Annotated in this window: 40 protein-coding genes and 1 pseudogene (2 of these 41 only partly in view); 25 read left to right on the top strand and 16 right to left on the bottom strand. The window is 66.1% G+C overall.

What is annotated here, in order from left to right:
• The 5 genes from HY57_RS07285 to HY57_RS07265 form a co-directional block, all read left to right on the top strand.
• A protein-coding gene (locus HY57_RS07285; RefSeq protein WP_019466375.1) for a Dps family protein crosses the window boundary here: on the top strand, window positions 1-248 show its 3' portion. Its footprint begins 220 nt before the window's first position; only the last 248 of its 468 coding nucleotides appear in the window; its start codon lies beyond the left edge, outside the window; its stop codon occupies window positions 246-248.
• A 248-nt stretch (window positions 249-496) separates the two neighbouring features.
• Window positions 497-3,121, top strand: a complete 2,625-nt coding sequence (locus HY57_RS07280) for a glycosyltransferase (protein WP_026034118.1) — start codon at window positions 497-499, stop codon at window positions 3,119-3,121.
• A gap of 112 nt (window positions 3,122-3,233) precedes the next feature.
• A complete protein-coding gene (locus tag HY57_RS07275; protein WP_019466373.1) occupies window positions 3,234-4,994 on the top strand; it encodes an autotransporter assembly complex protein TamA in 1,761 nt (586 codons plus the stop codon).
• A gap of 8 nt (window positions 4,995-5,002) precedes the next feature.
• Window positions 5,003-8,803: a translocation/assembly module TamB domain-containing protein gene (locus HY57_RS07270; protein WP_050997957.1), complete on the top strand. Its 3,801-nt coding sequence runs from the start codon at window positions 5,003-5,005 to the stop codon at window positions 8,801-8,803.
• 149 nt (window positions 8,804-8,952) lie between these two features.
• Window positions 8,953-11,031, top strand: coding sequence for a M13 family metallopeptidase (locus tag HY57_RS07265; RefSeq protein WP_019466371.1), 2,079 nt, complete (start codon window positions 8,953-8,955; stop codon window positions 11,029-11,031).
• 239 nt (window positions 11,032-11,270) lie between these two features.
• Here HY57_RS07265 and HY57_RS07260 read toward each other — a convergent pair whose 3' ends face one another.
• From HY57_RS07260 to HY57_RS07235, 6 genes are all read right to left on the bottom strand, one after another.
• Window positions 11,271-11,735, bottom strand: coding sequence for a GNAT family N-acetyltransferase (locus HY57_RS07260; protein ID WP_019466370.1), 465 nt, complete (start codon window positions 11,733-11,735; stop codon window positions 11,271-11,273).
• A 17-nt stretch (window positions 11,736-11,752) separates the two neighbouring features.
• Window positions 11,753-12,157: a VOC family protein gene (locus HY57_RS07255; RefSeq protein ID WP_019466369.1), complete on the bottom strand. Its 405-nt coding sequence runs from the start codon at window positions 12,155-12,157 to the stop codon at window positions 11,753-11,755.
• Window positions 12,158-12,306: 149 nt separating this feature from the next.
• The gene (gene murD / locus HY57_RS07250; protein ID WP_026034116.1) at window positions 12,307-13,659 is read right to left on the bottom strand and encodes a UDP-N-acetylmuramoyl-L-alanine--D-glutamate ligase; all 1,353 of its coding nucleotides are present in this window, start codon (window positions 13,657-13,659) and stop codon (window positions 12,307-12,309) included.
• A gap of 14 nt (window positions 13,660-13,673) precedes the next feature.
• Window positions 13,674-15,047: a UDP-N-acetyl-alpha-D-muramoyl-L-alanyl-L-glutamate epimerase gene (gene murL / locus HY57_RS07245; RefSeq protein WP_019466367.1), complete on the bottom strand. Its 1,374-nt coding sequence runs from the start codon at window positions 15,045-15,047 to the stop codon at window positions 13,674-13,676.
• Window positions 15,048-15,490: 443 nt separating this feature from the next.
• Window positions 15,491-18,109, bottom strand: a complete 2,619-nt coding sequence (locus HY57_RS07240) for a bifunctional aspartate kinase/diaminopimelate decarboxylase (RefSeq protein ID WP_268746184.1) — start codon at window positions 18,107-18,109, stop codon at window positions 15,491-15,493.
• Window positions 18,110-18,432: 323 nt separating this feature from the next.
• Window positions 18,433-19,947 carry a fumarate hydratase gene (locus HY57_RS07235; RefSeq protein ID WP_019464249.1) on the bottom strand — a complete coding sequence of 505 codons (1,515 nt, stop codon included), beginning with the start codon at window positions 19,945-19,947 and terminating at the stop codon, window positions 18,433-18,435.
• 420 nt (window positions 19,948-20,367) lie between these two features.
• On the opposite strand from HY57_RS07235, the gene HY57_RS07230 reads away from it, so the two are divergent.
• From HY57_RS07230 to HY57_RS07205, 6 genes are all read left to right on the top strand, one after another.
• A complete protein-coding gene (locus HY57_RS07230; RefSeq protein WP_019464248.1) occupies window positions 20,368-22,302 on the top strand; it encodes a S53 family peptidase in 1,935 nt (644 codons plus the stop codon).
• Window positions 22,303-22,438: 136 nt separating this feature from the next.
• The gene (locus HY57_RS07225; protein ID WP_050997869.1) at window positions 22,439-23,764 is read left to right on the top strand and encodes an APC family permease; all 1,326 of its coding nucleotides are present in this window, start codon (window positions 22,439-22,441) and stop codon (window positions 23,762-23,764) included.
• Window positions 23,765-23,815: 51 nt separating this feature from the next.
• A complete protein-coding gene (locus tag HY57_RS07220) occupies window positions 23,816-24,346 on the top strand; it encodes a (2Fe-2S)-binding protein (RefSeq protein WP_019464246.1) in 531 nt (176 codons plus the stop codon).
• On the top strand, window positions 24,343-26,607 hold the full coding sequence (locus tag HY57_RS07215) for a xanthine dehydrogenase family protein molybdopterin-binding subunit (RefSeq protein ID WP_019464245.1): 2,265 nt from the start codon (window positions 24,343-24,345) through the stop codon (window positions 26,605-26,607). The genes HY57_RS07220 and HY57_RS07215 overlap by 4 nt, the downstream gene beginning before the upstream one ends.
• A 221-nt stretch (window positions 26,608-26,828) precedes the next feature.
• The gene (locus HY57_RS07210) at window positions 26,829-29,072 is read left to right on the top strand and encodes a patatin-like phospholipase family protein (RefSeq protein WP_081500585.1); all 2,244 of its coding nucleotides are present in this window, start codon (window positions 26,829-26,831) and stop codon (window positions 29,070-29,072) included.
• 109 nt (window positions 29,073-29,181) lie between these two features.
• Window positions 29,182-29,763 carry a hypothetical protein gene (locus HY57_RS07205; protein ID WP_019464243.1) on the top strand — a complete coding sequence of 194 codons (582 nt, stop codon included), beginning with the start codon at window positions 29,182-29,184 and terminating at the stop codon, window positions 29,761-29,763.
• Between the two features lie 28 nt (window positions 29,764-29,791).
• Here the strand turns inward: HY57_RS07205 and HY57_RS07200 are convergent, their stop codons facing one another.
• The 4 genes from HY57_RS07200 to HY57_RS07185 form a co-directional block, all read right to left on the bottom strand.
• Window positions 29,792-32,362, bottom strand: coding sequence for a hypothetical protein (locus HY57_RS07200; RefSeq protein ID WP_019464242.1), 2,571 nt, complete (start codon window positions 32,360-32,362; stop codon window positions 29,792-29,794).
• 168 nt (window positions 32,363-32,530) lie between these two features.
• Window positions 32,531-32,965 carry a hypothetical protein gene (locus HY57_RS07195; RefSeq protein WP_019464241.1) on the bottom strand — a complete coding sequence of 145 codons (435 nt, stop codon included), beginning with the start codon at window positions 32,963-32,965 and terminating at the stop codon, window positions 32,531-32,533.
• Window positions 32,966-33,085: 120 nt separating this feature from the next.
• On the bottom strand, window positions 33,086-34,993 hold the full coding sequence (locus HY57_RS07190; RefSeq protein WP_038579485.1) for a hypothetical protein: 1,908 nt from the start codon (window positions 34,991-34,993) through the stop codon (window positions 33,086-33,088).
• An 85-nt stretch (window positions 34,994-35,078) separates the two neighbouring features.
• Window positions 35,079-35,987, bottom strand: coding sequence for a hypothetical protein (locus tag HY57_RS07185; RefSeq protein WP_019464239.1), 909 nt, complete (start codon window positions 35,985-35,987; stop codon window positions 35,079-35,081).
• A gap of 415 nt (window positions 35,988-36,402) precedes the next feature.
• On the opposite strand from HY57_RS07185, the gene fusA reads away from it, so the two are divergent.
• Together fusA and HY57_RS07175 are read left to right on the top strand one after the other, a co-directional pair.
• Entirely contained in the window at window positions 36,403-38,442 is a 2,040-nt protein-coding gene (gene fusA, locus HY57_RS07180) for an elongation factor G (RefSeq protein WP_019464238.1), read from the top strand.
• A 137-nt stretch (window positions 38,443-38,579) separates the two neighbouring features.
• A complete protein-coding gene (locus HY57_RS07175) occupies window positions 38,580-39,080 on the top strand; it encodes a GreA/GreB family elongation factor (protein WP_038579482.1) in 501 nt (166 codons plus the stop codon).
• Between the two features lie 445 nt (window positions 39,081-39,525).
• On the opposite strand, the gene HY57_RS07170 is transcribed toward HY57_RS07175, so the two are convergent.
• Window positions 39,526-39,993, bottom strand: coding sequence for an SET domain-containing protein (locus HY57_RS07170; protein WP_019466364.1), 468 nt, complete (start codon window positions 39,991-39,993; stop codon window positions 39,526-39,528).
• A gap of 191 nt (window positions 39,994-40,184) precedes the next feature.
• Here HY57_RS07170 and HY57_RS07165 point away from each other — a divergent pair, with 191 nt between their 5' ends.
• From HY57_RS07165 to HY57_RS07150, 4 genes are all read left to right on the top strand, one after another.
• Complete coding sequence (locus tag HY57_RS07165; protein WP_038579479.1) at window positions 40,185-40,667, top strand: LptM family lipoprotein; 483 nt, start codon at window positions 40,185-40,187, stop codon at window positions 40,665-40,667.
• A 38-nt stretch (window positions 40,668-40,705) separates the two neighbouring features.
• On the top strand, window positions 40,706-42,481 hold the full coding sequence (locus HY57_RS07160; protein ID WP_019466362.1) for an acyl-CoA dehydrogenase C-terminal domain-containing protein: 1,776 nt from the start codon (window positions 40,706-40,708) through the stop codon (window positions 42,479-42,481).
• A gap of 221 nt (window positions 42,482-42,702) precedes the next feature.
• Window positions 42,703-43,176: a GNAT family N-acetyltransferase gene (locus HY57_RS07155; RefSeq protein ID WP_019466361.1), complete on the top strand. Its 474-nt coding sequence runs from the start codon at window positions 42,703-42,705 to the stop codon at window positions 43,174-43,176.
• A 51-nt stretch (window positions 43,177-43,227) separates the two neighbouring features.
• On the top strand, window positions 43,228-43,935 hold the full coding sequence (locus tag HY57_RS07150; protein ID WP_019466360.1) for a DUF899 family protein: 708 nt from the start codon (window positions 43,228-43,230) through the stop codon (window positions 43,933-43,935).
• 255 nt (window positions 43,936-44,190) lie between these two features.
• Here the strand turns inward: HY57_RS07150 and HY57_RS07145 are convergent, their stop codons facing one another.
• A complete protein-coding gene (locus HY57_RS07145; RefSeq protein ID WP_019466359.1) occupies window positions 44,191-44,592 on the bottom strand; it encodes an ester cyclase in 402 nt (133 codons plus the stop codon).
• Between the two features lie 189 nt (window positions 44,593-44,781).
• The gene (locus tag HY57_RS07140) at window positions 44,782-45,546 is read right to left on the bottom strand and encodes a SapC family protein (protein WP_019466358.1); all 765 of its coding nucleotides are present in this window, start codon (window positions 45,544-45,546) and stop codon (window positions 44,782-44,784) included.
• Between the two features lie 255 nt (window positions 45,547-45,801).
• Here HY57_RS07140 and HY57_RS07135 point away from each other — a divergent pair, with 255 nt between their 5' ends.
• Window positions 45,802-46,404, top strand: a complete 603-nt coding sequence (locus HY57_RS07135; RefSeq protein WP_019466357.1) for an HNH endonuclease — start codon at window positions 45,802-45,804, stop codon at window positions 46,402-46,404.
• Between the two features lie 148 nt (window positions 46,405-46,552).
• Window positions 46,553-48,443 (top strand): annotated as a pseudogene (gene dxs / locus HY57_RS07130) (1-deoxy-D-xylulose-5-phosphate synthase).
• 289 nt (window positions 48,444-48,732) lie between these two features.
• Here the strand turns inward: dxs and prmC are convergent.
• The 3 genes from prmC to HY57_RS07115 form a co-directional block, all read right to left on the bottom strand.
• Complete coding sequence (gene prmC / locus HY57_RS07125; protein WP_019466355.1) at window positions 48,733-49,554, bottom strand: peptide chain release factor N(5)-glutamine methyltransferase; 822 nt, start codon at window positions 49,552-49,554, stop codon at window positions 48,733-48,735.
• Between the two features lie 106 nt (window positions 49,555-49,660).
• The gene (locus HY57_RS07120; protein WP_019466354.1) at window positions 49,661-51,337 is read right to left on the bottom strand and encodes an FAD-dependent oxidoreductase; all 1,677 of its coding nucleotides are present in this window, start codon (window positions 51,335-51,337) and stop codon (window positions 49,661-49,663) included.
• A 133-nt stretch (window positions 51,338-51,470) separates the two neighbouring features.
• Entirely contained in the window at window positions 51,471-52,391 is a 921-nt protein-coding gene (locus HY57_RS07115) for a LysR family transcriptional regulator (protein ID WP_026034115.1), read from the bottom strand.
• A gap of 102 nt (window positions 52,392-52,493) precedes the next feature.
• On the opposite strand from HY57_RS07115, the gene HY57_RS07110 reads away from it, so the two are divergent.
• The 6 genes from HY57_RS07110 to HY57_RS07085 all read left to right on the top strand — a co-directional run.
• Window positions 52,494-53,723: an acyl-CoA dehydrogenase family protein gene (locus HY57_RS07110; RefSeq protein ID WP_019466352.1), complete on the top strand. Its 1,230-nt coding sequence runs from the start codon at window positions 52,494-52,496 to the stop codon at window positions 53,721-53,723.
• Window positions 53,720-54,787, top strand: coding sequence for a phosphotransferase family protein (locus HY57_RS07105; protein ID WP_019466351.1), 1,068 nt, complete (start codon window positions 53,720-53,722; stop codon window positions 54,785-54,787). The genes HY57_RS07110 and HY57_RS07105 overlap by 4 nt, the downstream gene beginning before the upstream one ends.
• A gap of 3 nt (window positions 54,788-54,790) precedes the next feature.
• Entirely contained in the window at window positions 54,791-55,480 is a 690-nt protein-coding gene (locus tag HY57_RS07100; protein ID WP_019466350.1) for a histidine phosphatase family protein, read from the top strand.
• A gap of 166 nt (window positions 55,481-55,646) precedes the next feature.
• The gene (locus tag HY57_RS07095; protein WP_019466349.1) at window positions 55,647-56,417 is read left to right on the top strand and encodes an SDR family oxidoreductase; all 771 of its coding nucleotides are present in this window, start codon (window positions 55,647-55,649) and stop codon (window positions 56,415-56,417) included.
• A 16-nt stretch (window positions 56,418-56,433) separates the two neighbouring features.
• A complete protein-coding gene (locus HY57_RS07090) occupies window positions 56,434-57,222 on the top strand; it encodes an SDR family oxidoreductase (RefSeq protein WP_019466348.1) in 789 nt (262 codons plus the stop codon).
• A gap of 13 nt (window positions 57,223-57,235) precedes the next feature.
• Window positions 57,236-57,671, top strand: partial view of an NADP-dependent oxidoreductase gene (locus HY57_RS07085; protein ID WP_026034114.1) — the beginning only. Its footprint extends 581 nt past the window's final position; only the first 436 of its 1,017 coding nucleotides appear in the window; its start codon is at window positions 57,236-57,238; its stop codon lies beyond the right edge, outside the window.

Raw genomic sequence — 57,671 nt, 5'->3', positions numbered from 1 at the left:
ACGTGTTCGCCCCGGGCTCCTACAGCCAGTTTGGCAAGCTCACCGCCATCCGGGAGGAGCCAGGCGTCCCCGACTGGAAGGACATGGTCGGCCAGTTGGTCGAAGGCCATGAAATGGCCGCCCATACCTCCCGCCAGGCCATCAAGGTGGCCGACAGCGCCGGCGACGAGGGCACCGTGGACATGGTCACGGGCCGCCTGAAGGAGCACGAGAAGACCGCCTGGATGCTGCGCTCCCTGCTCAAATAGACACCGGCGTCGGCCCGGCCCGTGCCCCCCCGGCGGCCCTGCCCGGCCCGTGCCGGGCGTGTTCAGGCCGGGGCGGCATCGGCCGGCGCGCTCACGGCGTTTGAACAACCGCATTTCTACGGTACCCGGTCCGTCCAAGGCCTGACCTCGGGCTGACCATGTATTGCCGTCTTTATTGAGCGAAAAGCGCTCCATGGTTAAGCTCAGCGGGCTTTTCGGCCTCGTGTGAGGCAGCCACGGGGATCGTTTTGAGCGCGTCAACAACCAACCACGACAGCCGGCACCCGTTGCTCGCAGCCTTTTTGCTCGCCCTGATCGTGGCGGCCATGAATATCGGCCTCTGGTGGTGGAGCAACCTGCCGAACGGACCGGAGAACTGGGACGGCCCGATCGGCGGCTTCGCCCTGTCCGCCTTCCAGCGCTATCAGAGCCCGCTGAAGAACGACTTCCCCTCCGACGACCAGATCGACGACGACCTCAAGCTGCTCAAGCGCTACACCCCGCGCATCCGCACCTACTCCACGCTGCAGAACCCGCAGGTCTACCGCCTGGCGGAGAAAGAGGGCCTGCAGGTGCTGGCCGGCGCGTGGATTGACCGCCGCCTGGACAACAACGAGAAGGAAGTCGACACGCTGATCGCGCAGGCGCGTCGCTACCCCAACTCGATCAACCGCGTGATCGTGGGCAACGAGGTGCTGTTCCGCAACGACATCCCGCCGGAACAGCTGATGGCCTATGTCGACCGCGTGCGCGCGGCGATCCACCAGCCGGTGTCCGTCGCCGAACCGTGGCACATCTGGGCGAAGTACCCGGAACTGGTGGACCACGTCGACTTCATCACGGTGCACCTGTTCCCGTACTGGAACGGCATCGCCGCCGTGAGCACCGGTTCGGGCGCGGACCGCTTTCCCGCCATCAAGGATGCGCTGGGCAGCTACGAAATGCTGCACAGGATGTATCCGAACAAGCCCATCGTGATCGGCGAAATCGGCTGGCCGTCCAATGGCGACCGCTACAAGTACGCCGATCCGTCGGTGTCCAACGAAGCGATCTTCCTGCGCACCTGGTTCAACGTGGCCAAGCGCGACAACATCGACTACTACGTCATGGAGGCGTTCGACCAGCCCTGGAAGGAAGCGCTGTCGGGCCGCACCGAGGCGTACTGGGGCATGTTCAACGCCGACCGCCAGCCGAAGTTCCCGTTCACCGGCCCGGTGACCGAGGACACCGCCTGGCCGTGGAAGGCGCTGGCCGCCAGCCTGCTGGCGCTGATCCCGATGGTCTGGTTCGCCAGCCGCTACAGCCGCTTCAAGCTGATGGGCCGCTTCTTCTTCTGCGCGCTGATCCAGCTGGCCTGCGGCCTGATCGTGTGGTCGGCCACGCTGCCGTTCAATTTCTACCTGAGCTGGGTCGACTGGACGATGCTGGTGCTGTTGTTCCCGGCACAGATCGCCATTCTCGCCATCCTGCTGATCAACGGTTTCGAATTCACCGAAGTGCTGTGGCGCCGCAACTGGATCCGCCATGCCGGCATGCTGCCGCCCGACCCGGTGGAGAAGCAGCCGTTCGTGTCCATCCACCTGGCCTGCTACAACGAGCCGCCGGAGATGGTGATCGTCACGCTCGATTCGCTGGCCGCGCTGAAGTACCAGAACTACGAAGTCCTGGTGATCGACAACAACACCAAGGACCCGGCGATCTGGAAGCCGGTGCAGGAATACTGCGAGAAGCTGGGCAGCAAGTTCCGCTTCTTCCATCTGGAACCGTGGCCGGGCTTCAAGGCCGGCGCGCTGAACTTCGGCCTGAAGGAAACCGATCCGCAGGCCGACGTGGTGGCGGTGATCGACGCCGACTATGTGGTGCGCGAAGACTGGCTGGCCTCGCTGACCGGCTACTTCCACGACCCGAAGGTGGCCGTGGTGCAGTGCCCGCAGGCGCACCGCGACTTCGAGCACAACCGCTTCCGTCGCATGACCGCGTGGGAATACGACGGCTTCTTCCGCATCGGCATGCATCACCGCAACGAGCGCAACGCGATCATCCAGCACGGCACCATGACCATGGTGCGCCGCTCGGCGCTGGAAGGCACCGGCGGCTGGTCGGAATGGACCATCTGCGAGGACGCCGAGCTCGGCCTGCGCCTGATGCACGCCGGCTACGAGCTGGTCTACGTCGACGAGCTGATGGGCGTGGGCCTGACCCCGGCGGACTTCAAGGCGTACAAGAGCCAGCGCTACCGCTGGGCCTTCGGCGCCATGCAGATCCTCAAGGGCCGCTGGAACTGGATGACCAGGAAGGGGCCGCTTTCCGGTGGCCAGCGCTTCCACTTCCTCACCGGCTGGTTCAGCTGGTTCGCCGATGCACTGCATCTGATCTTCACCATGATGGCGATCTTCTGGACCGCCGGCATGGTGGCCTTCCCGACCATCTTCAGCCTGCCGATGCAGCTGTTCCTGATCCCGGTGATCGGCTTCTTCTTCGCCAAGGCGATCTTCGGCATCGTGCTGTACCGCGCCCGCGTTCCCTGCGGCTGGTACGACACGCTGATGGCGTCGCTGGCCAGCATGGGTTTGTCGCACGCCATTGCGCGCGGCATCCTGCATGGCCTGACGCGCGAGAAAACCTCGTTCGTGGTCACCGCCAAGAGCCGGCGCCTGGGTGGCAGCAATTTCGCCGCGTTCGCCCCGGTGCGCGAGGAATTTCTGATGGCCATCGCGCTGGTCTCCTGCATCATCGGCATGGGTCTGCGCTTCGGCACGCACTATGTGGAAGGCACGCTGTGGATGTTCATCCTGGCGGCGCAGTCCATTCCGTATGTGTCGGCCGTCATCGGTGCGTGGATCGCACACAAGGCCGGCGACAAGGCCGGCTGAGAAAGCCGCGGTGTCGACGCGACGTTCATGAGGTCGCGTCAACCGATGGGCTAAGCTCTGGCGTGCACGCGTCGACTGCGCGTGCACGCCGACTCTTCCAGGATGGAACCGCATGCGCCGCCTTCGACGCCTGATGTTGCTGCCCTTGCTGCTGGCCCCGTGGCTGGCGCATGCGGGCGTGCAACTGGTGGTGGATGGCGTGGACGATCCGCTCAAGCTCGCCGTCAGCTCGGGTGTCGACATCGCGCAGTACGCCAATCGCGACGTCACCGAGGCCCAGGTGCGCCGCCTTTACGAGCAGTCGCTCGACCAGGCGAAGACGGCACTGGAACCGTACGGCTATTACGAAGCCAAGGTGCAGGGCCGGCTCGACCCGGTCGGGGAGAACTGGCGCGTGACGCTGCACGTGAGCCCGGGGTCGCCCGTGACGGTCACCGGCGTGGATCTCACGCTGGATGCCACGGCGGCGAAGATTCCCGCCATCCGCCGCGCCCAGCGCGCCATCGAGAATCTCAAGGGCCAGACGCTCAACCACGGCGAGTACGACGCCGCGCGTGATGCGCTCAGCGGCGCCCTCACCGCCAACGGCTTTCTGGATGCCCGGCTGGTCACCCACCGTGTCGAGGTGAATCGCGGCGAACGCAGCGCGGTGATCCATCTCGCCTGGGATGCCGGCCCCCGCTACAAGTTCGGCGAGGTGCATTTCGAGGGTTCGCAGTTCAAGGAAGGCTTTCTGCAGCGCTACGTGCCTTTCAAGTCAGGCGACTACTTTTCGCAGGACAAGCTGCTGCAGCTCCAGCAGGCGTTGAACGGCGCGGACTATTTCTCGGTGGTGAACGTGCTGCCCGATGTCGACGACAAGAAGAACGGCGTGGTCGACGTGAAGGTGGAACTGTCGCCGGGCAAGCGCACCGTCTACACCGGCGGCCCGTTCATCGGCACCGATACGGGCTTCGGTGTGCGCGCCAGCATGGAACGACGCTGGGTGAACCGCAGCGGGCACAAGTGGAAGAACGAGATCATCCTCGCGCAGAAGCTCAAGACGGTGTCCACGCTGTACACGGTGCCCATGCCCGGCCCCAACCAGCGCAGCTTCAACTACGGCGCCACCTATCGCGATTCGAACACCGACACGTCCAAATCGAAGACACTGGAACTGGTCGCCAACGAAACGCGCCAATGGCACGGCTGGTTGCGCACCATCGGCCTGCACGCGCTGGATGGCACCTTCACCGTCGGCCAGAAGGCGGGCGAATCGGACAGTACGCCGGGGCTGGAGCACGGCCGCAGCAACCTGTTCTATCCGGAGGCCTCACTGTCGCGCAAAGCCGGCGACAACCCGATCTTCGTGCGCAACGGCTGGGCGCTGACATTCACCGCACGCAGCACCGTGGGCCCGCTGCTGTCCGATGCCAGCTTCAGCCAGGTCACCGCCGATGGCAAATGGATCAACTCCTTCTGGGGCAACAACCGCCTGATCCTGCGCGCCTCGGCCGGCGCCACGTGGACGGACAACTTCGACGCCCTGCCGCCGCAATTGCGCTTCTTCGCCGGCGGCGACCGCTCGGTGCGCGGCTACGGCTACCAGAGCATCGGCCCCAAGAACGCCTACGGCCGCGTCATCGGCGGCAAGGACCTGCTGGTGGGCAGCACCGAAGTCGAGCACTACTTCACCCGCAACTGGGGCATGGCGGCCTTCGTCGACGCGGGCAACGCCTTCAACGGCACCGACTACCGCCCGAAGATAGGCGCCGGCCTGGGCGTTCGCTGGCTTTCACCCGTAGGTATGATCCGGGTAGACCTGGGCACACCGGTGCACAACCCGGATGACCACGGCGTGGAGCTGCACGTTGTGATCGGCCCGGATCTGTGAGCGACCTCATGACCTCGACGACCGCAGCCCCTGCGCCCGCACCACGTCCCCGCCGCCGTTGGCTGCGCTGGACCTTGCTGTCGCTGCTCACGCTGCTGGTGTTGCTGCTGGCCTTGCTTGCGTGGCTGCTGGGCACATCGTCAGGCCTGCGTTTCGCACTGGCGCGGGCGGAAGGTTTCACGAACGGCCAACTCACCGTGCAATCGGCGGACGGCCGACTCGTGGGCCCGCTGGATCTCACCGGCCTGCGCTATGCCGATGGCAAGGGCCTCGACGCCAGGATTGCCAAGGCCCATCTGGACCTGCGCGTGCCGGCCCTGCTGCGCAAACGACTGCACGTGCGCGACCTGAACGTCGACGGCGTGGATGTCGCCCTGCCGCCGAGCGAACCCGATCAGCCGCCAAGCGAAAGCAGCTTCTCCCTGCTGCAGCCGCCACTGGACATGGTGCTTGACCGTGCGCATGTGGGCACCGTGAAGATCACGCAGGCGGGACAACCGGTATTCGCCTCCGACTCACTGGATGTCGCCGGCAGCTGGACCGCTCGCCGCGGCGTCGAACTGCGCCAGCTTGCGCTGAAAGCGCCGGAGGGCCATGCGGATCTCACCGGCCACATCGTCGTCGGCAGCCAATACCAGGGCGACGGCAAGATCGTCTTCGCCTGGACCGCCGGTGGCACCGAATACGGCGGCGAACTCGCCGCGCGTGGCGACGGCAAGCAGGCACATGTCGACCTGCAGCTCACGCAGCCCACGGCTGCCCGCCTGCAACTGGACATGGCGCAGAGCGGCGACTACGCGTGGGCGGCGACACTGGACGCGCCACGCTTCGATCCCAAGCCCTTCCTGGGGGACAGCTCGCTCACCGGGCTGTCCGTTGCGCTCACCGGCAAGGGTGATCGCCGCAGCGGCACCGTCAACGGACAGCTGGGGCTCAACGACACCCAGGTGCAATTGCAACCGCTGACGGCACGCTTCAGCGACGACCTGAACACGCTCACGCTGGAGCAGCTCGGCGTGGCATCGCCGCAGTTCAAGGGCAACGTCAACGCACACGGTGTCGTGCAGCTGTCGGCCAAGCCGCTGAGCGCGGATCTCACCATCGAGTGGAAGGATGTGGTGCTGCCGGAACAGATGGCCGGCCAGACCTTGCTCAGCCATGGCAGCCTCACCGCCAAAGGCAGCGCCGAGCAGTTCCATGCGGAAAGCGCACTGGCCATCGGCCCTGCGGACAAGCTGGCCGACGTGACGCTCAACCTCGACGGCACGCAGAAACTCATCAACCTCCATGCGCTGACGGTCAAGCAAGCGCAAGGCGACCTGCAGGCCAAGGGCACGATCACCCTGCAGCCGGCGCTGGGCTGGCAGCTGGAAGCCACTGCCAATAAGTTCGACCCGGGGCACCTGCTGGCGAAGTGGAACGGCTCGCTGGATTTCGACATCGCGTCGGAAGGTTCGTTGCCGAAGGATCAACCCGACGTCACGCTGGATATCCGCAAGCTCGACGGCCATCTGCGTGATCGCAACGTACACGGCGACGGTAAGCTGCACCTGCCACCCGCGGGTGTGGTGGATGGCAAGCTGCATCTTGTCTCCGGCGGCAGCGACGCGCTCATCGACGCCCGCCCGGGCAACACCAACGACGTCACGATCAAGCTCGCCGTCGCCTCCCTCGGCGACTGGCTCCCGGACGCGGCGGGACGACTGCAGGGCACCATCCAGATACGCGGCAGGCATCCGCGGCTCGCCGTGGATGCGAACCTGCAGGGCAGCGCGCTGAGTTACGCCGGGCAGCATGTGGACCATCTGCGCCTGGTCGGCAATGTGCCAGACATCAGCCATCCCGGCGGCAAGCTGGAACTGCAGGCAGGCGGCGTCAACGCGGGCGGGCTCGCTTTCACGCAGATCGACGTGCATGGCGATGGCACAGCGGAGCGGCACCATCTCACGCTCGCGGCGCGCGGCTCACCGCTTTCCACGGAGCTGGCGCTGAGCGGCGCACTCAAGGGTTCGGCGTGGAATGGTTCGCTGTCCACGCTCAACATCGATCTTGCCGGTCTGCCACGCTGGCGGCTGCAGCAGTCCACCTCGCTGTCGTACAACGAGGGCGCGCTCAATCTTTCCGAACTCTGCCTCACCGCCGGCGAGCCGCTGCTCTGCGCGGCAGCCAGGCAGGACAAGACCGGCAACCTCGATGCGAGCTATCGCCTGCATGGGCTGCCCATCGCGCTGATCATGAGCGCCGTGAGCACCAGCAAGGCACCGATGCGCGTGGAGGGTTCGCTGGATGGCAACGGCAACATCCGTCGCAACGCGGCGGGTGCATTGACCGGCCATGCCGCGATCACCTCGCCGCACGGCTCCATCGCCTATGCCGACCACGTCGATCAGCCCCTGGTGACTTACGACAACCTGGCGCTGACCGCGCAGCTGAGCCCCTCCAGCCAGCAGCTTGAACTGCATGCCGGGCTCACCAACAACGGACGGGTGGACGGCCTGGTCACCATCAGCGGCGCGCAGCAATCACTGGGCGGCCACGTTGGCATCCATGTGAGCAACCTCAGGCTGCTGGAGATCTTTTCCACCGAAGTGGTGAACCCCAAGGGCGCCATGAACGGCGACTTCAACCTGGCCGGCACGATGTCGCAGGCGGCCATCAGCGGCCAGGCCAACCTCACGGATTTTTCCGCGGAAATCCCCGCGATGGGACTGAAGCTGAGCCAGGGCCGCGTCACCATCGGCACCACGGACGCACAGCACTTCAACATCGACGGCACGCTGCACTCGGGCGACGGCAACATCGTCCTGGCGGGCACCGCGGCTCTGGGCGCTGACGCCCAGAGCGTGCTGACCGTGAAGGGCAGCAACTTCAGGGCGGTCGATATTCCCGCGGCCAAGGTGGCGATCTCCCCGGACCTTGCGGTGAAGCACGACGACAAGGGGCTGGACATCACCGGCAGTGTCGCGCTCGACAGCGCCGACGTGAACCTCGACAAATTGCCCGGTGCGGGCGCCACCAAGGCATCGTCCGACGTGGTGGTGGTGGACGACAAGCAGCAACAGGAAGCCGCCAGCCAGATGCCGCTCTCCGCCACGGTCACCGTGAACCTGGGCAACAAGACGCACCTGGTGGGCATGGGGCTCGACGGCAAGCTGCGCGGCCAGCTGGTGGTGAGCGAGCGACCTGGCCGCGCGACCACCGGCCAGGGCCAGATCGATGTGAGCGGCACCTACAAGGCCTACGGCCAGAACCTGCAGATCGATCGCGGCCAGCTGCTGTTCGCCAGCACGCCCATCGACAACCCCGGCTTGAACATCCGCGCGATCCGCAAGATCAACCCCAATGCCACCATCGACGACGGGCAGCAGGTCGGCCTGAATATCGCGGGCACGGCGCAGCGACCAGTGCTCACCGTGTTCTCGCAGCCGCCGATGGAACAGTCCGACGCCCTCGCCTACCTCATCACCGGCAAGCCGCTGTCGCAGGTGAAGGGCGGCGAAGGCAACATGGTGGGCGCGGCCGCACAGGCGCTGGGCTCGGCCACCGGCAACCTGCTGGCCAAGAGCATCGGCTCGCGTCTTGGCGTGGACGACATTGGCGTCAGCAGCAGCGACGCGCTCAACGGCAGCTCCGCCTTCACGGTCGGCAAATACCTCTCGCCACGCCTGTACATCAGCTACGGCGTGGGCCTGTTCGACCCGGGACAGGTCATCACCCTGCGCTATCACTTCAACGCGCGCTGGAACTTCGAAGCGCAGAGCGCTACGGACTTCAACCGCGCTTCGCTCAATTACCGCATTGAGCGCTGAAAACCCCTCGCCACCTGACTGGTAATCCGGGCGCGATCTCGTTCGGGCACGCGCCTGCGGGAAACCAGACCATCCATAGCCCAAGAGTCATGCCCCCGGCAGGAGCATGAGAGACTATCGTTGTCCTTTTCCCTGATCTGGAGACCGCCATGCGGAAACTTCGTTGGATTTTCACGGCCGCGGCGATGACCACCACCTGCGCGCTGGCGGCCACCAGCACCCAGCCGGCTTCGCAGCACGCGACGGCGCGCAGCGCCAGCGGCATCGATCTCGCAGGCATCGACCATGGCGTGCTGCCTGGCAACGACTTCGACAACTATGCCAATGGCACGTGGAAGAAGACGGCCGAGATCCCGGCCGACCGCTCCAGCACCGGCGTGTTTCTGGAAGTGTTCCAGAAGGCCGAGAAGCGCAACGCGGAGCTGATCCAGGAGGCGGGCAAGGCCAAGCCGGCGGCCGGCTCCAGCGAGCGCAAGATCGCCGACTACTACGCGGCGTTCATGGACGAGGCCACCATCGAGAAGCGTGGCCTCGAACCGCTGCAGCCCGAACTGAAGAAGATCGACGCCATCAAGAGCCAGGCCGACCTCGCCCGCGTGCTGGGCGAAGGCCTGCGTGCCGACGTGGACCCGGTGAACGCCACCAACTTCCACACCGAACACCTGTTCGGCTTGTTCGTGTCGCACGGTCTGGAAGATGCCTCGCGCAACATCCCGTACCTGTTGCAGGGCGGCCTGGGCATGCCCACGCGCGACTATTACCTCTCCGATGACAAGGCGATGGTGGAAACGCGCGGCAAATATCAGGCGTACATCGCCGCCCTGCTGAAGCAGGCGGGCGTGGCCGATGCCGACGCGAAAGCCAAATCCATCCTTGAGCTCGAAACCAAGATCGCCAAGGCCCAGGTCGACATCGTCGACAGCCAGGACATCCACAAGGCTAACAACCCGTGGGCGATGGATGCGTTCGCGAAGAACGCGCCGGGCCTGGACTGGAACAGCTACTTCAAGGCCGCCGGCCTGAACCAGCAGAAAGTCGTCGACGTGTGGCAGGTGCCGGCCATCAAGGCGCTTTCCGCCCTGACCGCCAGCGAGCCGCTGCAGGCATGGAAGGATTACCTCACCTTCCACACGCTCAACGAAAGCGCGTCGCTGCTGCCCAAGGCCTATGCCGATCTCAACTTCGGCTTCTACGGCCAGACGTTGTCGGGCACACCCAAACAGCGTGACCGCTGGAAGCGCGGCGTGGCCAGCACCAATGTCGCGCTCGGCGATGCCGTGGGCCAGATCTATGTGAAGAAGTACTTCCCTGCCTCGTCCAAGCAGCAGGTCGAGCAGATGGTGAAGAACATCCTCGCCGCCTTCGACGAGCGCGTGGACCATATCGACTGGATGACGCCGGCCACGCGCCAGAAGGCCAAGGCCAAGATCGCCAGTATCCAGGTGAGCGTCGGCTACCCGGACAGCTGGCGCGATTACAGCACGCTGGAGATCCGCGCCGACGATGCGCTGGGTAACCAGGAGCGCGCGACCAAGTACGAATACGAACACCAGCTCGCCAAGCTCGGCCAGCCGATGGATCGCGGCGAATGGTGGATGACACCGCAGACGGTGAATGCCGTGAACCTGCCGTTGCAGAACGCGCTGAACTTCCCTGCCGCCATCCTCGAGGCGCCGTTCTTCGATCCGAAGGCCGACCCGGCCGCGAACTACGGCTCGATCGGTGCCGTGATTGGCCATGAGATCAGCCACAGCTTCGACAACCTCGGCGCCGAATTCGATGCGCAGGGCAACCTGGCCAACTGGTGGACACCGGAAGACCAGGCGCACTTCAAGGCCGCCGGCCAGAAGCTGGTCGCGCAATACAACGCCTATGAAGCGCTGCCGGGCCTGCACGTGAACGGGCAGCAGACGCTGGGCGAGAACATTGCCGACGTATCGGGCCTGACCATCGCGTACATCGCGTACCACAAGTCGCTCGGCGGCAAGCCGGCGCCGGTGATCGACGGCCTGACCGGCGATCAGCGCTTCTTCCTGGCCTTCGGCCAGAGCTGGCGCGAAAAGGTTCGCGATGCGGCCATGCGCCAGCGCGTGATCGGCAACGAGCATTCGCCGGGCCGCTTCCGCGCGCAGACCGTGCGCAACCTGGATGGCTGGTACGACGCCTTCCAGCCGAAGCAGGGGGAGACGCTGTACCTGGCACCCGCCGATCGCGTGAAGATCTGGTAACCGTTCTTCGATGCGATGAAATGAAAGGCCACGCCTCGTGAGGGGCGTGGCTTTTTCATTCATGCTCGTTGCATGCGGCAACAGCCCTCACCGTCATCCCTGCGAAAGCAGGGATCCAGTGCCTTTTACGCGCCTGGCAAAAACGAAAGCGAAAGACGCTGGATCCCTGCTTTCGCAGGGATGACGGTGAGGGCTAGGTCAGTTTGCAAATGCCGTGCAGATACAAGAATCAAAATGCCCTAAGCACCCCGGATCGCCCGCGTCATGAACACGCTGTACGAGGTGTCCACATACTCGCCGAACGGCCCGCAATACGTGAATCCGAACCGCGCATACAACTGCCGCGCCGGTTCGAACGCAGCCGGTGACCCGGTTTCCAGGCTCAGCCGCCGATAACCACGCCGCGCGGCTTCATCCAGAATGTGCTGCAACATGAATGCCGCCACGCCCTTGCGGCGGTGATGTTTCGACGTGCGCATGGACTTGATCTCGCCGTGCATGGCGTCGAGTTGCCTGATGGCACTGCAGCCAAGTAACTGGCCGCTCTCCCACACCGTCCAGAACGTGATCTCGGGGCGGCGCAGCCTTTCCAGATCGAGCGCGTGGATGTTTTCCGGAGGCGAATGCTTCGCCATGTCGTCCAGGTGTTCCTGCAGCAACGCCGCAACTTTGGCGCTACGCAGATCATCAAGGCGAATATCCATGGTCAGGTCGTTTCCCCTCAATGCTGGAGCGGCAGCGATAGCTGCCAGGACACGCCGAATCGATCGTTCACCCAACCGAAGCGCCGACTGAAACCGTAGTCATCCAGCGGCATGAGGACCTCGCCGCCGTCCGACAACACGGCAAAGGTGCGATCCAGCGCTTCGGCAGCGTCGAACTCGACGAAGATCGAGCTGGACGGCGTGAACGAGAACGCATGCTCGATCGGGCTATCCGAGCACATGAATTCACTCCCGCACAAGACGAAGCGCGCTGTCTTGATGGAGCCTTCGGGGCCGATGTCGCCCGCGGTAAACCGGTTTACGCTGAGCATGCGCGAACCAGGGAAGGTGGCGACATACAGATCGAGCGCGGCTTGTGCGTTGCCGCCCTGGAACATGAGGAAAGGCGTGGCTTTCGGCATGGAGGTTCTCCGTTCGCTCGGACCACCAGTCTATGCCACGCGGCACCCGCTTTTGTGGGAGCGCACCCTGTGCGCGACAACCTGACGGAGCAGCGGCACGGATGCACCGCAGTCGCGCACAGGGTGCGCTCCCACAGGACGCCAATCGCTCAGCCGATGCCCAGCCCTTCGATGCCAACGATCTCATGCGCGTCGAACCCGGCCATCTCGGCAAAATGCCGACCGCGGTCGGCATAGTCGTGGAACTGGTCGAAGCTGGGAGCGCCAGGTGACAACAGAATGGTGCCGCCCACCGGCGTCAGCGCGCGAGCGCGCGCAACGGCGGCGGCAAGATCCCCGGCTTCCTCCACGGCCACGCCGGCTTCGCGCAAGGCATTGGCGATGCGTGGGCCGTTGACGCCCTGCGCCACGATGGCGTGCGGCGCGTGCGCCTTCATCGCGGCGACGAACTCGCTCCAATCCAGGCCGCGATCGTGGCCGCCCACGATGACGGTCACCGCACGCCCATCCAGGCTTCCCAGCGCCGCCAGTGTCGCCAGTGGCGTGGTGCTGATGGAGTCATTCACCCAGTGAAAGCCATCGTGCTCGCCCAGGGGCTGCAGGCGATGGGGCAAGGGACGAAAGTCGGCGAGCGCGGGTGCCGCCCTCAGGGCATCCAGGCCCAAGGCCTCCAGCGCTGCGAGAGCCGCGCAGGCATTGAGCGCGTTGTGTTCACCCGGGGCGCGCAGCTTCGCGATCTCGAATAGGGACTGCGCGCCACGGCAAATGAAACCACCGGCCACGTGCCAGCCCTTCGCATCACCGAACACGATGCGATACGGGTGCCGCGCCGTACGTTCCAGCAGCGGCGGCTGCGTGGCATTGACCAGCAGCTGCTTCGACACATTGGCCAGCTTGAGCTTGTCTTCGATGTAGCGCTCGCGCGAACCATGCCAGTCGAGATGTTCCTCGTAGAGGCTGGTCATGACCCCAAGCTCGACCTGCCCCGCCTCCCCGGTCTGAAAACTGGACAGTTCGATGGCCCACAGGCCGGCCGACTCCCCGAGCAGTTCGAGCAATGGCATGCCGATATTGCCCGCCAGCGCCGTACGCACGCCAAGGCTGCGCGCGAGATGCGCCAGCAAGGCCGTGGTCGTGCTCTTGCCCTTGGTGCCGGTGACCGCGACGACACGAGCATCCGGCTGCTCGGCAAACCACAGGGCCGTGCCCGAGGTGATGCGGATGCCGGTCTCCCGGGCAGCGAGCAGCGCCGGCTTGTATGCCGAGATGCCCGGCGACTTCACCACCACGTCGAACATGGCCAGCGCCGTGGCGTCAGGCTCCTCGCCGCGCACCGCCAGTGAAGCATCGAACACCCTGGCCGCTGCCACCTCCGCCTCGCTGCAGAACAGCGTCAGCGGCAAGGAGGGAAGGCGCGTGCGGATGGCGGTAATGGCCGCCTTGCCCTCGCGCCCAAACCCCCAGATCGCCACTCGCCTGCCGGCGAGATCGGCGATGCGCAGCGGCGCGGCCGCGGTCACGCGAAGAACGCCAGCGCGGGCAAGAGGCGTTCGGGAATGCGCTGCTCATCGGACGGTTGCAGCCAGGGCTCGATCGCCAGTTCAGTGACGTCGAGCTGCGGCAGGATTTCGCTGATGAAGCGGGCGACCAGCGAGTCTTCCTGCCATTCCGAACGCTGGCTCAGCGCGACCATGGCCGCGCGCGCTTCGGCGCCTTCGCCGACGCATTCAAACGGCTTGTGGTCCTGGTATTCCAGCAGCGCATCGAAGCCCGGGGCGAGATTTTCGTCGTCCAGCAGGTTGCGTCCAAAGATGGACAACAGGCGCGGCTTGGCCAGGAACGGCGCCAGCGCCAGGAACACGAAGTGGCATTTCGGACATTGGCCGCACCAGCGATCCGCCGGCTTCGGGCCGAGGATCTTGAAGTTACGGTTGCAGCTGGAGAACACGTCGAAATACGACGTGAGCCTGGAGAACGCGCGCGTCACCGCCAGCTCCGAGTACGGACGCAGCAGCGAGCAGTAGTTGAGATCGGCGGCGACATGCTGGTGCAGCCAGTCGCTGAGCAGCTGCTCGAACGCGTAGCCCTTGCTCCACTGGTGGTTCACTTGCTGGCCTTCGTATTCCAGCGTGGCCGCCGAGGCGGAACGCTCGTTGGCGAAGGCGATGCTGTCGAAGCCATAGAGGATGGCGGCCACGGCAAGGATGGCGGAGTTCACCGCCGTCACCGGGATATGGCCGTTCCACGCGCCGAGGCGGTTGAGCTCGAACAGGCCCGGCGCAAGTTCGCGCTGGATATTGAGCATGGGCAAGCCGGTGCGCTCGGCGCAGGCGGCGATCAACGGCGAATTGCCGACCCACACCGCCGTGGCGTCGCCGCCGATGGACTTGATGGCTTCCACCGCCACCAGCGAATCCTTGCCACCGCCGATGGGCACCAGCGTGCGATGCGGCAGGCCCAGCGCTTTCGCGTCCGGCAGCTTCGCACCACCACGCGGGCTTGCCTTACTTTCCGCGCCAAGGCGCGGAAAGGTGATCCGACCGCGCAGGTCCAGCCCGTTGCGGTAGGCGAACTCGGCGAGGCCGTGCAGATACAGCGCGTCGAGCAGGTCGGCGGTGGCGTCATCGAGCGGACCACCGGCCACGTCGATGCGCGGCGGCACACCGGCCTTGTAGTAGCTCACGCCAGCGATGAGATGGAGCAGCTTCAGCGCCTGATCGAATGCCGCCTGATGGCTGGCCGGCAAGGCCGGCGCGCTCGGGAAGCGCACACGCTCGATCAGCTCTTCGCCGTGGTCGAAGGCGTACACCAGCTCGGCCACGCCGTCGGCGTAGCTGCAGCGCACGAAGCGGAATACCTGGGTCAGGCGGGGGTTGATGTTGGTGGTCACTCTCAAGTCTCCGCGAGCATTACTCCCTCTCACCTTCGGGGGAGAGGATCAGGATGCAGGGTCGGGGCTGGCCTAAGCCTCCCGGACGACCTCGAGCATCCCATCGAGATTCTTCAGTACGTCATTGTTCCAGAAACGCCGCAGTCTGTAGCCCATCGATTCAGGCTCCAGGACGCTGCGCTCACCATGAATCATCTGATCGCCATATCTTCGGCGTACTGGCTCCATCAAAGAAGCCGTAAACAGGTAATGAGCCTCGCCGTCTCCGACTCGTCATTCCGGCGCAGGCCGGAATCCAGTGGCGTCATCGCTTGGTTGTCGCGAAAACACCTGGCCTTGCGCTGTTTCGCGAAAACCGGAAACCGACGCACCTGGATTCCGGCCAGCGCCGGAATGACGATCAAAAGCTCCCTCGCCTGTCACGGTGAGGGAGCAAGCAAGCTTTACTCCAGGATGATCTCTTCCGCCTCATCCCGCAGGTTGTACGGCGAGGACATCACCTTCCCATACGCACCCGCCTGGGCGACCAGCATGACATCGCCTTCCTGCGGCTCCGGCAGGCGCCGGTCGGTGCCGAGCACGTCGCCGCTTTCGCAGATCGGGCCGACCACCTGGAACAAGGCCGTGGCCGGCTCGTCCAGCCGCGTGAGGTTCACGATCTCGTGCCAGGCCTCGTACAGCGCCGGCCGGATCAGGCTGTTCATGCCCGTATCCACGCCCAGGTAGCGGATCTGGCCGTTGCCCTTGCCCTTGGTCTGCGTGACCTTGGTGATCAGCACGCCGGCATCGGCCACCAGATAGCGGCCCGGTTCCATCCACAGCTTGTAGTGCGGATAGGCCGCCTTCACCTCGCGCAGCACCTTGTCGAGCGCGGCGATATCCAGCCGCGCCTCGCCCGGATGCGAGGGCACGCCGAGGCCGCCGCCGATATCCAGGAAGGTCACGCTGCCGATACGCTCGGCAAGGCTGGCGAGCTGGCCGTACACCTCGCCCCAGTGGCTATCGTCAAGGATGCCCGAGCCAAGGTGGGCATGCAGGCCCCGCACCGTCACGCCATGCGTGTCGGCAAGGCGCAGGAACGTATCCAGCTGCTCCACCGGCAGGCCAAACTTGCTGCCGCTGCCGCCCGTGCGCACCTTCTCGTGGTGGCCCAGGCCGCGACCGAGGTCGAGGCGCAGCACCACTTCCTTGCCGCGGAACAGCTCGCCCCAGTTTTCCAGCTGGTACAGCGAATCCAGCGAGATCGTGGCGCGTGTGCTCAGGCCCCACTCGTAGTCTTCGCGCGGCGCGAAGTTGGGGGTGAACAGCAATGGCGCGGATTCCGGCACCACCGCCATCACGGCCTTCAGCTCGCCCGGCGAAACACACTCGAAACCGAACCCTTCCTCGGCCAGCGCCTTGAGGATGGCCGGATGCGTATTGGCCTTCACCGCGTAATGCAGGCGATCCACCGCCGCCAGCGATTTCAGCTCGCGGGCCTGCTGGCGCACGGTGGGCAGGTGGTAGACGTAACGCGGCGTGGCGCCTTCGCCGATCTTCAGCAGATCCGCGCGACGCTCTTCGCGCCACCACGACGCGGCGGGAGGAAGCACTTCACCCGTGCCGTACAGCGCCTGCCAGCTCGGACCGAACAGCGCGCTGTCGTCGGTGCGCAAGGCGCCCGCCGTGATCAGCAGCTCGTGCAGGTGCGGCAGCAGGTCGTCGACGACGTTCTCATCCACCACGAAGGTGAGATTCAAGTTGTTGGACGACTGCGAAATCATGTGCACGCGGATCTGGCCGAACTCGGCGAGCACGGTGGACAGCGTGTGCAGCATCGAACGCATACCGCGACCGACCAGCGTGATCGCCGCGCACGGCGCGATCACCTTCACGCGGCACACCTTGGCCAGGTCGCTGGCCAGCGCGGCGAGCGCATCGGAGTCGAGCAGGTTTTCGGTGGGGTCCAGCGACACCGTCACGTTGGTCTCGGCCGAGCCGATCATGTCCACCGACAGGCCGTGCTGCTTGAACTGCGCGAACACGTCGGCGAGGAAGCCGACCTGCTGCCACATGCCCACCGATTCCATCGACACCAGGGTGATGCCCTTGCGTGCGCTGATGGCTTTGACGCTGGGGGCGTGCTCGCGCACTTCCGGGCCGATCAGCGTGCCTTCCAGCTCGGGCCGGTTGGTGTCCTTGATCAGCAGCGGCACGCGCGGCTCGCGCAGTGGCGAAAGGCAGCGCGGATGCAGCACCTTGGCGCCGGTGGAGGCGATTTCCTGGGCCTCTTCGTAATCCAGTCGCTGCAGCAGGCGTGCACTGGGCACCTGACGCGGGTTGGCGGTGAACATGCCCGCCACGTCCGTCCAGATTTCCACGCGCTGTGCCTTCAGCAACGCACCGAAGTACGACGCGGAGGTATCCGAACCACCACGACCGAGCAGCACGGTGCGACCCTGCGATTCACGCGCGATGAAGCCCTGCGTGATGAACACGTCGCCAAGCTCCGCAAGGCGCGCGTTCAGCGCCGGATCCGGCTTGGCCTCGACCATCGCCGAGAGCAGCTTGGTGCGCTCGTTCTGGTTGGGCAGCGCAATGGCCGAGAGGCAATCGCGCGCGTCCACCCACTGCGTGTTCAGTCCGCTGTGGGTGAGGAACGCCGCGCCCAGCGCGCTGGACATCAGCTCGCCATGCGCCTGCACCAGTGCCGCCCACGCGAGCTCGCCCAGCTGCGACGGGCCGTCTTCGGCCAGTTGCGCGAGTTCGGTGAGTCGGGCGTCGAGGGTGTCCGGAACCGCCAGCTGCATGTGATCGAGCAGGTCGTAATGACGCTGTGCGATCGCCTTGGCAGCCTCGATGCGTTTGCCCTTGTCTTCCTGCGCGCACATTTGTTTGAGTGCGTCGGTGATGCCGGTGAGCGCGGACACGACCACCAGCACGCGGGCGCCTTCGGCGCGGCGGCTGGCAACGAGCTCACGGATGTTCTGCCAGCGCGGCAGGGTAGCGACACTGGTGCCGCCAAACTTCATCACGATCCAGGGTGCGTCAGCAGGAAGCGACGCCGGGCTTTGCGGGTTCACAGGTACCTTCGTGGGTGGTTGGGGAAAACAATTCTGTCAGTGTTGCGCCGCAGCAGGTGGATTGCAACCCGTGGGCGCGGCGGGCGTTTGGATGGCTAAATGCGGGGGAGTATGGAAACCTGGCTTGGCGATCCGGATTGAGTCTCTCGAAAAGAGCATTGAGACACAGGAACCAACCTAGCCCGAACGTTTCATAAGCACCGTCATTCCCGCGAACCCCGAAAGGGGGGCGAGAGCGGGAATCCAGTGCCTTTGCAGGCTTTTCGCGAGCCCCCTCACCCTGCCCCCTCTCCCGGAAAGGAGAGGGAGAGATCGGTGTGCCGTTACGCCACCACCACAGGGATTTTGCCAATCCGGGCCTGCCATTCTTTCGGGCCGGTCTGGTGCACGGAGGTACCGGCCGAATCGACGGCCACGGTCACCGGCATGTCCTTCACTTCGAACTCGTAGATCGCTTCCATGCCCAGGTCGGCAAAGCCCACCACGCGGCTGGCCTTGATCGCCTTGGACACCAGGTAGGCGGCGCCACCCACGGCCATCAGGTACACCGACTGGTGCTTCTTGATCGCCTCGATGGCGGCTGGGCCGCGCTCGGCCTTGCCGACCATGCCCAGCAGGCCGGTCTGCGCCAGCACCTGCTCGGTGAACTTGTCCATGCGGGTGGCGGTGGTCGGGCCGGCTGGGCCCACCACTTCGTCGCGCACCGGGTCGACCGGGCCCACGTAGTAGATGAAGCGATTCTTGAAATCGACCGGCAGCGGCTCACCCTTGTTGAGCATGTCGACCATGCGCTTGTGCGCGGCGTCGCGGCCGGTGAGCAGTTTGCCGTTGAGCAGCAGCACTTCGCCCGGCTTCCAGCTCGCCACTTCCTCGCGGGTGACAGTGTCGAGGTTCACGCGACGGCCCTTGCTGGCGTCGTAGGTGAGCTTGGGCCAGTGCTCCAGCGACGGCGGATCGAGCGCGACCGGGCCGGAACCGTCCAGCGTGAAGTGGGCATGGCGGGTGGCGGCGCAGTTGGGGATCATCGCCACCGGCAGGTTGGCCGCGTGGGTCGGGTAATCCTTAACCTTGATGTCGAGCACGGTGGTCAGGCCACCCAGGCCCTGCGCGCCGATGCCGAGCGCGTTGACCTTCTCGTACAACTCGATGCGCAGTTCTTCGGCGCGGTTCTGCGGGCCACGGGCAATCAGCTCCTGGATGTCGATGTGTTCCATCAACGATTCCTTGGCCAACAGCATCGCCTTCTCGGCGGTACCGCCGATGCCGATGCCCAGCATGCCCGGCGGGCACCAGCCGGCGCCCATGGTCGGCACGGTCTTGAGCACCCAGTCCACGATGGAGTCGGACGGGTTGAGCATGGCGAACTTGGACTTGGCTTCCGAACCGCCACCCTTCGCGGCGACGATCACCTCGACGGTGTCGCCCGGCACGATGGACATGTTGATGACTGCCGGCGTGTTGTCCTTGGTGTTGCTGCGCTTGCCAGCCGGGTCGGCCAGCACGCTGGCGCGCAGCTTGTTGTCCGGATCGTTATAGGCGCGGCGAACGCCCTCGTTGACCATGTCTTCCAGCGACAGGGTGGCGTCCCAGCGCACGTTCATGCCGACCTTGAGGAAGACGGTGACGATGCCGGTGTCCTGGCACAGCGGGCGATGGCCTTCGGCAGCCATGCGCGAGTTGATCAGGATCTGCGCCATCGCGTCTTTCGCGGCCGGCGACTCCTCGCGCTCATAGGCGGCAGCGAGATTGGTGATGTAGTCGACGGGGTGGTAGTAACTGATGTACTGCAGGGCGTCGGCGACGGACTGGATCAGATCGTCTTGCTTGATGGTGGTCATGGCGGTGGCTTCGACTCCGGGGAATACAAGCGTCGACAACGGGACCGTGGGCGACGCACAACCCTCCTATTGTGCCGCAAACGGGCTGCCGGCCTGAAAACCCCCGACAACTCGTTCTTTTCATGGGCAAAAGCCTGGAAAGCAGGCTTCGTGTAGGTCAGAGGTTGTAGGCGCAACAACTTGCGCAAGCAAATGCAGGCCGGGCACCGATTCGCAATATGTTGCGCCAAAACAGCCACTTCCAGATTCCTGCACACACGGCTAGCGTCACCACACCAGCGCGTGAAGGTGTCCAGGGGGACGGGCTGGCTGTTTGGGGAGTGCGAATACGTCCGTCCTAGGTCCTGCCGAAAGGCGTGCCGGCGCGAAGGCGCGCGGCCGTCAGCCGGCATGGGTCTTATCCACCCTGGAGAACCACACATGCTTTCGACGTTGCATCGCAAGTCGCTCGCGGCCTCTCTCGCCATGCTGCTCACCTCCGCCGCTGCCACCTCCATGGCGGCGGACGTCAAACCGGCCGTCGATACGGGAACAGCCAACAACTCGCAGGTCGTCAATGTCACGCTGGTCCTGCGGCTGCACAACCAGGAGCAGCTGGAGGACTACATCCAGCAGACGGTCACGCCCGGCAGTCCCCACTATCGCCAGTTTCTTTCCACCAGCGAATTCGCCAGCAGGTACGGCGCCACCGACGCCGAGCTGGCCCAGGTGCAGAACTTCCTCCGGCAGAACGGCCTGAGCGGCAGCGTGCTGGCCAACCATATGGCCATCCGTACCAGCGGCACGCTGGCGCAGTTCAGCGCGGCCTTCCAGACGCCCATCCACTCCTTTACGTCGAAGGACACCGGCCGCTCCTTCCATCGGCCGACGCAGCCGCTGATCCTGCCAGCGCAACTGACCAACACGCTGCTGCTCGTTTCCGGCCTCAGCAATGAACACAAATACCTGTCCCATGTCATGAAGTCGGTGGAAAACAAGCCAGTGACGGCGGTGGGCGCAAAGGCGCTTGCCCGCAGCACGCTCAGCGCGCCGGCGAGCAAGGGCGGCAACTCCACCGCCACGGGCGTGCCGGGCGAGTTCACCGTGGGTGACGTGGCCAACATGTACAACATCAACCCGCTGTATGCGCGTGGCGTCAATGGCCAGGGCTCGACCATCGCTATCGTGACCTTGTCCAATTTCTATCCGGACGATGCGCAGACCTACTGGAACGACATCGGCCTGATCACCAAGCCCAACCGCATCACACAAGTCCATGTGGATGGCGGCGGCGCGATTGATGCGGGCAGCGGCGAAACCTCGCTGGACGTCGAGCAGTCCGGTGGCGTCGCTCCGTTCGCGGACATCCTGGTGTACGACGCGCCCAATGCCGGCACCGGTTTCACTGACGCGTTCATGCAGGCCGTGGTGGACAACAAGGCTGACGCCATTTCCACCAGCTGGGGCCTGCCGGAAATTTTCAACTTCGCCGCGCTCAACGTCGCCGGTGCGAGCAACACCGACACCACCGACGCAGGCGATCTGCAGACCTTCCACCAGATCTTGCTGGAAGCGGCCGTGCAGGGACAATCCACCTTTGCCGCCAGCGCCGACTCGGGTGCGTATGACACCGTGCGCGGACTTGGCGCCGGCACCGCGCCTGGAACCTTCAACGCGCCGCTCACCGTCGATTCGCCGGCGTCGGACCCGTACATCACGGCGGCCGGCGGCACCACCGTGCCCTTCAGTTCCCACTTCGGCAGCGGTCCGGTGCAGTCGATCACCAAGGAACGCGTCTGGGGTTGGGACTACATCCAGAACTACTTCGACACGTACATCGGCAAAGGCGTGATCGATGTGTTCTCGGTGGGCGGCGGCGGTGGCGTCAGCGTGTACTGGCAGACGCCGGTGTACCAGTGGTTCACCAACGGTATCCGTCGCAGCGAGAAGAAGCAGACGCTGTCATTCAATGATCCCGCCGCGGGCGAAACCACGTTGCTGGTGTTGCCGGGCAATTTCCAGGGACGCAACGTGCCGGACGTCGCGCTCAACGCGGACCCGGAAACGGGATACCTGATGGTCTCCACGGTCGATGGCGGACTCGTTGCCGGCCATGGCGGCACCAGTTTCGTGGCGCCGCAGCTCAACGGCATCGCCGCGCTGCTGACCCAGAGCACGGGCCATCGCGTGGGCTTCTTGAACCCGCAGATGTACTTCCTGCAGAACGTCTTCGGCTACGGGAAGTATTCGAGCTTCAACGATATCCGCGACGGCGACAACTGGTACTACAACGGCAAGCCGGGGTATGACCGGGGTACCGGCCTGGGCACGCTCAACGTGACCAATCTGGATCTGTTCCTGCGCTCAGGCTTCTGATGAGGCCCTAGCCTCGGCACGGCTGGCCGGCGGGCTCCCCGCCGGCCAGCACGTCGCCCTCGCCATTGCGGAGCGGCGCTTGCCGCAGGGCGCCGCAGCCGCCATGCTCACCGCAATTTCCCGCAGCGGCGCATCCATGAGCGACACCTCCACTTCCAGCGGCTACGTCCGTCGCCTCCGCCCGTGGGACGCGGCCCTGATCGTGGTCGGCGGGTTGATTGGCGGCGGCATCTTCCTCAATCCTTATATCGCCGCCGGGCGTACGGAATCAGGGATGGCGCTGCTGCTGGTGTGGGTTGGCGCCGGCATACTGACCCTCATTGGCGCGCTGTGCTATGCCGAACTGGGCGCCCGCCGCCCGCATGCCGGCGGCAGCTACGTCTATCTGCGCGATGCCTTCGGGCCACTGGCCGGGTTCCTGTTCGGCTGGACCATGCTGCTGGTGATCTATTCGGGGTCCAGCGCTGCGGTGGCCACCATCTTCGCCAGCTATGCCGCCGCGGTGTTCGGCTTGCCGACCGCCATGATCACGCCGCTGGCAGCCGGCGCCCTGGCTTTTGTGGCGCTGATCAACCTGTTCGGGCTGAAGCTGGGCGCGCAGGTGCACAACCTGTTCACCCTGCTGAAGCTACTCGCCGTGGCGGTGCTGGTGGTGTGCGGCCTGTTCCTCGCCGGTGCCGGCGGGAAGGATGTACTGGCCCCCGACCCGGCCTTCGCCGACGTGGGCTTCATGGGTGCGGCGCTGCCGGTGCTGTTCGCCTACTCCGGTTTCACCTACCTCAACAATCTCGCGGGTGAAGTGGCCGAGCCTCAGCGCACCCTGCCCCGCGCACTGTTTATCGGCATGGTGCTGGTGATCGCCGCCTATGCCCTGGTGAACCTCGCTTACCTCGCCGTGCTCGGGCACAACGGCCTTGCCGCCAGCCACACCCCGGCGGCCGATGTGATGCAGCGCGTGTTCGGCAGCGCGGGCGCCAAGGTCATGGCCATCGGCATCGCCATTTCCACGCTGGGCTTCTGCAACATCACCTTGGTATCGGGTGCGCGCGTGCTGCAGGTGATGGGCAACGACGGCCTGTTCTTCCGCAGCGTGGCACGCCTGCACCCGGTGCACCGCACGCCCAATGTCGCCCTGCTGCTGCTCTCGGGCTGGGCCATTGTGCTGGTGCTGTCCGGCAGCTACGGCCAGCTGCTCGATTACGCCACCTTCGGCGACTGGCTCGCCTGCGCCGTGGGCGTGGCCACGCTGTTCTGGTACCGCCGCCGCGAGGGCGACCAGGCCAGTTTCCGCGTGCCCGGCTACCCGGTGCTGCCGCTGATCTTCATCGGCACGGTGGGCCTGGTGGTGGTGCAGAGCTTGCAGGCCAGCCCCAAGAACACGGGTATCGGCCTGCTGATCATGGCCGCGGGCGTCCCGGTCTACCTGGTGTGGCGACGCCTGTTCAGCCGGGTCACCTCCTAAGAACCGCGCTGCAATGCCACAATGAGCGGATTCCCAAGGAGCCCCGAACCGATGGCGAACGCGCAGGACCAGATGCCGACACCCGGTACAAGCAACACCATCGTGCCCGAGAAGGTGCGCGAGGGAGTCGACCTGGAGATCAACGGCAAGAGCTATCGCCACTCCGGTGACGACCAGATGCCCCTGCTGTGGTATCTGCGCGACGTGCTGCGCCTGACGGGCACCAAGTACAGCGGCGAGCACGGCGAAGGCGGCTACGACCTGGTGCTGGTCGACGGCAAGCTCGCCTCGGCTACGCATCTTCCGGTCGCCAAACTCGCCGGCAAGAAGGTCACCACGGTGGAAGGGCTCGCCGCGACGGACGGCAAGCTGCATCCGCTGCAGCAGGCGTTCGTCGATGAAGACGCCATCGGCTGCGGCTACTGCACGCCCGGCTGGCTGATGGCTTCGCTGGACCTGCTCAATCGCCATCCGCAGCCCAGTGACAACGACATCGACCAGTTGCCCAACCTGTGCCGCTGCGGCTGCCAGACCCGCGTGCGTCGCGCCATCAAGCGCGTTGCCAAGGGAGCCCACGCATGAGCCACACCAACGACAACGCCATCGCGCTTTCGCGTCGCGGCTTCCTCAAGGTGCTCGCGGGCGCGGCTGGCGCGCTGGTCGTGGGCATTCCGTTCGCGCAAGCCGTGGACGCGCCGGTCCCTCCCGCCTTGCTCGGCGACACGCTGTATGGCCTGGGTGCGTACGTGCGCATCGACGCCGACGGTCATGTCGTCATCGGCATCCGCGATCCGGACACCGGCACCGGCACGTCCACCTCGCTGGCTCGCATCATCGCCGACGAGCTGGACGCCGACTGGACGCGCGTGAGCACGGTGTCGCTTGGCCTGGGCGTGGAAGACGACAACGGCAAACCGCGCTGGGTCTACGGTCACCAGACCAGCGGCCTGGGCAATTCCATTCCCGCAGCGTGGGCCGACCTGCGCGGCGCCGGCGCGCTGGCGCGCTGGCTGCTCCTGCAGGCCGCGGCACGCCGTCTCGGCGTGCCGGCGGACCGCCTGCACTGCCAGGAAGGCAACGTGGTCGCTCCGGACGGTCGCCGCCTGGGCTACGGCGAACTCGCCGAAGCCGCCGCCAAGATCGCACCGCCCGATGCGCCCGTGCCGCCCAAGACGCCGGATCGCTACACGCTGATCGGCCAGCCGGCCGGCGACGTCGACGCGCGCGCCATCGTGACCGGCCAGGCCACCCATGCGCTCGACACCTACATGGCGGACGCGCTGATCGCCGTGCTCTCGCATTGCCCGTGGCCCGATGGCAGCGTGGAAAGCCTGGACACCAGCGAAGCGCTCGCGGTGAAGGGCGTGGTCAAGGTGGTGCAGGTCAAGCCGGAAGCCGGCGTCCCGCTCGGCCAGACCGTGCGCTCGCCCGCCGTGGCGGTGTTGGCCGAAAACACCTGGGCGGCCCTGCAAGGCCGCGCCAAGCTGAAGCTGCAGTGGAAGGCCGGTGCGCAGAATGAAAGCAGCGCCTGGTTCGAACAGCAGGCCGCCGACCTCGTCAACGACAAGAACGCCCAGCCCGCCGCGCGCGTGCGCAACGACGGCGACGTCGATGCCGCCGCCAAGAAGGCCGCGCATCGCCTCGAGGCCACTTACGTGCAGCCCTGGCTGGCCCATGCCACCGCCGAGCCGATGAACTGCGTGGCGAAGGTCGACAAGGACGGCGCCGTGCTGGTCGTGCCCACGCAGGCGCCGCAGCAGGCGTGGAAGGTCGTGCAGCGCCTGACCGGCCTGTCGCCCGCCCAGATCGAGATCCGCGTGCCCCGCGTTGGCGGTGGCTACGGCCGCCGGCTGGACCACGACTATGTCGCCGAAGCCGTCATGCTGGCCAAGGCCGTGGAAAAGCCGGTCAAGCTGATGTGGACGCGCGACGAGGACCTCACGCAGGACTACTACCGCTCTGCCACCGTGCACAAGTTCAGCGCCGCGCTGGACGGCAAGCGCCAGATCGTCAGCTGGAACCAGCGCATGGCCAGTGCCTCGGCGCTGGCGCAGCGTGGCCTGCCGGACAACCAGCTGTGGACGTCCGAAGTCGACGCGCACCAGCTTCCCGCGGGCCTCGTGCCGCATTTGCGCAACGACTGGTACTCCCTGCCCTCCGCCATGCTGCGCGGACCCTCGCGTGGCATGCCGCATGTCAGCAATGCCTTCGCGGTGGAAAGCTTCGTCGACGAAATCGCCCATTCGCTCAAGGAAGACCCGCTGGTGACGCGGCTGCGCCTGATCGGCGAGGCACGCATGATTCCGCTCGGCGACGGACGCACGCTGGACACGGGCCGCCTGATCAATGTGCTCAAGCTGGTCGCCGATCGCATCGAGTGGAAGAACTGGCTGCGCACCGTCAACGGCTTGGGCATCGCCTGCTGGCACATCGATGGCGCCTATGTGGCACACGCCATCGAAACCTCCCTGCAGGGCGACCGGCTCAACATCGAACGCGTGGTGTGCGCGGTGGACGTTGGCCGTGCGGTGAATCCGATGGGTCTTGAAGGCCAGGTGGCCGGCGCCACGCTCGACGCACTGTCCGCCGCACTGAACCTGTCCATCAGCTACAAGGACAGCCAGGTCCAGCAGCACAGCTGGAAGGACTATCCGCTGGCCAGCATGGCGTTGCTGCCGGACACCACCGAAGTGATCATCGTCCCCGGCGACCGCGATCCCACGGGCGCGAGCTTCCTCGGCATGCCTAGCGCCGCACCGGCGCTGGCCAACGCGGTGTTCCGCGTGAGCGCGGTGCGCGTGCGCCGCCTGCCGCTGCTCAAGGAAATGCTGCGCATGCTGTAACGAACGGGCGGGATCGCTTCGATCCCGCTTCGTTTTTCCGGCCTCCCGCAACGGTGTGAGGCCGATGACCCTCCAGACAGCTTGGTGAGCAGGCTGTGTGTATGCAGCGTGCGCGCGCTGGCTTGAGTAATTTCACCGACGCAAAAACCTGCTTTCTGCCTTACGATGCGGAAACGACGGCGTCACTCGCGTAACGTCGTTTTTCTACACGAGGGATAGTGATGCGTTGCCGGTTAGCGTGGATCGTGATGCTGTGCCTGTGTGCGGTCACGCCTGCCATCGGGCAGCCGGCACCCGCTCCATCACCGGATCGATGCATTGGCCTCGTGCTTGGCGGCGGCGGCGCGCGAGGCGCCGCGCATATCGGTGTACTCGAAGTGCTCGAGCGCGAGCACATCCCCGTCTGCCGCATCTCCGGCACCAGCATGGGCTCCATCGTCGGCGGCCTCTACGCGGCGGGCTACACGCCGCAGGAGATGCACGACATCATCACCACGCTGGACTGGAACGACCTGTTCACCGACAACCCGGCGCGCGGCGAACTGCCCATGCGCCGCAAGGATGCCGACTACCGGTATCTCCTCGATTTCGAGGTGGGCTACAAGAACGGCCGCATCATCACGCCGGCGGGCGTGGTGCAGGGCCAGAAGCTGCTGTTGCTGTTGCGTCGCCTGCTGCTGTCGACGTGGAACGTGCACGACTTCGATCAACTGTCGATTCCGTTCCGGGCCGTGGCCACGGACATCGTGGCCGGCAAGCCGGCGGTGTTCGGGTCCGGCGACCTTGCGCTGTCGATCCGCTCCAGCATGTCCGTGCCGGGCGCCTTCGCGCCCACCAACATCGACGACCAGCTGCTGGTCGACGGTGGCCTGATGGACAACGTACCCATCGACGTCGCGCGCGGCATGGGTGCCACGCAGCTGATCGTGGTCAACGTGGGCTCGCCGCTGCTGAAACGCGATGAGTTGAGCAATCCCGTCGCCGTGCTCAACCAGATGGTCAGCGCGTTGATGGAGGAAAAGACGCAGCGTCAGCTGGACACCCTGGGCCCGAACGACATCCTGATCACGCCGGCGCTCGGCACCATGAGCGCGGCCGAATTCAATCGCGGCGCCGAGGCCATCGCCATCGGCCACGCCGCGGCGGAAGCCGCCCTGCCCCGTCTGCGCGCCCTGTCCGTGGGCCCGGAGGAATGGTCGCGATTCATCGCGCAGCATCGCCAACGCGACTTCGACCCGGGCCTGGTCGCCTTCCTGAAAGTGGATGCCACGCATACCGACACGGCCAAGTACGTGGACGAGCGGCTCGCCAAGGACGTGGGCCAGCCGTTCGATCCCAAGAAGCTGGAGAGCCAGATCGGCAGCATCTATGGGCGCGGCAACTACCAGCAGATCGACTACCGCCTGCAGCAGGACGGCAACGATCGCGGACTGCTGATCATTCCACGCGACAAGCCATGGGGACCGTTGTACGGCAAGCTCGGCTTCGAGCTGGACGACGACTTCCAGGGTCGCAGCGAATACCTGATTTCGACGGAAATCACCGCGACCAACCTCAACCACCTGGGTGCCGAGTGGCGCAACACCTTGTGGGCGGGCCGCATCGGAGGCCTGGCCACGGAGTTCTACCAGCCGTTCTGGCAAGGTGCCGGCGGTTACGTGATGCCTTATGCCTTGCTGCGCAACGAGGACTATCCCGTCTTTACCAGCAACGGCGAGCAGCAGCTGGCCGAATACCGCATCAAGCGCCGGTACCTGGGCCTGGAGACGGGCTGGTCACCTTCGACCTATTGGCGCGTGCTCGCCGCCTTCCAGCGCGGCCGCGACAGCGGTGACCTGCGCATCGGCAGCCCGGTCGTTTTCCCGGCCAGCCAGGCCGCGGACTATGCGATGACCAAGCTCGGCCTGAACTGGGACAGCCTCGACAACGCGCAATTTCCCTCGCATGGGCTCCGCACCGACCTCGACTACGAGTGGTACCGCCCATGGCTGGGTGGCAAGGTCAACGCCGACCTGGTCAAGTTCAGCGCCGACTGGGTGCCCGACTTCGGCATGGCCGACAGCCGCTATCACCTGCTGCTTGGGGTGCGTGCCGCCAGCGCCCTCAACAACGAGAATTTCTTCGAGACCCAGAGCTTCCTGGGCGGGTTCCTCAATCTGTCCGGCTACCCCGAGCGCTCCTTGAACGGCAACCAGGCCTTCCTGGGACGCGCCGTCCTGTACCGCCGCACCGGCAGGATGGACGCGCTGTTCTCCACGCCCATCTACATCGGCACCAGCCTGGAAGCGGGCAATACCTGGCAAAGCCGGGAGCAGGTGCGCCTCGATTCGCTGATCTACGCCGGCAGCCTGTTCCTTGGCGTCCAGACGCCGCTGGGCCCGTTGTTCCTTGGCTACGGGTACGCGCAAGGCGGCCACAACTCGATCTACCTGACCTTCGGCTCCCTGTTGCGGCCAACGCCCTGACGCCACGGCGTGACCGACGGCGGCTATCGCGAACTCTCCACGATGGCCGCCGCACAATCCGCCTGCCGCCTGCCCGCCGGGGTGGGCCTGACATCAGGGAGCCGTCGCCATGAAAGCGTTGCGTCTGTTCGTCGTCGCCGCAGGTCTTGTGCTGGGCGCCTGCTCCAGCGTCAGCGTCACCAACCAGTGGCGCGATCCTTCGTGGCCGGGGCCGCCGGCCACCAACGTGGTCGTCGTGGGCATCTCGCGCAGCGACACGATGCGCCGCGTGTTCGAAGACACCTTCTCGCAGCAACTGCAGGCGGCAGGCGTGCAGGCCGCGCCCAGCTATACGCAGATTCCCGCCGGCACGACGGGTGCCATCGGGTTGCGTGACCTGGTGAAAAGCAGCGGCGCACAGGTCGTGCTGGTCACGCGTGTGGAACGCGTGCAACAGAAGTTCAGCGTGACACCGAGCGGTCCCGCGTACGGCGGTTTCTACGGCTGGTATGGCGGCGCGTGGGCGTCCACGCCCGATGTGCAGCAGTACGACGTAGTGACGCTGGAAACCAGCGTGTGGGATCCGCGTTCCGAGAAGCTCATCTGGACCGTGACCACCCAGGGCATCGGCCGCAGCGACATTCCCAAAGCGACGACCGAACTCGCTCAGACGCTGATTCCCAAGCTGAAGACCGACGGCATCCTGCGTTGATCACAGGACGCCGCCATGGGGTTCCGGCCTAGCGCCGGAACCCACCGCCGTGGAAGCCGCCACCGAAGTGACCGCCACCGAACGAGGGCCGGAAGCCGCCCATGTTGCCGTGGAAGCGATTGTCGTAGTTGCCACGGTCGAACGTCTGGCGCTCGGAACGACCCTGACCGCCATCGAATGATGCGCCCGAAGCACCGCGATCGCGGGCCATGCGATCCTGCTCCGTGCCCGCACCGTCGGGGCCGGACACGCGATTGAAGTTGCCGCCGGCATCGGCCTTCTGCCAGCCCTGCCCCGCCGTGTACTGGTACACATTGCCATCGTGGCCGGCATATACGTGGTCGTTCACGTCGACCACGCCGCCATGGTTCACCTGGCCCGTCTGGCGGTTGTAGTTCACGTAGCCCGCGCCGCGCGCATCGCCGCCCGCACCTTGCGTGTTGAAGGCACCGGCAGCACCGGCACCTTCGTTGGTCCGGCCCGCGACACCACTCTCATGCGTGACACGGCCGGTGTTCGTATTCACCACCGTGCGGTCGCCGCCCGCCACCGCGTTGCCCGTGTACGGGTTGACCGCGGCACCACCATGGCCGGCAACCACGCGCCCGGTCTGTGGGTTGTAGCGGATGCCACCGGCCTGTCCGGAGGTGACGCCGGTATAGGCGTTGGTGTTCCAGCCCGCATAGCCGCGGCCGCGGCCGCCCGTGGCCGTGTTGTAGTAGCCGCCGCGAGCGGCCTCGCCGTAGTTGCCCGTCCACGGGTTGGACCAGGCCACGCCGCGCCCCGCCACCACGCTGTTGCCCCAGCGCCCGTAGACATTCGCCGCCGAGATGGCGCCACCCCAGTAGCCCGGGTAGAAGCCGCCGTCCCAGTAGCCCCACGGCCCCCACCACGGCCCGTACCATGCCGAGGCCCACGCCGCGCCCCATGCGAAACCGAAGGCCCAGCCTGCCCACGGCGTCCAGCCGAAGGACACGTCGAAACCATAGGTGGCCGGGCAGCCGTACCACACGTCGCCCGTCCACGAATCGCAGGCGTAGCCCGTGCCGTAGACCACCACGCCACCGCTGCTCACCGTTCCGTAGTAGCCCGGCGAGTAGCCCACGTAGACCTGGTCACCGGAATGACCGTAGACGTAGACGTAGGTGACATAGTGCAGCGAGGAGCTCGGCGGAATCGTATAGATCACCGCCGGCACGTCGAGCGCGACGGCCCATGGCCCATTCGCGCTGGCCGCGGTGAACCACACGCCGTTCTGCACGGCGTAGTAGGCATCCGGGCTGGTCCGGATCACCGGCACCGGCGTATTCCACGCGTACGACAGCGACGTGCCGTCAATCGGCCGGAACTGCGGCGCCCCGTCGTAGGACAAGTGCAGCTGGGTCGTGCGCTCGTTGACCGTCGCCGTCTGCGGGATGCTGTTGGCGATCAGCGATTCGCGCGCTTCGGGCGTGCCTGGTATGGAGGCGAGCACCGCGCTCTTGGGGCTGTCGGAGGGAATCTTCGTAAAGTCGGCCGGCAGATCCTTGCCCGCCACGTAGCGCCACGGGCCATTCGTCGATGGCGCGGTGAACCAGCGCCCGGAGACAAGCACGTACCACATCGAATCCTGCGACTGGTCGACGAATACATCGGCCGAGGTATTGGCGACGTATGCCAGCTGCGTGCCGGCAATGACCTCGAACTGCGGATCGCCGTTCACCATGATCAGCTCGGACGGCTGCGTGCGCACCACGATGTCGGGCAGCTTGCCCGAGGCCAGCACCTGCTTGAGTGCATCCGACGGCTCGTGCAGCGTGTCCACCTGTTTGGCCTGTTCGGCGGCCTCGGCCGCCTGCATCACGGTGGATGGCGGCGATGTCACCGATGCCCACGGGCCATCCAGCGACGAGGCCCTCACCCAATGGCTGGCAAACAGCATGTAGTACTGGCTGCCATCCTCCAGTATCAGCGAGCGCGTGTTGACGATGCGCTTGACGCTGCCCTTGCCGGTGGATCGCAGTGCAGGCGTGCCGTCGATCAGCACCAGCAGCGCGGGCTTGAACGAAAAGATGACCTGTGGCGGGTCATTGCGCACCGCCACGTTCTTGACCTCGCCCTGTGCCTGGCTGATGGCGAGCGAAGCCTCCATCGTGTCGAGATCGGCCACCTGGTTGCCGCGGTTGGCCACGTTCTGCAGCAAGGACCGATAGCGCTCCTGTTGCGCCGCCGCCGTGGGGAACGACACCCGGTCGATGGTGACGTTGGACAGCGAAACCTCGCGCTGCGCCTTGTCGGTTACGGTGCGGGCCGTGAACCACGCCACGCCGTAGGCCATCACGTCATGCGACTTGCCGTCGCTGCCGGTCTGCGTGCCTGTCTTCACGGCAACGGCGAAGCGCCCTTTCAACTGGTTGCCGCTCCAGCTCTCCAACTGGGGATGGTGGAGCACCAGGTGGGTGCCCTCGACGTCGTAGCTGTGCGGCCACGCACGGGAATCTACCGAGCCCTGGCCCTGCATCGATGCGGGAGCCGTGGGGACAGGCTGCTGGGCGCGGCCGGGATCGTTCATCACCAGGCCAAGCGCCAGCACCAGACAAGACCAGCGAAGGGCGTGCATACGTACCTCTTGGAAAAAGAACTTCATCCGTGCCATGGGACACACCGGCCGCTGCGGCCCTCGCAGTGACGCGATGGAGCATGCAGCGCGGCCTAGGCGCCCGGTAGCGCAAATCTTCGCGAAGCAACTAAGTAGATTTACCTAGCAGCAAACGGCGCATGCCCAGCGCTATTTGTCCTCGCTGATGGTGAGCTCGCCCACCGTGATGCCCATCTCGACGCCGTGGCCCACGCCGGCAATCGCCAACGACACCACGCCCTTGGTCAGCACCTGGGCGTCGCCCGCCTTGATGGCGGTGGTCGCATTCACGTCGGCATAGGTGCCGGGCACTTCGGAAATCGAATGCAGCGCGGTGAAGACGCCGTTACCGTCATCGATCCGCGAACGCCCCACCGACAGGCCGCCGCCGTTGGCCTCCAGCTTCACCTTCATCGACTGGCCGTCGCTGCAGGTCACGGTGCCCTTGCCGCTGACGTGTTTGAAGATGAGCGACCAGCTGCTCAGCTCGAAGTGCAATTTGCAATCGAGTTCATCGGCGGCATGCGCTGCGGGCATGGCAAACGCGCAGGCCAGCAACACGGAAGCGACGAGGCGCGACTTCATGGGCATCACTCGGGTAGTCGGAGATGCCCAGCTTGCGTGGGTAGGCGGCGACTCCGCTACCGAAGTTCGTCGTGGCGACCAGCCGAAGAAATACTTAGGCGACGCGTTGCTTCCCGCGCCTCAGTGGAACTGGTCGCTCGCTGGAACCCACGTGGTGCTGCTGCGCGCCGGGCCCGCGGGGATCGTGGTGACGTTCGCGGAACAGCCCGGAGGCAGTGGTCCGCCTGCAACGCGAGCCGCCGCACACTGAGCCGCATTGTCGAGTTTGACTGTCGCCATCGTAGGCGCCGCACCTACAGACGACGAAGGCGGTACCAAGGGGTTGGTCGGCGCGAGCTTCATCTTGTCGTAAACCACGTCGTCCACCGGCTTGGGGGGCGGATTGCCATCGCCGCAGCCGAACAAAGCCATCGGGAACAGCGGCATCACCACGCATTCCACGCGCACGCCGCGCGGCAGGTTGAAGGTATGCCGCATGGTGGTCTTTTCCACCGCGTGGCGCAGCGCCGTGTCGATGGAGCTCTCGCCCTCGGGCGTCCAGTCCTTCTCGAAGCGCGTGGCCTGATAGCCGATGTTGGGCGTGCCGTGCGACATGATTTCGGTGTTGCCGTGAGGCCGCGCCTGCACATAGGTACCCACGGCGCCTTCCTGGGCGCCTTCCGTCGCGCCGCCCTGTCCATGGCCTGGGCCGTTGTTCTGGCCGTTGCCCTGGCCCGGTGGCAGTGAAAGATTGAGGCCCTTGCCGCCAGCCATGCTCGGCGACTGGTTCACGCCATTGGGCTGGCCGGGCGTGCCGCTGCTGCTGCCCTGCGGGGTCGCATTCGGCGCACTGCTTTCGCCGCTCTCGTTCGAGGAAGGATTCGCTGCGTTGCTGGCGGCGTTCGCCTGCGCGCTGGATTCGCTCTGCGTCGGCGCGTGGGATGCCGACGAGGTGGCCGCGCTCTGCGTGGGCGTCGCCTCGGCTGGCGTTTCGGACAACTGCGGTCGCTCGATGGATGGCTTGTTGTCGAGCGCTATCGCCTTGGGTGCGGGCACATCCAGGCGCGGCGCCTGCGGGTGCTCCACCGATGGCTGGGGATTGGGCGGCAGCGGCACCGCTTCCATCTGCGCCTCCGCCGCCACGCGGATGGCCGGCGATTCGATCTTCGGCTGCTCCTGCGGCACCACCGGCGACACGGTCGTGGGTTGCGGCTGCAGGTTCACCGTGGGTGCGGCCTGCGCCGGCATCGGCACGGCCTGCCATTCCGGTTCCGGCGGCGAAGCGGGCGCTTCCGGGCGCGGCACCGGAGCGACGCTCGGACGCGTCTGCGCTGGCACGGCGTTCTGCATGGCCATGGCCGGCGGCGTCACCATCGGCGCGGATTGCGCCGGCACCTCGGGTATGGCCAGCGAGGCGGGCGGCGGCATGGGCTGGTTGCCTTCCGTCTGCGGCTTGCGCACAGGTTCGGGCTGGAAGGCCGGCGGCACCGGCTTCTGCACCACGGGCGCTTCCACGGTGACCTGCGGCGGCTCCGGCGCGGACGGCACCGGTTGCAACTGTTCGGCGGGCGCCGGTTTGGGCACGGTCACCGGTGGCAGGGGCGCGGCGGTGACTTCCGGTTTCGGCGCGGCGGCCTTGGGCACGTCGGTGACCACCGGCGTCTGCATCGCCGGCACTGGCACGGGGGAAAGATCGCTGTTGGTACGCGTGGACGAGCTGCTCTGCCGCGCGGTGCGCGGGGCGTTGTTCGCGTTGCCCTTGTGCACCGGCCCCACCTGCTTGGGTGGCGTGCCGCGCACGGGCGGCGGCGGTGGCGGCTCTTCCTTGGATTTCTCGATCAGGCGCACGACCAGCGGCGCCGTCTCTTCGTTGGTTTCTTCCAGCTCATAGGCCGGGCCAAGGATGACGCCGATCAGAAACATCAGGTGCACGAACAGCGCGCCGACCAGTGCCACCACACGCAGCCAGCGATCGCGTGGGCGCTCGGCCCTGCGCCGCCGATAGACGGCCGCCGTCTCCGCCGCCGACCTTGGCGATGGAAGCGTCACTGTCAGCCGGTCCGCGGATTCCCTGTCCATGGCGGAAGTGTAGCGGGCGGCGATGACGTTCTGAAAAGTACCCGGCCCACGCGACTCAATGACCGTCCTGGCCTGGCGGATGCGCGGCGCGCTCCTGCATGTCGGCATCGACCGAACGCGTGGGCGTGTCGATCGGGCAGCCATACGGCAAGGGTTTTTCGGCGCGATAGATGGCGATGCACTCCTCCACGCTGGGCGCCTTGGGCTGGGGCGAGCCCGGTGCCAGTTGGTTGGCTGGCGCCATGCTCAGGCGCATATCGCCATCGTTGGACGGTGGCGGTGGCGGCGGATCGCCGCCGCAGCCGCCGGCAAGCGCCGCCAAAGTAATCGCGCAATGGATGCGCACCCCCGGCGCGATATGGAAGGTGTGCTTCACGGTGGTCTTTTCCGCCGCCTTCTTCAAGGCATCGTCCACGGAACTGCCGCCACCTTCCGACCAACCCTTGTCGAAGCGCGTGGCCTTGTATGGCACCGTCGTCGTGTGCTGCATGATCTTCGCGTCGCCCAGCGGCGTCTTCTGCACGTAGCCCGCCTCCGGCACCGACGGCGCGCTGCTGGCCGTGGCCGGCAACACGGCCTGCCCTGATGGGTCGTACAGGTGCGGCGCTGGCGTCGAGGCCACCGAGGTCGCCGGTGCGGGCGGTTCCGGCGGCAGGCTCACGGTCATCGCATTCTTCGCGGGCGGCTCGTGCACCACCGGCCGATTCACCGGGCGTGGCGGCGCGGGCTCCGGTGGCGGAGGCGGCAGCAGCGCCGGTGGCTCCGCCGGCCCGGATGGAGTCGCCGCCGCCGGGATCAGGCGGACCTGCAGGGCGCCTTCCCGCACCAGGAGCGCCCGCTCCTGCGCCTTCCTGACCTGCATTTCGTGCCAGGTGAACCAGCCAAACAGGGCGTGCAAGGCCAGCACGATGCCCAGGACCAGCCAGCGACGCCCGCGGTTGGGCGGGGCCTTTCGCCAGCGCATCTGGTGCAGCAGCGCGCGCGTGGGTCCATCGAGTGGCGCCAGCCCGCCTGTAGCGGGGCCGGGCGGCGTCCAGCGATGGTGTTCGACCTGCTCGGTGTGCTCGATGGGGATTCCCTTCTCTGCTCGGGGAAAGGTGCCGGCCGGACGCCCCGGCCTGTCGTCGTGGGGGGACTTCTGCTGACAAGTGCCGCGTCCAAGGGTTCCCCTTACCCCGCACTGCAACTTGACCCCGGCGGCCGATGGCGAAAACCTAGAGCAACGGCCACCCGGGCCGTAATCCGCCATGACCGCCCCCGCGTCCTGCACGCCTGGACGACCATGACGGCCCGCCATCGTCAGCCGCCAGCGCGGCTTCGTGCGGCGCCGCAGGTCAACGTCGGCACGATTCCGCGCCTCGCTAGAGGAGGGTCGCATCGTGTCGTACAACACGGAAAACATCCGCAACATCGCGCTCGCCGGACATGCCGGCGCCGGCAAGACCACGCTGTTCGAAGCACTGCTGCATGCCGGTGGCGTCATCCAGACCCAGGGTTCGGTGGAGCGCGGCACTACGCAATCGGACACGGACGAGCAGGAAAAGACGCGTGGCCATTCGATCGACACGGCCATCGCCGCGGTGCCGTTCGGCAAGAGCCACATCAATCTCATCGACACGGCGGGCTACGCCGATTTCCGCGGCCCCACGCTGTCGGCCTTCGCCGCGGTGGAAACCGTGGCCATCGTGGTCAATGCCGCCAACGGTATCGAGTACGGCACGCGCCGCATCATGGAGCGCGCCGCCGAGCGGCGGCTTGCGCGCGTGCTGGTGGTCAACAAGATCGACATGGAGGGCGCGCCGCTGGGTGCGCTCGTCGACGCGCTGCGCGATGAATTCGGCACCCAGTGCCTGCCGGTGAACCTGCCGGCCGATGGCGGCAGGCAGGTGCTCGATTGCTTCTTCCACGGCGAAGGCACCACCGACTTTTCGTCACTGGCCGATGCACACCAGCGCATCCTCGACCAGGTGGTGGAGATCAACGAAACCGTGATGGGCCACTATCTCGACTCGGGCGAAGGCGAACTGAACCCGCAGGAATTGCACGACGCCTTCGAGCAATGCCTGCGCGAAGGACACCTCGTGCCGATCTGCTTCGTCAGCGCGCGCACCGGCGCGGGGGTCCGGGAATTCCTGGAACTGGCCGACCGGCTGCTGCCCAACCCCGCCGAGGGCAACCCGCCGCCCTTCCTCAATGGCGACGGCGAGGAAATCACCGTCAATGCCGATCCGTTGCAGCACGTGATCGCGGACGTGTTCAAGATCGTCAACGATCCCTTCGTCGGCAAACTCGGCGTGTTTCGCGTATGGCAGGGCACGGTGCGCCGCGATACGCAGCTATACATCGACGAAAGCAAGAAGCCCTTCAAGGTGGGCCACCTGTTCCGCCTGCGCGGCAAGACGCACGAGGAAATCGACCAGGCCATTCCCGGCGACATCGCGGCCGTGGCGAAAGTGGAGGAAATCCACTTCGATGCCGTGCTGCACGATTCGCACGACGAGGACCGCATCCACCTCGCGCCGGTGCGTTTCCCTCAGCCCATGTTCGGCCTGGCGCTGGAACCCAAGCACAAGGGGCAGGAACAGAAGCTTTCGCAGGCCATCGGTCGCCTGGCGGAGGAAGACCCCTGCTTCCGCGTGGAACACCACAAGGAGCTCAACGAGACCGTGGTGCGCGGCCTTTCCGACCTGCACCTGAAAATCATGCTCGAACGCATGAAAGACCGTTACAGCGTGGAAGTGAACACGCACCCGCCGCGCATCGCCTATCGCGAAACCATCGCGGGCCGCGCGGAAGGACATCACCGTCACAAGAAGCAGACCGGCGGCGCCGGGCAGTTCGGCGAGGTATTCCTGCGCGTCGAGCCGCTGGACCGCGGCGCGGGCTTCGAGTTTGTCGACGCGGTCAAGGGCGGGGTCATTCCGGGGCAATTCCTGCCGGCCATCGAGAAGGGCATCCGGCAGGCGCTGGAGGCCGGCGCGATTGCCGGCTATCCCATCCAGGACGTGCGCGTGACGGTGTACGACGGCAAATACCATCCGGTCGACTCCAAGGAAGTCGCCTTCATCAGCGCCGGCAAGAAAGCCTTCCTCGATGCCGTGGGCAAGGCGCGGCCAATCGTGCTGGAGCCCATCGTCGACGTGGAGGTGGCCATTCCCGAGGCCAGCGTGGGCGACGTCACCGGCGGGCTGGCGGGCAAGCGCGCGCGCATCATGGGCACCGACTCCCTGCGCGGCGGTGAAATCGTCATCAAGGCCCAGGCGCCACTGGCGGAACTGACGGACTATCCCACCGAACTGAAGGCGATGACGGGCGGCCGTGGGCGCTACAGCCTGGACCTGAGCCACTACGAACCCGTGCCGCCGCCGGTGCAGAAACAGCTGGCCGAGGCCTGGAAACCGCACGTGGACGACGACTGAAGCACCCTGGCCCACCGTCTTCTGAACGGGCGCGACCGGCGTCGTGCCCGGACGCCTGCATCCGCTTGAGGCGTGGCAGACACGCCGCCATGTCATCCCATGGACGCGCCGACTAGGCGGCGCGCTGGAGGCACGCAATGAGCCGCTCCTTCGTGAAGGATGCGGACGAGTCCGTCGGCGAACGGCTGCCGGATATCCCGCTGAGCGAACACCCCAACTACGTGACGCCGCACGGCAACGCCCAGTTGCGCGAGCGTCTGGTCGCGCTGCGCGAACGGCGCGATGCGTTGCGCACGGCAACGGATACGCTGCTGCAGCAACGCGAGCTGGCCGAGGTGGAGCGCGAGCTCAAATGGCTCAACGCGCGCGTGGGCAGCGCCATCGAAGTGGATCTGGCGCAGCAACCGCGCGACCGCGTGGCGTTCGGCGCCGTGGTGACGGTCGACAGCGACGAAGGCGAAGCCCGCTACCGCATCGTCGGCGAGGACGAAGCCGACGTGGAGCACGGACGGGTCAGCTACGTCTCGCCGCTGGCCAAGGCCTTGCTCGGCGCGCGGGTGGGGGAGGAAGTGACGTGGCAGCGGCCGGCGGGGGATCTCAGCGTCGAGGTGGTCGGGATCGACTATCCGAGCGACTGATCGGTGGCGGCTTCGTGGTGGGAGCGCACCCTGTGCGCGACGGGCCCCGCACGAAATCAGCGACGTTTACCGATGCACGCGGACACTCAACCTTCTCAGGCGGTTCGCCCGGTGACATCGGCAACCGGCGTACACCATATCGCCGCGGTCGCGCACAGGGTGCGCTCCCACAGGTTCCGTCGCTGACTGGTGGGTCTCAGCGCTTGGACTGGCGTCGAGGTGATCGGGATCGACTATCCGAGCGACTGATCGGTGGCGGCTTCCTGGTGGGAGCGCACCCTGTGCGCGACGGGCCCCGCACGAAATCAGCGACGTTTACCGATGCACGCGGACACTCAACCTTCTCAGGCGGTTCGCCCGGTGACATCGGCAACCGGCGTACACCATATCGCCGCGGTCGCGCACAGGGTGCGCTCCCACAGGTTCCGTCGCTGACTGGTGGGTCTCAGCGCTTGGACTTCAGCAACGTCCCCGTGCAGTTCTTCGAACCGCACAGGCACTTCCACAGCTTCTTCAGGCGGGCGGTGTGCGGCACGTCCAGGACGATGCCGTAGTCGTAGGTGAGTTCTTCGCCCGGCTTGATATTGCGGATCGCCTCGATCAGCACGCGGTCTTTGCGCGGGTTGTCGTCGGCGCTCTCCTCGATCACCGCCTGGCAGTTCGGGTCGCAGCTATGGTTGATCCAGCGCGCCGTATTGCCCTTGCGGTTGGCGTCGATCAGGAACTCATCGTTGAGCGTGAACAGGAACGTGTGCCCGGTCTCGCCACCGTCGCCGTAGAGCACGTCGGCTTCGGCGTGAGTCATCAGCGTGCCCTTGTACTCGATGATTTCCTCACCCTTCTTGATCGGTTCAACGGCGAATACGCCATTGCCATGGATGGGGGAGCGGCGGGCAACGATACGTCGGGTCATGAGTCGCAGGCTGAAAGGGAATAAGCCCGCGATGATGCCTGCTGCGCTGCGCAATGGGAACCTCCCGCCATGCCGCGGATCTGTCACACAGGCGTGATCGCATGCGCGCTGAGATCCGGCCCTGGCGCCTCCCCGTGGACAGACGCCAAGGTCATCCTGCTAAGATTCAAACAATCGTTTGAGGGACACCCATGAAACGACTTCTCGGCTGTGTGGCGCTTCTCGTGCTGGTGGCAGGCCTGGTGGCCTGCGGGCCGCCGAAGAAGAGCGTGTTCCCGCCGACCGTGAGCATCCAGGAAATGACCACCCGGCCTGACGGCCAGTGGCGCCTGACCGTGCGCATCCAGAACAACAGCTACGGCTCCATGGATTTCCACGCCATCGATGGCGAGCTGAAGGTCGCCGACGGCGTGCCGGTGCGCCTGCATACCCGCTTCGACCTCGACATCCCCGCCTTTGCCGCCGACGTGACCCAGATCGACGTGCTGCCGACGCCGGAGATGACCACCGCCATCAAGGCGGCCGCGGTGAAGGGCAGCGCCGGCGGCGTCGCCTACGCCATCAGCGGCAACGCCAGCGCCAAGCCCGAACAGGAAAAGGAAGCCCGCGATTTCAGTTTCCACGGCAATGACTGGCTCTCGCCGGTGCCGGGGATTCCCAACACCTGGCGCTGACCTTCAGCGCTTTGCCCGACCCACGAAGGAATTTCGCCATGACGATCTACAAGGCCCCCCTCGACGACCAGCGTTTCGCCCTTTTCGACGTGCTCGGTGCGGAAGCCGTGCTCACCAAGCTGCAGGGTGGCGACGGCCACACGCGCGATCTGCTGGACGCGGTGCTCGAGGAAGCCGGTCGCCTGAGCGAAGCTGTGCTCGCCCCGTTCAACGCCAGCGGCGATGAGGAAGGCTGCCACTTCGACAAGGCCACCCACACGGTGACCACGCCGAAGGGCTTCAAGGAGGCTTTCAAGGCCTTCGCCGAGGGTGGCTGGACCGGCCTGACCCAGCCGGAGCATTTCGGCGGCCAGGCGCTGCCGAACGTGATGGGCACGGCCACCACTGAAATCTTCCAGTCCGGCAACCTCTCGTGGAGCCTGTACCCGCTGCTGTCCGAAGGCGCCTGCCACGCGATGGAGCTGCACGGCACCGAGGAGCAGCAGAACACCTACCTCAAGCCCATCGTCGAAGGCCGCTGGACCGGCACCATGTGCCTCACCGAGCCGCAGGCCGGCTCGGACCTGGGCCTGCTCAAGACCCGCGCCGAACCCGGCGAGAACGGCAGCTGGAAGATCACCGGCACCAAGATCTTCATCAGCGCCGGCGAGCATGACCTGGCCGAAAACATCATCCACCTGGTGCTGGCCCGCCTGCCCGACGCACCGGCCGGCAGCCGTGGCATCTCGATGTTCATCGTGCCGAAGTTCAAGGTGAAGGCCGACGGCTCGCTGGGCGAGCGCAACGCGGCCGCCGCCGGCGCCATCGAGCACAAGATGGGCCTGCGTGGCTCGGCCACCTGCGTGATGAACTTCGACGCCGCCGAGGGCTACCTGATCGGCGCGCCGAACAAGGGCCTGGCCGCCATGTTCACCATGATGAACGCCGCCCGCCTCGGCGTGGGCGTGCAGGGCCTGGCGCTGTCCGAGCGCGCGCTGCAGAACAGCCTGAACTATGCCCGCGAGCGCCTGCAGGGCCGCGCACTGTCGGGTCCGAAGTTCCCGGAGAAGCCGGCCGACAACCTGCTGGTGCAGCCGGACGTGCGCCGCATGCTGCTCACCCAGCGCGCTCTTGTCGAAGCCTGCCGCACGCTGCTGCTGTACACCTCGCTGCAGACCGACGTGGAAGCACGCGGCGCGGATGAAGCCACCCGCAAGCAGGCCAGCGATCTCGTTGCCTTCCTGATCCCGATCGCCAAGGGCGTGGTCACGGAACTGGCGCAGGAGTGCACCAAGGAAGCGCTGCAGGTGTACGGCGGCCACGGCTACATTGCCGAGAACGGCGTGGAGCAGTTCGTGCGCGACGCCCGCATCATCACGCTGTACGAAGGCACCACCGGCATCCAGGCCGCGGACCTGCTGGGCCGCAAGATCCTCCAGCTGCAGGGCGCGGGCTTCAAGCTCTTTCTGCAGGAGATCCAGGCGTTCTGCCAGCAGCACATCCAGGACGCCGCGCTCGCCAGTTACATCGCTCCGCTCGCCAAGCACGCCAAGGAATGGGCCGACCTCACCATGGCCCTCGCCCAGCGCGTGCAGGCCAACCCGGAAGAACTGGGCGCCGCGGCCATGGACTACCTGTACTACTCCGGCTACATCGCGCTCGCCTACATGTGGGCGCGCAACGTGGCGGCGCTGGCCAACGGCAACCAGCAGGAAGCCTTCAAGCAGGCCAAGCGCGACACGGCGACGTTCTACTTCGCCCGCATCCTGCCGCGCTGCCTGACTCACAAGGCCGCCATCGAGGCTGGCGTGGATACCCTCCCCGCCATCGCCTGACGTAACGCAGCCAAGGGCCCCTCCATCACGGAGGGGCCCTTTTTTTTTGCTCTTGTGGGAGCGCACCCTGTGCGCGACGGCGACACGGCCAGCCCCCCAGGCAGTCGCGCACAGGGTGCGCTCCCACAGGGCCCGGCCCTGCTTTTCGTCACGGGACTACCGCCGCCACGCGGCTGGGTGTAGAAACGACGAACCACTTTCGCCAGTCCGGTTGTTCCCGCATGAGCGATGCCACGTACCTGATTCGTCTGGCCGAGGACGACGACGACTTCATCCTCGGTCTGGTGCCCCGTTTCGTGGACTTCTCCCTGCCGCCGTGGCGGCGACGCCACGAGTGCATCGAAGGCATCCGCAACGACCTGCGTCGCCATCTCGACGAACAACCGGTGAACAGCTATCTGTTCGTGGCCGAAGATGACGGTGGCGAACTGGTCGGCTTCATCCACCTGCAGAAGACGCAGGACTATTTCACCGGCCGCAGCAACTGCCATATCTCGGACCTCGCCGTCGTCCAGGCGCACGAAGGGCGCGGCGTCGGCCGCGCGCTGCTCGAACACGCGGAAGACTGGGCGCGCGAGCATCGCTGCCAGCTGGTGACGCTGGCGGTGTTCCCCGGCAACGAGCGGGCGCGCGCGGTGTATGAAAACGCCGGCTACGCCGCGGACCTGCTGCGACTGGCCAAGCCCGTGCGCTGAGGCAGGCATCCGGCCGCGACACGCACGGCCACCGCATGACGGGAGACAGTCATGAATGAATCACTGCATAGCGTTCGATTCCCCGGGGAAAGCCCCGCCTATCGCGTCGCGCGCGACCGACTGCTGGAGGCGGAAATGGCCTTGCGACGGCAGACCGAGGCCGTCGCCGCGCTGCGACGCACCTTGCCGCTGGGCGGCGTGGTGCCGGTGGACTATCACTTCGACGACGAAGGCGACACGCCGCTGGATACCGACATCGAACGACAGACGCGCCTGTCCGACCTCTTCACCGACGGCAAGGACACCCTGGTCGTCTACAACTTCATGTTCGGCCCGGCGATGGCGGCGCCCTGCCCGTCCTGCTCGTCGATCCTCGACGCGCTCGACGGCGAGATGCCGCATCTGCGCCAGCGCGTAAACGTGGCGGTGGTCGCCAAGTCACCCATCCCGCGCATCCGCCATTTCGCGCGCGAGCGCGGCTGGCGCCACCTGCATCTGCTGTCGTCCGAGCACAATACGTACAACGCCGACTATCACGGCGAAACCGCCGACGGACGCCAGATGCCGGCGCTCAATGTGTTCCTGCGGCGCGACGGCCAGATCCACCACACCTGGGGCAGCGAGCTGATGTTCGTGCCGCCGGAGGCCGGCCAGGATCCGCGTCACGTCGACCCCATCTGGCCGCTGTGGAACGTGCTGGACTGCCTGCCCGAGGGCCGTGGCACGGACTGGCGCCCCAGCCTTACCTATGATTCGTAGGGCTTGTTCAAGATCTCGTTCAAGCGTTGCCTACTTCCTCACCGTCATTCCGGCGAAGGCCGGAGGCGCTGTTCAACAGCCGAATGGCTGGTCATTCAGTAGCGAACAGGTTGAATGGTGGCGATAGCCGGCCGTGTTCTTGGTTAGCTTCGCGAAAACCCGGTACAGAAGCCACTGGATTCCGGCCTTCGCCGGAATGACGGTGAGGGGAGTGCGCTACACAGAGATCATGAAAAAGCTCCGGGGCGACTGCTCTCAGGGTGGCGACAACGCCATCTGCCGGAACATCGAGGTCGTGTCGTGCACGCCCCAGCGCCGCTCGATGTGGCCTTCCCGCACCACGAACCATTCCATCGCCATCACTTCGTAATCCTTGCCCGTGACAGGACCGCCACGGAAAGGCTGCACCGAGCGGCCACGCTCCGTATAACGCACGGCAACGGTATCGCCCTCGGCGGCAACCGCGTCGACTTCAAGGCTTACCTGGAAACAGTTCATCAGCTGCTCCCACAGCGGCCGGGCCCGTTCCAGGCCGCCCCAGCCCAGGGGGCCATGGATCAGTGCATCCTCCGCGAACAGCGCGCACACGCCATCGAGGTCGGCGCGGTTGAAGGCGTCGACATAGGACATCACCACCCGTTTGTTCTGTTCGGACATGCTCGCCCCGGTATGGGGGATCGCACCTGTCGTCGTGCGCACCCGGTGCCCGGGCCGAGGATATCGCGCATCCATGCGTGGACGACGTGAGGATGGCCGCAAAACCCGGCCCGTGGAAAACGCCCGCGGAGCAAGACACGCGGGGGAAACGGCGTCACGGCACCCGGGGGCACCGTGACGCCGGAAACATCAGTTCTTCAGGGCGGCGGTCGCTTCCTCGGCCTGCTCGCGCTGGCTGAGGCGCAGCGACACGCGGTCGATGTTGGACAGCGACAGCAGGTGCGCGTAGATCCAGCCGAACACGCCTTCGCGCAGGAATTCGTGCGTGGTCTTCTCGTCGAGCTGGCGCAGGCGATCTTCATTCACCACGAACAGGCCATTGAGGTTGATGACCTTGCCGTCCTTCTCCAGGCGGATGTTGCGCGGCTCGAGCAGGTCGTGCTTGCGCAGCTGCTCCATGAACCACTGCGTGCGCGCCACGTGCTGCTGGAACTCGCCGAGGAAACGCACGGCGTTGTTCAGCACGTCGGTCTCGCTGCCGTCGTCCTTGAACAGGGCTTCGCCCTCGGCGGTGTTGAAGCCTTCGTAGGCTTCATCGAGGAACACGGTGAAGTCGTCGCCTTCGGCGCCGACCGGCTTCTCGGCCAGCACGAACGGGTAGCGGCGGATGAAGGCCGGGATATAGGCGTTCGCGTCCCAGCGGCCGTCAGCGTCGACGAACAGGTTCTCGTTCTCGCGCAGGCCGAGCAGGGCCATCGGGCCGGCATCGGCAACGCTCTGGCCACCGAACAGGATCGGCAGGTCACGCGCGGCAGCGGGAAATTCCACGCCGGTCAGCGGCACCGAGTGCACCGAGCCCGCGAACTTCAGGTTCGGGATCGGCTTGATGCGCAGATCCTTGTGAGCGGTGCGGTTGAGCGGAACAGGACGCTCGTAGAAAAGAACTTCAGCCACGTTGACTACCTCTCCCCAGCCGCGCCGGGGTCGCCACCCAGGCTCCCCCTCCCAAACCCGGCCTCGGGTCTACAGATGAACGGTCACTATATCAGCGCCCCCACCAGCGCGAGAACACCCCAAAGTCTGAGCCTATCCCCTGCAGCGACAACCATTTGCGTGTGTTCTGTCATGGATTTGGTCTATCCTCGGGCCAGTTACGAGCCTTTTGCTGCACCCGAACGTTCATTCCCCTGGGTTGAAGGACGGTTTTGCATGCTGATGGAAGTACCTGGCCGCGTTGTCGACCTCCATTCGACCCGCGTGCTGTCGCTGGATGCCGCCGGCAGAATTCTTGACTGGATCAGCTGGCAGGAAGCTGTTTGCCTCTACGTCCGGGACGCGGTGGCCTGGACCCTGGGCGACCCCTGCATCACCGTCCACGGCGGCCACAACCGCCTGAGCGGATTGCAGAGCATGCTGTCCCTGCATCCCATCGTGGCCAGCACCGGCCACTGCCGCGACCACGCGATTGATCCTTCGCCGGCGCTGACCAACACCGCCCTGTTCGCCCGCGACCGCTACCTCTGCATGTATTGCGGCGAGCGCTTCTGCCGCGGCGAACTGACCCGCGACCACGTCCTGCCCATCTCCAAGCACGGCAAGGACACCTGGGAAAACGTGGTCAGCGCCTGCCTGGCCTGCAACCTGAGGAAGAGCAACCGCACGCCCCAGCAGGCCAACATGCCGCTGCTGGCGGTGCCCTACCGCCCGAGCTGGGTGGAGCACCTGATCCTCTCCAACCGCAACATCCTGGCCGACCAGATGGAGTTCCTGGTCAACCACCTGCCGCGCGACCGCCGCGAACACATGGCCTGAGCCGGGAAGTAGCGCCATTCGGGCGGTCAACCCGCCCGTCGGCCTGGGAATCCCGGCTGAACCGTCCCGGCGCCCAGGCTCGGACCGGCCCGCAAGTTTTCACCCGGCCGCCCTTGCCCCGCCCCCTCGCTGGTCCAACAATACGCAGATGACCGACCTGTCCCGCTACCCCCATCTGGCGACCATCGAGACGCCGGCCGACCTGCGCAAGATCTCCGACGAGGAGCTGCCCGCCGTCGCCGACGAACTGCGCCAATTCCTGATCGAGTCCGTCGCCAGCTCCGGCGGACATTTCGGCGCCGGCCTGGGTGTGGTGGAACTGACAGTCGCCCTGCACCACGTGTTCGACACGCCGGTCGACCGCCTGGTGTGGGACGTGGGCCACCAGTGCTACCCGCACAAGATTCTCACCGGCCGCCGCGACCGTATCACCACGATCAAGAAGAAGGACGGCCTGGCGCCGTTCCCGCGTCGCGAGGAAAGCGAGTACGACACCTTCGGCGTGGGCCATTCGTCCACCTCGATCTCGGCCGCCCTGGGCATGGCCATCGCCGCGCAGCGCAAGGGCGACCACCGCAAGGTCGTCGCCGTGATCGGCGACGGCGCGATGACCGCCGGCATGGCCTTCGAAGCGCTCAACCACGGCGGCGATGCGGAACCGGACATGCTGGTCGTGTTCAACGACAACGGCATGTCGATCAGCGAGAACGTCGGCGCGCTGACCAAGATGGCCGCGCGCGCCATGTCCAGCCGCCGCCTCAACGCGCTGCGTGAGCGCGCGAAAAAGGCGATTCCCCGGCAGTCGTTCTTCGGCCGCTTCTTCAAGCGCTGGGAAGAGCACGCCAAGGGCATGATCGTGCCCAGCACGCTGTTCGAGGAACTGGGCTTCCACTACACCGGCCCCATCGACGGCCACAATATTCCGCAGCTGCTTGCCGCGCTGCGCACGGTGAAGAACCTGCCCGGCCCGCAGCTGCTGCACGTGATCACCACCAAGGGCAAGGGCTACGCCCCGGCCGAGCAGGCGCAGATCGAATACCACGCGGTGGGTCCGTTCGATCCGCAGGCCGGCCTGGTGAAGAAATCCGGCCCGTCCAAGCCCACCTATACCGATATCTTCAGCGACTGGCTGTGCGACATGGCCGCCGCCGACGAACGCCTGCTGGGCATCACGCCAGCCATGCGCGAAGGCTCCGGCCTGGTGCGCTTCTCCCGGGAATACCCGCAGCGCTACTTCGACGTGGCGATTGCCGAGCAGCACGCGGTAACGCTGGCCGCGGGCATGGCCTGCGAAGGCGCCAAGCCGGTAGTGGCGATTTATTCCACCTTCCTGCAGCGTGCGTACGACCAGGCCATCCACGACGTGTCGATCCAGAACCTGGACGTGACGTTCGCCATCGACCGTGCCGGCGTGGTCGGCCCGGACGGCGCCACGCACTCGGGCAGCTTCGACCTGACCTATCTGCGCTGCCTGCCGAACATGGTGGTCATGGCGCCGGCAGACGAAAACGAATGCCGCATGATGCTCACCACCGGTTTCGAGCATCCCGGCCCGGCCGCCATCCGCTATCCGCGTGGCACCGGCCTCGGCGTGCCATTGCAGCGGGAGCTGGAAACGCTGCCGATCGGCAAGGCGGAACTGCGCCGCCGCGGCCATGGCCTTGCGCTGCTCAGCTTTGGCGCGATGCTCGCCCCGGCGACGGAGATCGCCGCCGAGATGGATGCGACACTGGTGAACATGCGCTTCGTGAAGCCGCTGGACGAGGGCGATGATCCTCGAACTGGCGCGCACCCACGACGCGTTCGTGACGCTGGAAGACAACGCCGTGGCCGGCGGTGCGGGCAGTGGCGTGGCCGAATGCCTGGCGGCGCACGGCATCGTCAAGCCGATCCTGCACCTGGGCCTGCCGGACGTGTACCTCGAACACGGCAGCCGCGAGGAAGTGCTCACCATGGCCGGGCTCGACCTGCCGAGCATCCGTCATGCGATCCGTGCGCGGTTCCCGCATGTGGGGACGCGGAGTCAGGTTACGGCCTGAGTTTTCAGCGTCTTCTGGCCCAACAAAAACGCCGCGCATTGCGCGGCGTTTTTGTTGGGGTGGAGCCTGTCCGCGATCCCATCCAGCCCCCCTTCCCCTCACCGTCCCTTTCCCCTCACCGTCATTCCGGCGCAGGCCGGAATCCAGTGGCCGCTGTATGTGGTTTTCGCGAAGCCACCCAAGAACATCGACGACTATCGCGACCACTCAACGTATTCGCTACTGGATTCCGGCCTGCGCCGGAATGACGGGGAGGCATGGATGCAGGCGTCAGTCAGCCACAAAGCCGTCACCCGCCCCAGACACCACCACTCACGCGATCCCGCTGCTCCAGGTCCTGCACGGTAAGCACGTCACGATACCCCGCGGACGAAAGTATCTCGCGCACAGCGGAACCCTGGTTCCAGCCGTGCTCCATCAGCAGCCATCCACCCGGCTCCAGATGCTGGCGCGCCTGCGCGACGATGCGACGGATGTCATCAAGACCGTCCACGCCGGAGGCCAGCGCAGAGGCGGGCTCAAAGCGAAGATCGCCCTGCCGCAGGTGCGCATCGTCCGCCTCGATGTACGGCGGGTTGGACACGATCAGATCAAAACGTTCGCCCGCCAGTGGCGCAAGCCAGTCACCCTGCACAAAACGCACGTTGCGAATGCCGTGCCGCTCACCGTTGCGCTGCGCCACGGCGAGCGCGTCGGCGCTGGCATCGGTGGCGACGACGCTGGCCGCAGGGCTTTCGCGCGCGATCGACAGCGCGATGGCACCACTGCCCGTGCCCAGGTCCACCACGCGCGCGCGCGACGTCATCCGCGCGAGGGCCAGCTCCACCAGCAATTCGGTTTCCGGGCGCGGGATCAGCGTAGCGGGCGTGACTTCCAGCTCGAGCGTCCAGAAGCCACGGTGTCCCGTGATATACGCCACCGGCTCACCATGGCGGCGGCGCTGCACCAACGCGGCGAACGCCGAAGCTTCAGCCTCACCCAACCCATCGTCGGCATGCGCGATCAGCCAGCTGCGCGGCTTGCCCAGCACGTGGACCAGCAGCAGTTCCGCTTCCAGGCGGTCGCCCAGCGTGCCCGCCGCGTCGGCAATGACCTCCCTTACCTCAGCCATGCGCAGCAGACCCCGGCAGGGAAGAAAAAACAGCTTGGTACGAACGGCCTGGCATCGCGGCTTCCCGAACAGAGGAAGCCACAGTGTAGAGCCAATGCCCGCGTCGTCAGACTTGCGAGGGCGCCAGGTAGCGATGCACCGCCTGGATCACTACCGAGCCCTCGCCCACGCTCGACGCCACACGCTTGACCGATCCCGAGCGCACGTCGCCCACCGCGAAGATGCCGGGCTTGGTCGTGGCATAGGGCGATTCAAGCAGATGGCCCTGCGCGCAGCGGCCGGTGAGCACGAAACCCTTGCTGTCGAGAGCGAGGCAATCCTTCAGCCAGTCGGTGTTGGGCTCCGCGCCGATCATCACGAACACATTGTTGATGTGGCGCGTGGTCTGTTCGCCGGTTTCGCTGTGCTGCCATGTCACTTCGCTCAGCCGGCCGTCGCCGGCCAGCCCGACGATTTCGCTGTGCGTATGCAACGTGATCGAGGATGACTGCAGGATGCGCTGCACCAGGTAATCGGACATGGTGGCGGCCAGGCCCGACGAACGCACCAGCACATGCACGTGCGAAGCGATGCGCGACAGGAATACCGCCGCCTGTCCGGCGGAATTGCCGCCACCGACGACGATCACCTCGCCGTCCCTGCACAACTGGCCTTCCATCGCCGTACACGCATAGTGGATGCCCGCGCCTTCGAACTGGGTGTAGCCCGGCACGTCGAGCTTCCGATAACGCGCACCGGTGGCGACGATCACCGCGCGCGCCTGCAGGCTCTGCCCATCGTCAAGGAAAAGGCGGTACGGCTGCACCGAGCAGTCGATGCCGGCCGCCTGCCGCGAGATCGCCAGCCGCGCGCCGAACTTCTGCGCCTGCGCCTGGGCGCGTCCCGCCAGCGCCTGCCCGGAGATGCCGGTGGGGAAGCCCAGATAGTTTTCGATCTTCGACGACGTGCCCGCCTGCCCGCCCGGCGCAACGCCTTCCACCACGATGGTGGAAAGCCCTTCCGAGGCGGCGTACACGGCGGCCGCCAGGCCCGCCGGACCCGCGCCAGCCACCACCACGTCGTACACATAGTCCGGATCGATGGTTTCGGTGAGGCCCAGCTCGTCGGCCAGTTCCGAGGTGCTCGGGTTCTGCAGGAAACAATGCTCCGGGCAGATCACCACCGGCAGCTGCTGATGCGTCAGCTGAAAGCATTCGATGAAGCCGTCGGCCTCCGGATCGGTCTCCGTATCGATGGTGCGATGCGGGTAGCCGTTGCGCACCAGGAAGCGCTCCAGCCGCAACGTATCGGCGCTGTGTCCCGGCCCCACCAGCACCACGCCGCCGTAGCCCATGCGGATCAGGCCCACGCGGCGCAGGATGAAGGCGCGCATGATGATTTCGCTGATATCCGCTTCGGCGGCCACCATGCGGCGGAAATCGTCCGAGCGCACGCGCAGGATATGGCAGTCCATCGCCGTGCGCGCCGACGCCATCACGGCGCGCTTGTTGAACATGTTCATCTCGCCGCTGAACTGGCGCGCCGAGTACATGGTGAAGATGTGGATCTGGCCGTGCTTGTCGGGCGTGAAGACTTCCACCAGGCCATCGAGCACGAGGAAGAAATCCACCCCGCGCTGGCCACGTTCGAACAGCATGGTGCCTGCCGGGATGCGTTCCTCCTGCCCATAGGCGGCGATGCGCCGGACCATGGACGGATCCAGGCGCGGGAACATCTGCTCCTTGCGGTTCATCGGATCTGTGGGGTCGTAGACGACCTCGGGGGCTGGCGACTGCTCGGACATGCAAGACACCTCGTCATGGCGGCGGCCCGGCGGCAAGCCGCCAGGCGCGTCCTGGGATCATCTCGGCGCGTGCAGCGGGGATCGCGCGGCGCCGTAGCCTGAATCGTGCGCTCCCCGGCGTGTCACTCGCAAGTCACGTCGACGATGCCCGCATGGCGGCGGTAATGGACTTGACGAGACGTTCACGAAACCAACGATGGGCCTGGTCGCCGTCCTTGGAATCGTGCCAGTAGGCCAGGATGGGAATGGCCTTGAGCCGGATAGGCAACGGCTGTGACGCCATGGGCAGCAGCCGGGCGAGGTGATCGGCATAGGCCTTGGGTACAGTCAGCAAGAGGTCGCTGGCGGCGGCGATCTCGCACGCGGAAAAATAATGCTGTGCGACCATCCGCACCTCACGGAACAGGCCGTTCTGCCCCAGCAAGGTATCCAGCGCGCTGGCCTCACCCAGCGGGGACACGGTGACATGCTGCGCGGCAAAGTAATCACCGCGGCGCAGCTGGCCGGCCAGCGGGTGATCACGGCGCATCACCACCGCCAGCGTCTCATCCAGCAGGCGCCGGTGCGAGATGCGCTCGCCGGCCCGCAACGGCCGGTCCACGGCCAGATCCAGCGCGCCGGTGCCCAGCTCGCGCTCCACCTCGTCGGCGGCCACGCGCCGGCTCACCACGCGCACGCCAGGCGCTTCGCGGCCGATGCTCGCCATCAACCCCGGCAGCACGATCGATTCAAGGATGTCGCGAAAGCCAGTGAAAAATGCCATCTGCAGGCGCGAGGGGTCGAACGTCGGCTGCGCGTGGGTGCTCGCCAGCAGCCCCTTCAGGTGCGCCTGCACCGCGGGCATCATCGCGCGCACCTTGTCGGTGGGCAGCAGATGATTGCCCTGCCGCACGAACAGCGGATCGCCCAGCTGATCGCGCAGGCGCCGCAGCGCATGCGTCACTGCCGGCTGGGTCAGGTGCAGCACGCGCGCCGCCGCGCTGACGCCCCCTTGCGTGTAGATCGCGTCGAGGACGCGGAACAGGTTCAGATCGATCCGGCTATCGCGTTCCATGGCCATGCCCATTCACGGGATTAATGCACACCCATAAAGCATATTCATTTCAATAATCGGCTGCACGAGGCGTACGCTGGACCAGAGTTGAGGAGACCCGCCATGGATTTCGCCCCTTCCGAACGCACGCGCGAACTCACCGAACGCCTCAAGCGCTTCATGCGCGAGGAGGTGGTTCCCGCCGAACCGGTCTATGCGTCGCAACTTGCCGGTGGCGCCGACCATCGCCAGTGGCGCCAACCTACGGTGATGGAACAGCTCAAGGCGAAGGCGCGCGACGCCGGCCTGTGGAACCTGTTCCTGCCTGACCTCGACGGCGGCCCCGGCCTGAGCAACCTGGAGTACGCGCCGCTGGCCGAAATCATGGGCCACTCGTTCATCGCGCCCGAGGTGTTCAACTGCAACGCACCGGACACCGGCAACATGGAAGTGCTGCACCGCTACGGTTCCGCCGCGCAGCGCGAACAGTGGCTGGAACCGCTGCTGCGCGGCGAGATCCGCTCGGGTTTCGCCATGACCGAACCTGACGTCGCCTCCTCCGACGCAACCAACATGCGCGCCACCGCCACGCTGGAAGGCGACGAGGTGGTGCTCAACGGACGCAAGTGGTGGACGACGGGGCTGGGCCATCCGCATTGCCGCTTCGTCATCTTCATGGGCCTGAGCGACGCTGGCGCCGACCCGCACCGCCGCCACAGCATGGTGATCTGTCCGCTCGATGCACCGGGCGTGCACATCGAACGCATGCTCCCCGTGTTCCACGACCATGACGAACCCTCCGGCCATGGCGAACTGCATTTCGCCAACGTGCGCCTGCCGGCAACCCACGTGATCCTCGGCCCCGGCCGCGGCTTCGAGATCGCCCAGGGTCGACTGGGCCCGGGCCGCGTGCACCACTGCATGCGCGCGCTGGGCGCGGCCGAGCGCGCCCTGTCCCTGCTCTGCCAGCGCGCCGCGTCGCGCGTGGCGTTCGGCCAGCCGCTGATCAGGCTGGGTGGCAACGCCGACATCATCGCCAACCTGCGCATGGCCATCGAGCAGGCGCGGCTGCTGACGCTCAAGACGGCGTGGACGCTGGACACGCATGGCAGCAAGGCCGCGCTCAGCCTGATCTCGCAGATCAAGGTGGTGGTGCCAGCCGTAGCGCAACAGGCCGCTGACGCCGCCATCCAGATCCACGGCGGCGCCGGGTTCAGCGATGATTTCCCACTCGCGCGCCTCTACGCCCATGCACGCGTGCTGCGACTGGCCGACGGCCCGGATGAAGTGCACCGCGCCGTCGTCGCCAAGCTCGAAGCCAAGGCACAGCTCGCCACGGAGAGCCACGCATGACCGCCACCCTGGACCAGGCACGCGCCGTTCGCGAAGAAGATGCCTTCGACATCGAGCGTGTCGACACCTTCCTCAAGCAACACATCGACGGCCTGGAAGGCATGCCCGCCGTGCAGCAATTCCCGGGCGGCGCCTCCAACCTCACCTACCTGCTGCACTACCCCGGGCGCGACCTGGTGCTGCGCCGACCGCCACGCGGCGCCAAGGCGAAATCCGCGCACGACATGATGCGCGAGGCGCGCGTGATGGGTGCACTGAAAGCCAGCTACCCCTACGTGCCGGCCATTCTGGCGCGCTGCGACGACGAACGCGTGATCGGCCAGGACTTCTACGTCATGGAGCGCCTCGGCGGCACCATCCTGCGCCGCGACCTGCCACCCGAACTTGGCCTCGACCCGGCCGGCGTGCGCACGCTGTGCCTTGGCTTCATCGATCGCCTGATCCAACTGCATCAGGTCGATGCCACGCAGGCGGGCTTGAAGGAGCTCGGCAAGGGCGAGGGCTATATCGCGCGACAGGTTTCCGGCTGGAGCGAGCGCTGGCGACAGGCCGCCACCGAAGGTTCCGACCCGTGCGAGGACGTGATGGCCTGGCTGGATGCCAGCCAGCCCGCGCACGACAACGCCAGCTGCGTCATCCACAACGACTTCCGCTTCGACAATGTCGTGCTGTCCACGGACAACCCGCTGGACATCATCGGCGTGCTGGACTGGGAACTGGCCACCATCGGCGACCCGCTGATGGATCTGGGCAGCTCGCTCGCCTATTGGGTGCAGGCGGACGATGACCCGGTGTTCCAGTCGTTCCGTCGCCAGCCCACGCACGAGGCGGGCATGCTCACCCGCCGCGAGGTTGTCGCAACCTACGGCGAACGCACCGGCATGGACGTCTCGCGCTGGCCGTTCTATGAAATCTTCGGCCTGTTCCGCCTGATGGTGATCATCCAGCAGATCTACCGGCGCTATGCACTGGGCCAGACCACCAACCCGCAATTCGCGGGCTTCGGCGACGCGGCGACGTACATGGGCATGCGTTGCCGCCGGTTGATCGCGGGCAAGGGCTGAGTCATGCGCGAGTTGCTGCTGATACGGCATGGCCAGGCGAGCTTCCACGCGGACGACTATGACCAGCTATCGCCCGTGGGCGAGCGACAATCCACCCTGCTCGGTCAGTGGTTCGCCGAATGCGGTGCCAAGCCGGACCTTGTCGCCATGGGCCCGCGCGTCCGTCATCGCGACACGGCACTGCCCTGTCTACAAGCGGCGGGCGTGGATGCGCGGCCGATCGTAATGCCGGGCCTGGACGAGGTCGATCACGTCGAACTGCTGGCGCGGGTGCGTCCCGATCTCGCCGCACCGGGTGCCCTGTTCGCCGCGATGAAGCGGGAGGCCGATCCGTTTCGCACCTTCCAGCAGCTGTTTGTCGATGCACTCGACCGCTGGAGCAGTGGCGCGCACGATGCGGACTACACGCGCAGCTGGGCCGATTTTCGCCGAGGCGTACTCGATGCCCTGCAACAACTCAACGAAAGCAAGGCGAATACGATCTGGGCATTCACCTCAGGCGGCCCCATCGCCGTCATCGCCAGCGCCCTGCTGCAGGCCGATCCGTCGCATGCCTTCGAACTCAGCTGGTCACTTGTGAACACGGGCGTGACGCGCCTACGGCTAGGCTCGCGCGGACCGAGCCTGGTGACCTACAACACATGGCCACACCTGGAGCGCATGCGGGACGACCAACTAGTGACGCTGCGGTGACCTTGCACAACGCAACAAAGTTTACACACCGTCATTCCCGCGAAAGCGGGAATCCAGCGACTTTCTTCGGGTCTAGCGATGGCCCGGGGCGTAACAAAGGCACTGGATTCCCGCTTTCGCGGGAATGACGGTGAGGAATATTCATCCCAATCGGACATTGGTACCCATGACCAAACCCACCACCTTCGACCTCACCGGCAAGATCGCCATCGTCACCGGCGCCAGCCGTGGCATCGGTGCGGAGATCGCCAAGCTGCTTGCCGCCCATGGTGCGCATGTCATCGTCTCCAGCCGCAAGCAGGCCGATTGCCAGGCCGTGGTGGACGGCATTGTTGCCGAGGGCGGCTCCGCCGAGGCCCTCGCCTGCCATATCGGCGAGATGGAGCAGATCGAGGCGCTCTACGCGCAGGTGGAAGGCACGCATGGCCGCCTTGATATCCTGATCAACAATGCGGCCACCAACCCCTACTTCGGCCACATCACCGACACGGACCTTTCGGTGTTCCAGAAGACCGTCGATGTGAACATTCGCGGCTACTTCTACATGTCCACGCATGGTGCGCGGTTGATGGCGAAGAGCGGCGGCGGTTCCATCGTCAACGTGGCATCGGTGAACGGCGTGGTGCCCGGCTTCCAGCAAGGCATCTACTCGATCACCAAGGCGGCGGTGATCTCCATGACCAAGGCCTTCGCCGTGGAATGCGCCGAACAAGGCGTGCGCTGCAACGCGATTCTGCCCGGCCTGACCGACACCAAGTTCGCCTCCGTGCTGGTCAACACGCCAGCCATCCTCAAGCAGGCGCTGGCGCACGTGCCGATGCGGCGCGTGGCGCAGCCCTCCGAAATGGCGGGTGCCGCGCTCTATCTCGCCTCCGACGCCGCCTCGTACACCACCGGCGCGGTGCTGAACGTGGATGGCGGTTACCTCAGCGTCTGATCCAGGGAACGACGACATGACTTCTGCACATCCCCCGCGCGCCGCTGGCAAACGCGCCTTCGTCACCGGCGCGGCCGGTGGACTGGGCGCGGCATCGGCGCGCATGCTCGCGCGCCACGGCGCCAAGGTCTTCCTTACCGATGTGGATGGCGACGGCGCGGCTGCGGTAGCAGCGCAGATCAATCGCGAGACCGGCGCCACCGTGGCATGGTCGGCCACGCAGGACGTGCGCGACGAGGCCACCTGGGAACGCGTACTGACCGATGCCGTGAAAACCATGGGCGGGCTGTCCGTGCTGGTCAACAACGCCGGCATCGGCTCGCTCGGCGGCGTGGAACGCATCGAGCTGAAGGAATGGCATCGCGTCATGGCGGTCAACGTGGACAGCGTGATGCTGGGCTGCAAGCTCGCCATGCCGTACCTGCGCGACGCGCAGCCGGCCTCCATCGTGAACATCTCCTCGCTGGCGGCGTTCAAGATCGATCCTGATTACACCGCGTACAACACCTCCAAGGCTGCCGTCGCCGCGCTGACCAAGTCGGTAGCGATGGATTGCACCCGGCAGAAGATCGACGTGCGCTGCAACTCGATCCATCCCGCCTTTATCCGTACCGGCATCGTCAAACCGTTCTTCGACAAGCTCGGCGAAGAAGAAGCCACCAAGAAACTGGTGCGCGGCATCCCCATGCATCGCCTGGGCGAACCGGACGACGTGGCCTATGCCGTGCTCTATCTCGCTTCCGATGAAAGCCGCTACGTCACTGCCGCAGAACTCGTCATCGATGGCGGCGCACGTGCCGTCTGACCAGGAGAACCCCATGAGCCTCACCAACCGCCAACTACTGCTGAAGACGCGTCCCGAAGGGCTGGTCAGCCTGGACAACTTCGACCTGCGCGAAACGCCCCTGCCGGAACTCGCCGAGGGCCAGGCACTGGTGCGCGTGCTGTACATCTCCATGGACCCGACCAACCGCGTGTGGATGAGTGACATCCCGCAATACATGCCGCCCGTCGCCATCGGCGAAGTGATGCGCGGCATCGGCATTGGCCGTGTGGTGGCGTCCAAGTCGAAGAACTATGCGGAAGGCGACCTCGTGCAAGGTCTGGTGGGCTGGCAGGACTACGCTCTGATCGACGAAAGCAAGATGGGCTACTGGGTAAAGTTGCCGCCCAAGCCCCCCGTCGCACTGCCCACGCTGCTCGGTGCCTGCGGTTTCAGTGGCATCACGGCGTACTACGGACTCACCGAGATCG

The sequence above is a fragment of the Dyella japonica A8 genome (assembly GCF_000725385.1).
Taxonomy (GTDB): domain Bacteria; phylum Pseudomonadota; class Gammaproteobacteria; order Xanthomonadales; family Rhodanobacteraceae; genus Dyella; species Dyella japonica_C.
The sequence above is the reverse complement of the archived record's forward strand: the minus strand, read 5'-3'. Positions and strand labels throughout refer to the sequence as shown.

Excerpts from the sequence above, each read along its gene's own strand:
- HY57_RS07275 (WP_019466373.1), top strand. The coding sequence starts at position 3,234 with ATGCGCCGCCTTCGACGCCTGATGTTGCTGCCCTTGCTGCTGGCCCCG.
- HY57_RS07270 (WP_050997957.1), top strand. The coding sequence starts at position 5,003 with ATGACCTCGACGACCGCAGCCCCTGCGCCCGCACCACGTCCCCGCCGC.
- HY57_RS07265 (WP_019466371.1), top strand. The coding sequence starts at position 8,953 with ATGCGGAAACTTCGTTGGATTTTCACGGCCGCGGCGATGACCACCACC.
- HY57_RS07260 (WP_019466370.1), bottom strand. The coding sequence starts at position 11,735 with ATGGATATTCGCCTTGATGATCTGCGTAGCGCCAAAGTTGCGGCGTTG.
- HY57_RS07255 (WP_019466369.1), bottom strand. The coding sequence starts at position 12,157 with ATGCCGAAAGCCACGCCTTTCCTCATGTTCCAGGGCGGCAACGCACAA.
- HY57_RS07235 (WP_019464249.1), bottom strand. The coding sequence starts at position 19,947 with ATGACCACCATCAAGCAAGACGATCTGATCCAGTCCGTCGCCGACGCC.
- HY57_RS07230 (WP_019464248.1), top strand. The coding sequence starts at position 20,368 with ATGCTTTCGACGTTGCATCGCAAGTCGCTCGCGGCCTCTCTCGCCATG.
- HY57_RS07225 (WP_050997869.1), top strand. The coding sequence starts at position 22,439 with ATGAGCGACACCTCCACTTCCAGCGGCTACGTCCGTCGCCTCCGCCCG.
- HY57_RS07220 (WP_019464246.1), top strand. The coding sequence starts at position 23,816 with ATGGCGAACGCGCAGGACCAGATGCCGACACCCGGTACAAGCAACACC.
- HY57_RS07215 (WP_019464245.1), top strand. The coding sequence starts at position 24,343 with ATGAGCCACACCAACGACAACGCCATCGCGCTTTCGCGTCGCGGCTTC.
- HY57_RS07210 (WP_081500585.1), top strand. The coding sequence starts at position 26,829 with ATGCGTTGCCGGTTAGCGTGGATCGTGATGCTGTGCCTGTGTGCGGTC.
- HY57_RS07205 (WP_019464243.1), top strand. The coding sequence starts at position 29,182 with ATGAAAGCGTTGCGTCTGTTCGTCGTCGCCGCAGGTCTTGTGCTGGGC.
- HY57_RS07200 (WP_019464242.1), bottom strand. The coding sequence starts at position 32,362 with ATGCACGCCCTTCGCTGGTCTTGTCTGGTGCTGGCGCTTGGCCTGGTG.
- HY57_RS07195 (WP_019464241.1), bottom strand. The coding sequence starts at position 32,965 with ATGAAGTCGCGCCTCGTCGCTTCCGTGTTGCTGGCCTGCGCGTTTGCC.
- HY57_RS07185 (WP_019464239.1), bottom strand. The coding sequence starts at position 35,987 with ATGCGCTGGCGAAAGGCCCCGCCCAACCGCGGGCGTCGCTGGCTGGTC.
- HY57_RS07175 (WP_038579482.1), top strand. The coding sequence starts at position 38,580 with ATGAGCCGCTCCTTCGTGAAGGATGCGGACGAGTCCGTCGGCGAACGG.
- HY57_RS07170 (WP_019466364.1), bottom strand. The coding sequence starts at position 39,993 with ATGACCCGACGTATCGTTGCCCGCCGCTCCCCCATCCATGGCAATGGC.
- HY57_RS07165 (WP_038579479.1), top strand. The coding sequence starts at position 40,185 with ATGAAACGACTTCTCGGCTGTGTGGCGCTTCTCGTGCTGGTGGCAGGC.
- HY57_RS07160 (WP_019466362.1), top strand. The coding sequence starts at position 40,706 with ATGACGATCTACAAGGCCCCCCTCGACGACCAGCGTTTCGCCCTTTTC.
- HY57_RS07155 (WP_019466361.1), top strand. The coding sequence starts at position 42,703 with ATGAGCGATGCCACGTACCTGATTCGTCTGGCCGAGGACGACGACGAC.
- HY57_RS07150 (WP_019466360.1), top strand. The coding sequence starts at position 43,228 with ATGAATGAATCACTGCATAGCGTTCGATTCCCCGGGGAAAGCCCCGCC.
- HY57_RS07145 (WP_019466359.1), bottom strand. The coding sequence starts at position 44,592 with ATGTCCGAACAGAACAAACGGGTGGTGATGTCCTATGTCGACGCCTTC.
- HY57_RS07135 (WP_019466357.1), top strand. The coding sequence starts at position 45,802 with ATGCTGATGGAAGTACCTGGCCGCGTTGTCGACCTCCATTCGACCCGC.
- prmC (WP_019466355.1), bottom strand. The coding sequence starts at position 49,554 with ATGGCTGAGGTAAGGGAGGTCATTGCCGACGCGGCGGGCACGCTGGGC.
- HY57_RS07120 (WP_019466354.1), bottom strand. The coding sequence starts at position 51,337 with ATGTCCGAGCAGTCGCCAGCCCCCGAGGTCGTCTACGACCCCACAGAT.
- HY57_RS07115 (WP_026034115.1), bottom strand. The coding sequence starts at position 52,391 with ATGGAACGCGATAGCCGGATCGATCTGAACCTGTTCCGCGTCCTCGAC.
- HY57_RS07110 (WP_019466352.1), top strand. The coding sequence starts at position 52,494 with ATGGATTTCGCCCCTTCCGAACGCACGCGCGAACTCACCGAACGCCTC.
- HY57_RS07105 (WP_019466351.1), top strand. The coding sequence starts at position 53,720 with ATGACCGCCACCCTGGACCAGGCACGCGCCGTTCGCGAAGAAGATGCC.
- HY57_RS07100 (WP_019466350.1), top strand. The coding sequence starts at position 54,791 with ATGCGCGAGTTGCTGCTGATACGGCATGGCCAGGCGAGCTTCCACGCG.
- HY57_RS07095 (WP_019466349.1), top strand. The coding sequence starts at position 55,647 with ATGACCAAACCCACCACCTTCGACCTCACCGGCAAGATCGCCATCGTC.
- HY57_RS07090 (WP_019466348.1), top strand. The coding sequence starts at position 56,434 with ATGACTTCTGCACATCCCCCGCGCGCCGCTGGCAAACGCGCCTTCGTC.